Below are 51767 nucleotides of genomic sequence, written 5' to 3'. Positions count from 1 at the left end.
GCGCTCGACATCGCTGGTATCAAGGCCGGCCAGGGAGAACGCGTCGGCAGCAACAGCGGATGCCTTAACGGCACGGTCATTGATCAGCGCCCAGCCGGAGTTGACCAGCAGAACGTCGCCGTTCTGGATGGTGTGACCGGCAGCAGTCGCCACCGGAGGCTTCGCATTGGTCAGTGCGGTGAATGGAACTGCAGCGCCGATGACGCGTGCAATCTCCAGCACTGCGCCGTTTGGCAGCGGGAAGCGTGCGGCCATGGTTTGATTCCTCTTGATAGCCCGCCGGGCGGCGGTTGGTTATGCCCCAGCGGGCGGTAGATCCGCGACACCGCGGTAGGTGAAGCTGGCCGGGACCGTGTAGGTCGCCGACTCGGTAATGGTTGGCCCCTGGTCAACTGGTTCGGTGACCAGGCCCTCGAAGCCGTTGCGGCTGAGCTCCGAATCCACTCGGAAGAGGCTCGAAAGCTCCTCGACCAGACTCTCAGCGGTAGCCAGTGGCTGACCCGCCGGGCAAACGATGCTCACCTGGTAGACGCCGGTGTACTCGTAGGCATCGCTGCCCAGGTAGCGGCAGGTAGTGCCCGCCGGCAGCTGGAACGCTTGCAGGTAGGTTTCGTCGGGCCCGGCCTCGAAACCCTGCTCGAAGTTCGCGACCCTGATCGGGCGCGCCGTGGCCCAGGCCATCAGCTTGATCTCGATGGCCTGCCTGGCTCGTGCTTGGCTCATACTCGGTGGATCCTGATGGCTTCTTCGACGATGCGCTGGAAGTCGGCGACGGTGACACGCACCATGCCGGCAGGCGCCTGCGAACTGTGGCCGTACTCCAGAGGAAGGGCGTACGGAAGGTTGTTGACGATGTAGGCGGCCTCGCCAGCGGACAGATCACCGGCAGCCAGGAGAAGCCTGTCCAGCGTCTCGCCGGCGCTCTCGATTTCCTCGATCTCGCCTGCCGCCGGTACGCCGGTGGTGAGCTGCCAGTTACTGCGGAAGCGGCCGCCCACGTAGCCCTGGCCAACCCTCCGAACGCCGAACCCGAAGTTCTCGCGTTGCTCGCGCTTGGTCAGCGGCTTGCGCAGCCGCAGACCGCCCTTCAGGTTGCCGCTCTTGGTGTAGTTGGCCTGGTTGGATGTGATGCTGGCATTGATGGCCGCCGCCTTGGCGTTGTAGGCCGCGATCTGCTCCTCAGCGCTGCCTTGGGCCTCGACGTTAACCTTCCAGAGGTCAGGGTTGCCCACCGGTGACATGGTCACCAGCCTCCGGCCAACCATGATCACGACCTCACGGAAGGTCAGGTCCATCGACTCCTTGGCTGCCTCTGCGAACTGCTCCAATTGCGCAGCAAAGCTGCCATCCAGGCCGCCGTAGCGACTGGTCATGTGTGAGCCGCGGGCCATGGTCATTTCCTCAACTGGATGGTCCACGTAGCCTTGGCCGCGTCTTGCCCGACGTCCACGACTCGATAGCCGCTGATGCGATCGCCGATGGCAGGGATGGCAGGGGCCTCTGTGACCGTGTCGCCGTCCTTCACGAGTAGCTCGTTCTGCAGCGCTTTGAGGCGCACGTCTGACGCCAGGATGCGCGTGCCGTCGATCTCCCGGGCCTTGTACTGGCCGAAGACGCCACGACCGACATAGTGCAGCGTTGTCGCCGGCGTACTGCCGCCCTTCTCAGGGTCGTAGGTGCCAGGCACTGACCGGCTGCCATCGACTGCCGCCACTGCGTCGGCCAGGTCCGTATCGAAGGCCTTGGCCAGTTCGACCTGTAACTCACGTCGAAGCCCCATGTCACCCCCTGACGATCTTGACCTGGCCGTTGCCCAGATACCGCGCCAGCAGGGCCAAGGCGAACGACTCGCCCGCGCTGATGGCCTTGGATGTTGCCGAGTAGGTCTTGCTGCTCGACACGCCGTCAGCATCCACGGACTTGCTCAGCACGCCGGTTTCTTTCGCCTGGTACAGGTTGCCCACCGCCGCCTCCGCCGCCACCTCCGCGCCCGCCTGCACGACATCAGCGGGAACTGTGTCGAACTCGGGCAGGCCCTGGTTGGTGAGCCAGGTGTTGGCCATCAGCACCGCGCGCGCCTTCTTTTCATCCGCCGTCCAGGCCTGGCCCAGCAGCGCGTCGACCTGCTCGATGCTGATGTAGGTCGTCATTACGCGGCCCCGTCCAGCAGCTTCTGCAGGTCTTCCAGGGTGGCTTCAGGCGCGAACTGGACGCCCTTCTCGGTCAGCGCAGCCTGCAGCTTTGCCTTCTGCTCGGTTTCTTCAGCGGCTTTCTTTTCCGCTGCGGACTTGCTGGCCTTGGAGGCTTTGCCCTCCTTGATCGGCTCGGGATGCTCGTATCCCTCCGGCGCGAACTTGGCGTCGATGATCTTGTAGCCCTTGCGGCGCAGGAAGGTCTTGCGCTCTGCCGAGACCGGGTGCTGCTCGTAGATGATGCTCTCGCTCATGGCGATCTCCTGAGGAAGGCGCCCCGAAGGGCGCGGTACCGGTTACTTGGTGGCGTCGCCGATGGTCATGACGCCGGCCGAGCCCTTGATGCTGTTCGCCACCAGATCCCAGTTGGTGCCGGTGGACAGCTCGGAGTTGGTCGGCGACTTGCCGCCGTTGGCGGTGTCCCAGGTGTAGCCCTTGAGGCCCATGCCGAAGGTGTAGTCAGCCTGCATGGTGGTCTCGATGCGCTCCTTGCCGTTGGATGTCTCGATGTTGGTGATCAGGTCGGAACCATCCATCACCATCGCGGCGCCGTCGGCCAGGCTCAGCACCTTCTGCTTGTTCGGGGTGCCTGCCTCGTACAGCGCCGGGGCGTCGGTGACGATCACCGCCTTGCCCAAGACATCGACGACCAGAACGCCCCCGGCCTGGAAAAGCTGCTGGTTGTTGGCCAGGTTCTTGCCGATCAGGGCGTGATACTGCGCGCCGGTCATGACTTGGGCGATGAGTCGAGCCGAAGCATCGCCGAACAGCGCGTGAGCGCCGTTGATGGCGATATAGTCGACGCCAGCAGTGGCCGACACATCGTTGACCGCTCCCGGTTGGTTGCCGATTGCAGCAACCAGTGCAGCGATGGCGGTGTTCAGCTGGTCCGACACGATGGCCTCGGACAGGTTGCGGCTGATGACCTCCAGCGCCTCCTCGGGATTCTTCTGCACCCAGGACAGCTGGGCAGGCTCCCACAGGATCGGGCCGAAGCCGCCGGCGATCTTCACCGAGTCGTATTGTTTCTGCGACAGAGGGGTTGCGGCCTGGCTGCCGTTGGCGGCGTAACGGTCCACGCGGCGTTGTGCACCGTGCAGGCCGGCCCAGAACGATTCCTGCAGGAAGTCACCGTCGATACCTTGGGTGGTGAGGCGGATGGAGCCTGCAGATGCGGCGTTGAACTTATCGACATCCTGGGTAAGGGTTTCGATGGTGGCGTGGCGAAGGTATTCGTTGAACACCTTCATGTTCGAAAGGGCCATTGGGCCTCCTTATTCGCTTGCGGTCAGGCCCTTGATGGCTTCCAGGCGTTCAGCCTTGGTTCCACCGAAGTTGCCCTTCATGGTTTTGTGCTGGCCACCGCCGTTCGGCGCGCCGCCGCCATTGGCGCCGGAGCTCTTCAGGATGTGGTCGCGATGGGGGTACTGCGAGACGAGGGTTTCGAGCGCTTCGTTGAAGTCGGCCAGTTCACCCGGGCGAGCGCGGCTGAAGATCTTCTGGCCTTGGGTGTCGTAAGCGACGACCTTGCCTTCCTCGATCTTGAAGTTGCTGCCAAAGGCGGCCTGGACCATGTCAGCGGGAACAGCCATCTTCTCGGCGATGAACTGGGAGCGCGCGAAGCTGCCGCCGATCTTCTCGGCATACAGCTGCTGCTCGAAGGTCTGCGCCTTGCCGTTGGCTTCATCCAGCTGGGTTTGGAAGGCCTTGCTGATTTCGCCCTTCACCTTCTCGATCTCGCCGGCATCCACCAGCTTCTTGGCGTCGAGGTTGGCGACGATCTCCAGGGCTTTCTTGGCAGCCGCAGCATCTTCGATGCCTTCGAATGCCTTGGCGGTCTTCTCGAAGCCGTCGGCGCGCTCGCGGTGCGACTTGGCTTCGGCGTTCAGCCGGGTGATGGTGTTGCGGGTGCCTACAGCGTCGAAGGCGACCTCCTTGCCATCGTCCTCGACGTAGACCGGCTTGCCATCTTCGATCACGGCATACTGCTTGCCATCCACTTCAACGGTTTTGAGTTTCATCTCGTCTCTCTGGGCCATCCGGCCTGTAGGTGAGCCATCCGGCCCCAGTTGCGCCCCGTCCATCCGAACCGCAGGCAGAAAAAAGCCCCGCACGAGGCGAGGCCTTGAAGTTGCGCGCCACGAAATCGCAGGTGATGGATTCGTGGCGCGGTGTTACTTGAGCCGATCCTGCAGTTGCGCAAGCGTGAGTAGCTTTCCCTTGTCGTTGTAGAACGCGCTGAGCTTCAGCCCGCCCTCACGCATCAGTCGGCCACGTTCCGGCCCAAGGATCTCGTCCTGGCGCGCCGCCGACTGCTTGCTGAGCCATTCGGCGTAGGTGGTCGACTCTGATACTTGGCCGTCCATGCTCGCCCGCGTTGCTCCGTCGCTGAAACCCAGGGCCTTGGCGCTCTTGAGCACCGGGACCTTGGAGGAGCGGCAACAGAAGTGGATACGCCCCGGCCCCGCCAGCCACGGGATCGTGTGCCCGATGGGCTTGTAGGTGCCCAGCGTGTACGGCAGGCGGTCACGGATACGGCAGTCGGACGATGTGTGGTTATCCAGAGTACTCAGCCACTCAACGTGGCTGATGATGTCGCTGTTGGCCTCGTAGGCTGCGTCACTGGCTGTTTCAGCCGTGTGAGACACCGCAGACCGCACTACCGCCTCAACATCGCGCCTGGCCTTCTGGAGGGCTCCGTCGGCGTATTTCTGAACCCGGCTACCCATGACCGTGCGGACGATCTCCGCAGTGGTGCGCCCCTCGACAACGCCCGAGCGCACGGCATCGCGCACTGCGGCAGCGCGACTGGACTCGATGCCGGCCATCCACTCCCTCAGCAAGCGCCCCCGGAACGGTCGGGCCTGGGCGATCGCCTTCACCGCGCTGAACGCTGGTGAAACGACCGGGTACGCCTCCTGCACCAGGGCCGGGAGAACGGCGCGCAGCGCGCTTTGTTGGAACGCCAGCTCGTAGCTGATCAACCCGTCGGCCATCTGGTCCATGGCCAGGCGAATCTCAATGAAGGTCTGCTGGTTGATCCGCAGCACCGCCGACAGGGCGATATCGACAGCTGCGGCCGACAGGTCGGTGCCGAGGTTGTCGATGGCCTCGATCAACGCGGCGCGCAGGTCGGCGTCCTTGCTGTTGAGGATTTTGATGATCGTCACAACCTGACTGTTGCTCAGCCTGGACAGGTCGACCTCATGCCCGATCAGCTCGTTCAGCAGCTTCTCGTTGACCGTCTTCATCACAGCGTACCGAGGGACGGGCCCTGGGCCTCAATCTTCGCCAGTTCCTCTTCCCAGTCGTATTCGTCGCTGATCACGCCGCGGCGCTGCATCTCGGTGAACAGCGTCTCCTTACTGATCATCCCGGCATTGGCCATGGATACCAGCGTCGGCAGCGACACCTCCGGCATGTAGTCGACATCGAAGTTGCCGCGCATCTCGACCGTGCCGCCCTCGCCCAAGCCGCGGTAATCGGCCATGAACTGGAGCAGTTGAGCCAGGCAGTCGGCGAAGTGGTGCGCCATGCGTGCCAGTGGGGACAACTCCTGCGCCGCCTCCTCCTCCGCCTGAGTGGCGGTCTTGGTGGCCGTCTTGTCCGGCGTCAACAGCTTGGCCCCGGCCATACGCATCTCGTTGATCAGGTCCTGCAGCGCGGTGCGGCCCGACTCAACGGCCTGGCCGGTGTGCTCGACGTACTTGAGGTCACCGTCCTTGGGCAGATCGGTCAGTTGGCCGGTGCCAACCTTGAACTCTGGCGGGATCACCTTCCCCTGGTTGTCGTACTGGGTCTGGATTCCGATGCGAACCAGGATCGGCACGCGAATGACATGCAGGATGTTGTCCTGGTCGCTCTGGCTCTGCCAGTGCTTCACGTTCAGGTGTGCAAGCTCAATCAGCGGCGGCTTGGCCGTCATGAAGCCGGTCCGGCCCGTGTAGAAAGTGACCCATGGGATCGCGGTCAGGCTGTTGGTGCCTTCCTCGTGCAGCTCCCAGGTACCGCCAGAAGCGGGCTGCTTACCGCGCACGGCCTTGGCCGACCTGCGATAGGTTCGCCAGGCACCCAGCTCCAGCACGCGAATCTGCTCGACGCACTTGGCGCCGAATTCGCCATCCTCCTCCTCGACCACCTCGATGTAGCGGACCATGGTCAGCACACCGCCCTTGGAGCGCCAGCCCAGCACCTGCTCAGGCCTCACCATCACAACGTAGGGGCGAACACCGGCGGCCTGCTCGTCGGCCTGGGTCTTCAGTTCGCCCGCGGGAGGATGATCGACGAAGGCGTGGCACAGGCCGTGGCTCAGGCCCTCGGTGAAGAACCCGACAGCCCAGGAGTTGAGATCGTTGCCGGCGTGATCGATGTCCCTGGTCATCTCAACAATGGCTTCGGGCACATCGTCGCCCACCTGAAGCGGCTCGGCGAAGACGCGGGAGGTCATGTTGCCGACCGTCTCGGAGTACGCCGGCAGCAGGGTCGAAAGGCGCAGGCGCTCTTTGTAGGCCTCGTCGTCTTCGGCTGGATACTGCGGCAACAGGGTCTTGCCCGCCGCGCGCATTGCCATTGTCCCGCCCATGAGCGGCGAGATCACGGCCCAGTAGGCGCGCATCGCGTCGACAGCGGGCAGCGTGATGCTCGGGTTATCGCTCATGGTCACATTCTCAGGGATTGGCTTGTGGCCGTTGCCACGTTGATCGGGTATCGCTTGGCGATGAAGTAACCGGCGGCGTCGTTCATGTGGTCATGACCCTTCTTCGGGTCCTTGTCGGGTTCGCCATGCTTGTCGTAGGTCTGCCGCTCAAGGCACAGCGTCAGCTGCGGGCACTGGTCGATGTTGACCTTCAGCCGGCGCTCGCCGTAGGCGTTCATGAGCATGGCGTTGACCGAGTTCACCCGGTCTTTAACGCCTGGGTTCTGGCTGTCCACGATCACCGTGAAGCCAGCCTTGCGCAGCAAGGACAGGTCGGACTCGCTGGCGTTCTTGCTGCTGGTGTTCTGTCCGCTGGCGTCTGGATAGACGGCGATGCCGTGCCCGGGGAAGCGCGCCTTGATCTTCTCGATCATCTCCGGCGTGTCGCGCACTGAGTGGAACTCATCCAGGGCCAGCGGCAGGCCATCGCGGACGACGTAGACCACCGCGGCCATCTTCATGACGTTGAAGTCCATGCCGATGTGCAAGGCCTCTCCCGGCTTGATTCGCTCGTTGGTGCGGCTCTCGCTGCGGCTGAAGGTGTAGTAAACGACTCCGGCGTAGTTCTCGAAGCTGGCTTCGTACTCTTGCCGAAACGTGCGCGGGTCCATCTTTCGGCGTGCCGCGTCCAGCTCTTCAGCCGGTACGTTTCCGCCCTGCAGCGATGTGTAGAGCCAGCTCTTGTGGTCTGGCTCGCCACCGGTCTGGCCGTCGCGGTAGGTGTCGAAGCAATGGTTGAAGCCTTTCGGGGTGCCAATGCGCAGCGCATGTCCGCCCTTGCACTTGCCGACGCCAGGTACGACGTACTCGCACGTGGACAGCATCGGTCGCAGGACTTCTTCCCAGGCAGCCCATTTACAGTCCGCCCATTCGTCCACCAGGACGAAGAACAGGCCGGAGCCGCGCAGGTCGTCGTAGTTCTCCAGACCCACACAGCGAATCAGGTGCCCGCTCTTCAGCGTGATGAGCATGTCCGACTCGTTCGGCTTGCATTCCCGCCACTCTCGCGGGATGGCCTGCTTCAGTCGGCGCCAGAACACCCGGCGAGCCTGTTTCTGCGTCGGGGCTGCATACCAAATCTCATCCTCAACGCTAACGCCCCACTCAGCAGCCAGTCGGGCTGCGCGGCGCATCTCTGCCTTGCCGAGGAACGTCTTGCCGAATCGGCGACCACAGACCGCATCACGGAAGCGCGCATTGCGCTGGAAGCCCCACTGATAGATGTTCGCCTGCTTTGGCGTCAGCTTTACTGGCGGCTCAGAGGTGCGGGGTAGTCGGGCCATCTTCGTCAGGGCTCAAGGTGTACTCGGCCTGGGCGAACTCGCCCTCAACCTCTTTTGGTGGCTCAAGCTCACGGCGCAGCTTCTCGTTGGCCAGTCGCTTGTTCTCAACCTCGATTCGCTTCAGCTCGACATCCAGTTCAGCGTGCCCGGGAGCACTGAACATCCCAAGGTGCCGGCCGATATCGACCAGGGCGCCCTTCTTGTCGTGCAGCTTGACCTTCAGACCGTCGCGCCCTTGGGACACCTCAGCGATGGCGGCAGCAGTGTCATCGTCGATCACGGTCGAGTCGATGAGCGCCAAGCCGTGGTAAGGCACCATGTCTTCGGCGCCCTCATCATCCGCATCAGCCATGCGAACCATCGTCTCACCCCAGCGGACAACCTTGCGGATGTCGCTGAAGCCGATCTTGGCCAGTTCGCGTAGCACCATATCCTGGGTGATTGCCACCCTGCCGGAGCGCGCCTCCATGCCTGCTTGGATGGCCTTCTGAATGTCAACATTTGTCAACAGGCGATTTCCAGCTTGGCGAGCGGTCTTAGCGCTGAACCCTGCACGAATAGCGGCCTGTGTGGCATTCAGGTCGATCAGGTACTCGTCGACGAAGCGCTGCTGTTTTGCTGTCAGCGCCATAGGGAATCCTTGAGACTTCTGCGCCTCGCTCGGGCAGTACTTGAAATGGTGGCGTGTTGCCGGTATTGATGCGAATCCAATCACGCAAGGAGCTTCAAATGGCCAACGCCATCGAATCCATCGTCAACAACGCCATTAACGGTCGTGGCGGCAACGTTGACCGCCCTACTGCTGTAGCGGCAGCACTTGAACTGATCGCAGCGAAAGTCTCAAACGCTCCCAGCAACGGCGGAATTTTGTCTCAGGAGATGGACAACCTATCAAAGTACGCAGACCAGATCCAAGCAGCGCTTGCCAAGAAGTAAGCCATCGGGCGCCGCGCTAACCTGTGGCGCCACTTCTCCTCGCACCACGAAACGGCGCATCTCTGTTTTGTGGCGCGCCTTAGCGAGTCACGAACAAGTGCCCTCGCCTTGCCCACGCATACAGCACGATGCCGGCGTGAATCATCACGGTGAAGGGGCTGATCATGTTGACCTGCATTGCGGCCAGGAACGACCCGAATGCGCCAATGGCGACCAGGTAGAACGCAACCGACAGCATCGGCTGGTCTATGGGGCGAACGCGCCGTAGGTAGTCACAGGCGGCGATGACCACCAAGACGCACAGGAAGGCGTCCGTAGCGGCCATTGCCGACATGAGGGTCGTGTTCATCAGGTAGCTCCTTTGGCACCGAACTGTCCTACCAGTGACTTCAGAACTGGGATGATGTTCATTGCCAGGAGGCCTATCAGAAAGGCCACGCCGTATTGGGTTTCTCCGCTTGTGCCGAGGCTGAAGTAGCTGATGGCGAGCGGGGTGCAGAAGACTGCCGAAGCGAAGCCGGTGAAGAAGGCGGCGACCGCCTGGCCGCGGGTGAGGCCTCGCAGGAAGGTCAGCGAGAGGATCGCTCCTGCGAAGCCGCCAATGATCACGCCGTACTTCACCAGCAGGACGCCGGCAGTCGTGCTTGCTGGTTCGGCCATGAGTGGTTCCTAGAAGAAAAGGCCCGGAGGGGAGGCCCTATTGAGGGACCGGGCAAAGGTGCGGAGCAGCACTTAACGAATATGGAGCGGATACAGGGACTCGAACCCTGAGCCTCCGACTTGGAAGGACGGCGCTCTAACCGATTGAGCTACATCCGCTGATTTGCGTGTCTTTCCACGCCGCCCGCCGAAGACCATCGCAGCGCTGGCACCCCAATGCACCAGTCTCGCCGATCCGGTCACGCGCCACCCTGAAAGCATGTGAGGTCAGGGTGCGCGGGCTGCCGGTGTTTTTCCGTACACCACACTACCGGCTAGCAGTGTCCAGGCTGTCCCGTTAGGGCCTGCCCTGGCTGCAGTTGCGTTTCTTGCGCGCACAAAAAAGCCCAGCACTTGGCCGGGCTTTTGATTGGTGTTTGCCGAAGGCAAAACTGTAACAATGGCGATACGGTATCACCAGCCGAACGGGAACGCAATAGGGCCTCAAGCGGCCCTTTTCATTTCGTAGATTGCGGCGGCTACCGGGCTCAGTGCCTCCTTGTCCAGATCCTCACAGCAGTCGAAGGCCAGGCGGACGAATCCGGCCCAATCCCTCTCCCAGTTGGTCGACTCAAGCTTGACGTCGTAGTGCGCGACCATCCACGCACGGAAGCCCTCGGGCGACTCCAGCGGATCGTCGTTGGCCGACTGTCCGCCTTGGTGCATGTACCTGTACCGGGCCATGACGCCCTTGACCACGTACTCGAGCTTTTCTCGCTTGACCGCGGTCATTCGAGGCGAACGCTGCTGAACCATGAGGAAGACCACCTCCTCTGCCGTTTCCTTGTCATCCACGTCGAGGCGCGGCGCGTACATGAAGTGCCCAAACGCCTTGACGTGCGGCTTGAGCTTGTCGATTGCAGACTGCACACCGCCCGCGATTACCTGGTGAGCGGCATGGCCAGCGTGGCGCTGCCGTTCGGTGGTCTGCACCATGGCGCCCAGCAGGCCGAGCTGCTCGATGAATGAACCCTGGCTGTCCCAGGCCGTGTACAGGCAGTCATGCCAGGCTTGCCGTGCACTGTTCAGCTGCATTGGCCGTTCTCCTTCTTGCGGCGGCTCGCGATGCCCTTGGCGCGCACGACGCACCAGGTGGAAGCGATGGTCATGGCCAGCAGCAGCGCGCCGCCGGTATCTGCGATAGTCCAGGTCATGCCGCTGCCCTCCTCAGGTCTTTGAGCTTCTGCCTGTACAGAGCCTTGATGGCCTGCAGGTCTTCGATGGTCAGGCGCTGGGGCTTATGAGGCCCTTCGAGGAATTCCACGGCCTCGGCGCCGATGCGCTTCACCAGCCGGATGCGGTACTCGACCGCGTTACCCGACAGGTTCCGGTTGCACTTCACGCACTGGCGGTGGACGTTCAGCGGCTCGAACCGCAGCTCCGGGCAGGCGCCCACCGACCGGTAATGCCCGGCGTCCCAGCGGCTGCCGGTGATGAGGTCGTGGTCGCTCGGCAGCGAGTCGCAGCTGATGCACGGCAGGCCGGCGTCGCGCTCGCGGATGTAGGCGTTGAACGCGGTCTGGGCCTCGGCCATATGCTCGCGGCGGGTCTTCAGCTTCTCCCGGCGCTCCTGCAGGTCCTGGCGGGCCTGCTTCGTGATGGCCTTGGCCGCGACCTTCTGGAGCTTCGGGTCTTTGGCCATAGCCAGGGCGCAGGCCGGGCTGCAAACCTTCTGCGTCGATAGCATGGGCTTGAAGCGCTGACCGCAACCTGGTGCCTTGCACTTCTTCGGTTTGATCTCAGCTACACGCATGGCTCGGCCTCCTTGGCTTTCTGTTGCTCGCGCTCGAAGTCGCCGCGTAGGGGAATCAGGAAGCGCTCTTGAATCAAGAAAATGCCGCCGACATCGACGCGCCCACCATCCCCTACCGCTGTAGCTCCTTCAGCATGTACGGCCCACGCCACGTACCCGCTGGCATTCGTGGCCTTACTGCCATTTGGCGTATCGAACACCTGGCCAGGGGCAAGCTTGATCATCAGTTCTACGGCCCTGCCGATATTCGGTGACGTCCCAGTGCGAGATCCGGCAACCAGCGCCAGGTCGCCCGGTTTGAATTGATGACTCATGCCGCCTCCCACTGCTCAGGCATCTGCCCTTTGGGCTCGCTCCAGCGCACACCACGCTCGGCGCCGAACACGTACATGCACTCGATGACGTCGCCCAGCTCAGCCACGGACATACGCCGGGTGCTGACGCCAAGCATCACAACGCCGCCGTTGATGCCGGAGGCCATGCGCACCTCCTGGCGGGCAGCAGCAGTCATCAGCGCCTTCCAGTCCTCGCTGTCGAGCTTCTGCATGACGCCGTTCACCGGCCATTCAACTTGGCGCGCGATGTCCGCCAACATGGCCCAGAGCTTCGCGTTCTGCTCCAGAGTGCGACGGGACTTCACCGGGCGGACGATGATCTCGATGGCCCCGGCCACTGAAAGCTCAGTGGCGAACAGGTACGCCAGCCGGCATACGTCACGGACCCGGCTCGGGCCAGAGGACCAGAAGTGGCGAGGTTTTGCGATTGCTTCAGCCACGCTTCACCCCCTTGCGCGCGGCCTTGATCGCTCGGGCCGCCCTGATGAAGCCGCTCGCAGCGCCGCAGAGCATCGCCCAGGCCAGGTACATCGCGTACATAGCGAGCATCGCGCCGCCGGCGCCCATGACTGCGTAGCCAACGAGTTGAGCGAAATTATTCATGGTCATGGCTTCACCTTCAGGCCCTGGGACTCGATGGCGGCACGAACGTCATCTGCGTACAGAACTGGGCCGGCCATGGTCACGATGTCCTTTGGCAGCTCCACCACTACGGCCTCGCGGGAGGCCTGCCAGCCCTTCTGGAACGAATCCCAGTCGGCCTGGGCCATCGGATCGATGTAGTTGTTGCCCTTCGGCGGCTGGCGGCGATGGTCGCGCGAGTTGGTGCGCTCGAAGGCTTCGCGCATTTCACGCATCTTGTTGGTGTCCATCAGTGCTTCTCCTGCATGGCCTGGCCGATCGCAGCTGCGGCCAGAACGATGGCCCTGCGAACGCAGTCGTCTGAGTAAGTGGTGTGAGCGTCGGCTGTCTTGACCAGTACGCCCGGATGGCTTCCAGGCCCGTAGATGGTCAGATCGAGCTTCACCGCCAGGCGGAATGCATCACCGTCGTCTTCCAGTGGGTTCCAAGGCTCGAACCCGGACGGGTTGCCGGGCTCTACCTCAATCCCGAAGGTCGGCCCGTAGGCCAGACTGTCGTCGTACCAGCGGACAACGTAGCCAGCAGCCTTGGCGGCCATCTCCAGCAATTCGCGATCTGTCATGGTCATCACTTGCGCCCCTCAATCCGGTTCAGCACCCATGTGACCGGGATCGCCGCAAGCAGCACCACTGGCGTGATGTAGATCCCGAAGCGCACAGGCTTTGGCAGGTCCAGCGATATGGCGAACTCGCACCACAGATAGGCCATTACGGAACCCAGAACGATCACCGACGGAGCCAGGACGATCATCAGCACCGCTTTCAGATAGGTGCGCATCACACCCCCTCCCCGGCCGGCTGCCCGGCGCGCTTGATGTTCAACTTGGCCATCAGTTGTGCACGGCACGCGGCGGCGCTGGTTGGGATCTGCTGGATCTCCAGCAGCCGGACCTGGCGCTGGCTGGCGTACTCGTCGGCCAGCTGGGCAGCGCTCTTCTGGCTGTCGTGGCCGATGCCGGTTGCGATGTCGCCCAGAGGCTCGCCGGCGACCAGCATGCGGATCGTGATGTCGTAGGCCCGGGCAAATACCTTCTCGGCCCGCTCCACCTCCATCGACCCCAGGTTCTGCGCTTCGCACTGCAGGGCCGCGTGGCGTACCGCTGCGTGCGTCCAGACGCGTGACCCTGCCCTGCTGGGGTGGAAGTTCTCCAACGCCTCTGCCAGGGCCCGCGCAAGCGGCGGAATGCCCATCTCTTCGGGAGTCGGCTGGCACAGCTTGATGAACTTGCCGCTGCTCGGGGCGAAGTCGGTACCCAGCAACCGGCACTTCTGGATGCCGAAGCGGATCTGCTCGAGCGTGTTGATGCCCGCGGCGACGAAGGACTTGATCCAGCTGCGCTTGGCAGCCTTCAAGGCCTCGTCATCCGGCCAGGCCTGCTTCCACGCCGGGAAGATGGCCTGCAGCTCCTTGAACAGGGCGTTGACCACTTCGGTGGTGCCGGGGTCCAGTTGCTTCGACGGGGCCTGCACCTCGGCGGGCAGGTTGCGGGCCGTGGCCATGATCTGCGTCACGCTGCGCAGTTTTGGTTGTGCGCTCATAAGCCCCCCAGGTCGTTTGCCCAAGTGGTGTCGTTGAAGTCGGGACCGTTGCGGCGCTGGCCCTGCTGGGCGCCCGGCAGCACCTTCTCCGGGAACAGCCCGGTCCAGCCGTTGCTGATCGACTGGTTGATCACAGCGTCAGGCGAGTGGTGGCCGGCCAGCGTCTTGGCCTGCTTCTCGCAGGTGGTGGCGGTCAGTGGCTTGCGGATCTCTTTGCGGTGCTGGCACCAGTCGGCCCAGGTCTGCTCGCTGACGTTGGTTGGCTTGCAGGTCATCGGATCAAACTTCGGAGCCTTCTTCTTCGCCGAGGGAGCGGCAGCGACCGTCTGCTCTACTGGTTCAGTGACTGATTCAAAAGAGTGACTGGTTCTGGTGCTTTCTGGGCCTACACCCCCTGTAGGCTGTGGGCCTACACCTGTGCTTTCTGGGCCTACAGGGGTGCTGTTTGGGCCTACAGGGGTGCTGTTTGGGCCTACAGGTCGGCACAGGGTTATGCGGTACAGGTTCGAGCTGTTTCCCTTCGGCCCTTCGCGGTTTTCGATACGCACCAAGCCTTGAGCCTCCAAGTGCTTGATATGCTTGCGAACGGTGCTCCGGTCGATCTCGCACTGGTCGGCGATGTGTTGATACGACGGCCAGCACTCGCCCTGGTCGCTCGCGTTGTCGGCCAGCTTGATGAGCACCAGCTTGCGCAGCGGATTGCCGACCTTGGTCTTCATGGCCTTGACCATTAGTTCCATGCTCATTTACCGCGCTCCTGGGTCATGGCGGCATCCCAGTACGACTCGAACGCATCCTTCAGCCGGCCACTCAGGTCCAGGGCAGCTACGTGCTGACCCTCAGAGGCGCAGGCGTCGACATCCTCGATTTCGTCCAGCAGATAGCCTTCGACGTAGGCCTTGGCCTTGTCGCGGAGTTCGCGCAGAGCCAGAAGCTCTCGATAGAAGCCAGCGGGAACGCGAGCCTTCTGCAGCCAATCGTTCTCGGCCCTGAGCTTGTCGTAGGCCTCAGCCATCACGACATCAGGGCCGTGAGGGTCGTAGCTGATGCGGTTTCCTGCTTCGGAAAGCATCTTGACCACCTTGTAACGATGGACTTCGCTCATGCTGCACCCCGCACGGCCTTGTCGTGGGTGTGAAGGCCATCCCCGGCGCATTCACATGCAGCGGCGAGGGACGCTACAGCCCGCTCATGGCGGCGCCTTGCGTTGTACTCGGCCTTCTTCGCCGCCTGGACACGTTCGTATTGGGAGTTGGTGAACATCATCACCGGCAGGAAGTCGTCGTTATCTGGATCGAATTTCCCCTCTGGCCGGCCATGGGCCTGGAAGTAGGTGTCGTACATCGAGCGCAGCTCAGCCTTGAGGGCCTTGGTTGCAGTCGAAGCCTTATGCAGATCAAGGGCCGTCATGGCCGCCCGCTCTACCAGTTGCTGATAGGTAATGGTGGGCATGGTCAGAACTCCAGGCGCTTGATTTCGGACAGCAGCGCACGACTGTGACGCTGGATGTAGATCTGGCTGAGCTTCTTCTTGCGGGACTCGAAGTCCATGCCAACGTCAATCAGGGAGGCATTCACGCGCTGAAGGTGCTCGATGCAGCGGATTTCGCACGGGGTCAGGTGGTCTCGGATCGAGTCAGTCGGGCTGATGCAGTGCGCCGCCCGGTATGCCTTCGAAGGCATGCCCAGAGCGATGCGGTTGATCAGGTCGAACTCGTTGCTGAAGTGGTAGTGTTTAACGTCCTTGCCGACAGACAGGCGACCATGCTTGATGGCCTCGGTCAGGGCTGGGGCCTCAAGGCGCGCTCTCTCACGGGCCTGGCGCCCCTCCACCAACTGGATGTGCCCGACAACTACGGCATCGAAGGTGCGGATTACGTGCAGGTGGAACGCAGGGCTTATCCACATGGCATAGCTGTAGATGAGGTCCCGGCTGGCATAGGTGCCGCCGTATCGACCTGCCTTCGACTCGACAGGTTTAAAACCCGGATTTTCCGTAATTAGAAAACCCTCGATTTCCTTGGTTGCTTGAAGGCTCAACCATTCGTTTGGCCTGATGTCCTTCACAACCCCATCAGCCTTTGCGGCCTTCTCCAGGTCGTTCAGGGAATAGCGCCCCTCGCTGTCTTGCCGGATTTTCACCCCACAGATAGCGATTGGCTTATCACGCGCCACGAAATCGTGGTTCGCATTTTGTGGCGCGAAGGCCACGGTATTGCTTTGGATGGTCTGATGCATATATGATGACCTCACACAAGCGTTACGAATGCAGTACAAGAAACCGGGCGGCCACCCGGTTTTTTTGCGTCTGCGTTTTGGGTGATAGTTCTTTCAACGGCAGTTCCTCATGAGTCCCTCAGGGGCTTATTAGCCCTTGCGAAACGACCGAACGTTGCTTCGGCCAGGCTCTGTTCTCGTCATGCGGTCGAGAGCCTCATTGATGATTCGTGCCGCCAGTTGCTCAGGGGTTAAGCCCTTCTGCCTGGCGAGATACGCCAGATCCGAATTGCCCTTCCCGTCGAGCTGGATTCCCAGCTCTTTGCTTTCTGGCACAGGGCCTCCTCGGCCACTTCAGGCCACGTCAGTCTTCGCGTTAAGCTCTTGCATCATCTGGTCGAGACCGCGCTCCAGAATTTCCCTGGCGAGAACGGCCTTTTGGGTGCGCTTGAATCGAGCCATGGCCGAGAGCAGATCGTCGGCAGCCTCATCCAAGCGAACCTTGGTGGGCTTGTTGTGCAGGTGGTCGGGGTCGAAGTACGACACGGTTGGTTCCTTTGTGGTTGAAAGTGGTTAAGCAGCAGTTTTCTTTGCGCTAGCGCTGGGCTGGGAAGCGTCTTCCTGGGCTTCTTCCTCCAGGGCCTTGAAGACGTCCGGGCGAGCTACGCGCAGGAACATCATTCGGGCACGAGGAATGCCGTGCTTTTTCCAATCGCTCACCGATGGCGGGCGTACCTCGCACAGCTCGGCTACGCGAAATGTCCCGCCCAGAGCTTCGATAATTGCGCTGGGGTTCATGCCTGGGTTCTCCGGCTGGAATCTTAGGTAGTGATATTAGGCATACCTTTTATTTAGGTCAATAGGAATACCTTAGATGCCAGGTGTTAGGCTGTCCTAATGAGCACACTTCAAGAGCGTTTGCGCCAGGTCATGGCTGGCCCACCGAAAATCACGCAGGCCTCACTAGCCCGCGCCTGTGGAATCACGGCGCCCTCGGTGAATGATTGGCTTTCGGGCAAGACCAAAACTATCGAGGGGCAAAACCTGCTCCTTGCCGCTGAGCACTTGGGCGTTACACCCAAGTGGCTGGCAACCGGAAGGGGGGCAATGAAAAAATCGCCATCTGGCGAAGTAGAGAGCTCAAATGTGGAAGCCGCTTTGCAGCCCACAAGATCCTTCTCCTACCCCGAAATCAGTTGGGTTCAGGCCGGTATCGCTAGGGAGGCGGTCGAGATGGGTAACATAGCTCTATGCCCTCAGCACACGTCTGACGTATGGGCTGGCGAGGACGCCTTCTGGCTAAGGGTGATTGGCGACTCGATGACATTGTCTTCGGGAAGTCCGTCATTCCCTGAGGGCTTCCTGATTCTGATAGCTCCAGACATTGAGCCAAGGCCGGGGCAGTTTGTCGTAGCTAGGATGACCAGCACCAACGAAGCGACTTTCAAACAGCTTGTTCGCGATGCTGGGGAGCTATACCTGAAGCCTCTGAACTCGGCGTACCCGACCAGAGCTGTTGATGACGCATGGGAGATCGTTGGCACGGTCGTCGACGGCAAAATGCCCAAATCGGTATTCCTGTAGGGCGCGGCCATGACGCTAACCAAACCCAACCAAGAACTCCGCCGCGACCTTCAAGGCCTTGCATCTGACCTCAAGTGGTCAGCCGTCGAGCTGAAACGGATTGCTGAGCGCATCAGCCTGTCCGGGAATGACCCAGATGCTCAAGCCGTACTGAGGATGTGCCGGTCCTTTCAGGACGCCGAGGAAAGGCTTGCCGGATATGCAGAGGAAACCCACCTGGGGCTAATTGTCCGGGTAAAGACACCTTGCGAGGTGCCAGAGTGAGGATCCGCCGGGCTGGGGAGGATCGGTTGGTGGGGTATGGGGATGAGGTGATGGTGGGGCGGATACTTCGGGCGAAAGAGTAGCTTCGGCAGGGTGCCGAGAGGAGTGATGGAGCAATCCGTTTGGCAGCAAAAACCAAAACTTGCATCGCCCCCATGTAAGATAAATATTTAGGGCTCATGCACACGCGGCAGCATTGATTATGGATAGAGCAATTGAAAAGCTAGTCGTGCCTGAGAAGGTCTTGCGACTGCACATGGAAGGAATAGATGAGCTCGGCGGTGACGTCCGCCTTGGCTCGTTCATTGATAAGCTTTCCTGCCTCAAGGCGGCGCTTGCCGAAACCGAGAGCCTGATGGCCAGCGGAGCACACACGAAGGTAGATTTTGTGGTGAGCGAACTGAGCCATAGCAGCCCGGCGATGATCGGGCTTCGCGGGATAGACCATGCTGATAGCGCAGTAAATGCGGGCAGCATCATGGACGAATTGGCTCGCTTCATAATCAGCGTCCGTGCCAACACCGAGGCTGTAACCTCTGACAAAGCAAAGCTAATCGGCCACCTGAGAAAGTTAGCTAGCGGCGTTGGAGAGAGGTTTTCCAGAATATGGATCGATGGCCCCGGTCTGAAAGTAATAAAGTTCGACGAGGCGGCGGCCAAGGCTTTTGAGCAAGCTCTTCCAGATACGAGAAGAGAGATTGGCAGCTTCAAAGGAACGGTCAAACGTTATTCTGGAATCAACAATCAGCTTTACTTCAAGATTGTCCCCCCAGTGGGGGGTATGGAAATAAAGTGCACATTTACATCTAAGTTGCTTTCCCAGGCCGCCGCTGCAGTAGAGAACACGGCTACCGTTGAGGGCGAGCTTAAGTACTACGGCGACGATTTTTGGCCTTACGAAATTAAGGTCACGACCATTGAGATACACCCTAAAGATTCCGATCTGCCTACCCTGGCCGGCCTAGCAGGGTCCGAGCCGGAGATCGGTGGGGAGCAGGATGCTGAAGATTATGTAAGGGAGCTGCGTAGTGGCTGGTAAGCGGTCTATTGTATATTGGGATACATCAGCGTTCTTGGCATTGCTTAAATCTGAAAGCGGGCATGGGAAGGGAGTGCTCGAATCCCTTACATCACAAGCTGGTGCCTTTGATAGGGGCGATATTATTCTCGCTACATCAACCATAGGCGTCATGGAGGTTTTATCCTCCAACATTACAGACGAAGGGAGAGATAAATTTGAGCTCATGCTGCGCAGGAGTAACTTCCAGCTCGTTATGGCAAATGAGGCAGTCGCTCGCCAAGCTGCATCCCTGCGGAAGCATTGCTATCTATCAGGAAAGGGCGCGGGAAGTACGGAGTATCTTGTGAGCCCGGCAGATGCCATTCATGTAACCTCCGCGATGATACTGCATTCAGACTTATTGGTGACGCTGGACAGCAAAACGAAGGCACGGAAGCAAGAGCTCGCCATGACCGCCGTATCATCGTTCTATCCGGTACCAGGACTGCACCCAGTAAGCATCATGCGTCCTAGTCTTGGCATGATCGGGACCGACTTGCTGTAGCTCTCCTTCTGAGAAGTGCGGCCCGCGCCTGGCTTGTCGCATCTGCGCGACCCGCTTCGGCGGGCTTTTTCATGCCTTCACGCTTTTTTCACGCCCTACCCTGCACAGTGAAGGCTCATCCGATTTCCCTACGTTAGCCCGCATAGCAGTGCGGGCTTTTCTTTGCCTGCTAGGCTCTCCTCATCAGCACGAGGAAACGCCATGACCGACCTTCCAGACGATCCGACCCCAGCCCTGCTCAGCCGACTAAACCAAAACATCAATGCTCTCGGCGCTGCAATCGAGGAGATTGGAATCTGGATCGACCAGCGGGGGTCGACTGATACGTCCGAGCGGATAAGCGAGCATCTTGAAGTGCTTTCGGATAACAGCGACGCCATAGCCGAGCTGCTGGTGGACCTAATCGCTAGGTGGAAACCCGAAGGCCAGAGCGACGAAACAGATTGAGCTGACCAGGCTAAAGATCCCTCTCTGCCCACTTCGGTGGGCTTTTTTATGCCTGCCCACCAAAAGAGTACAAATGTGCTCTATCCAGTATTGCCACTGACCTCCACATTATTTACTGTACATCCATACAGCTAATGGAGTTTTCACCGTGGCCAAAACCAAGACAGCATCCAAGTCCCAAGCCCCTACCCCGCCTACGCGATACGAGCTGATGGGCGCCCGCATCCAGAAGATCGTCAATTCCCCAGCAGCTCAAAGCTCACGCTCCGTCATCCTAGCCAAGGCCGACTATGAGGCCCAGGAAGATTGGGAGCGCTTCCTTGACGAGGTGGCCGAGAACGACAATGTGACCATCGCTCCGTGCGAGGACGGCTCCGTCCGGCTGAGCTGGGTCATATCCAAGGAAGACTGATTTCAGCATCCCTCTTTGCCCACCTAGAGTGGGCTTTTTTGTGCCTGAGCGAAAAAAGTTAGGAATACCTATTGACGAGAAAAGAAGGAATGCCTAATGTTCACATCACCGGGCGGCGCTACACAGCCCCTCGGGAGGCCCTCAAGCCTAACCGCTCTTTAACAACCCAATCGCAGAAAGGCTGCCAGCCAGCGAAACGACTAACGCACCGGGCGTGGGCGACTCCCACCCTGCTGCGCTGTATCGGATAGCCCTGGCAGCCCAAACCAGAAAACGTATGGAAAGAAATCATCGCCCAGTCGCAGGTGGCGGGTAACAGCGACCTGGAACACCCGTTGAGCTGTAGCGCCCGGCATGCCGGCGCATCGGTCAACACGACATTCGATTTGAGCCAGCGACCGACGCCAGTAGCGGGTCGCGGCGCACCACGAGATTCACTGAAGCACCTGGGCGACCGGGTGCTTTGGGAATCCACTGGAGGAACACGACATGAACCGCAAGCAATTCCGCAAAGCCCGCGTCGCCGTGAAGTCCGACCGCATCAACAACACATGCAACTGCCTCGTCCCCGGTTACGAGAAGGCGCTGATCCTTGAGCTGATGCACCGCCCGCGCTCCTGGTGATTTCGCTCGCAGCCATTTCCAAGAGTGGCTGCTGGGAAATCAACCGGAGAACCGTCATGACTCAACAACCCCAAGCGCCAGTGAAATGCGCCCGCTGCTACCAGCCGGTAGAGAAGCCGATCTACCGAACCATCCACTTCATCGGCTTTGACCGTGGCAGGCGGGCATCCATGAGCGAGAACCTGCCGTTTTGCAGCGAAGAGCACGCCAGTCACGAGCAAATGAGCCGAGAAGGCTGACGATTTCACTGGCTGGCCTTGGCGACAGGGCCAGACGGGAAATCAACCGAGGCTATCGATATGCGCCATATACAGTACCGACTTGCCCACGACTGCCCTCAGTGCGGTGCAAAAGACGCAAAAGACGAATGGGGCGGAGCTCGCATGTGGAGTACCTCATGGGGTCACGGCTTCAGCTGCTGTAGCGAAGAATGCGGTATCGCGCTTGCCAAAACAGTGATCCCCGACCAAGAGACAAAAGCTGGTAGGAAGCGCCTGAAAGCCCTCTGGGAGAAGCTGGCTGGTCAGGCGGAATACATTCTCTCTGGCGAGCCGTACCCCGGATACCCATGGCGGTGATGATCAGAACAACCAGCGCCACGTCCGCCTGACGTTAACTGCCCGATGCCCTGCTCCCCATCGCAGGGTTCATCGGACTGGGCTCGGATGAGCTGCAAGCAAACAGCGGGGTGGCCACCTCGACGCTGATAACCGGTCGATTGCCCAGCCTTCACGAGCCCAGTCCGATGCACCCCGCATCATCAGGAGAACCCCATGAAACACGCAGCAGCTATCGCCCAGCTGGAGGTCAGCGCTCAGGTTTGCGAAACCAACGCGCCGATCAACGAGGCCGAGGGTAATCACGAGCAAGCCAAGCTTGAGCGTGACAACGCAGCGGCCTACCGGGTGGCAATCGCCCACCTCAAGGCTGACCAGTAACACCCTTTTTGCAGGCGAGTCCGAGGGCATCAGCTGGCCAGACTCGACGCATCCCGGGCAGCGCCGGGCGCCTGCACCCCTTCCCTTCACATACGACCGCATCGGCAGGCGCCAGGCCACCTTTCACGGTGGGTTTGGTCACCCGCGCCTGGCTCCTGGCCAATGCGGTCCAGAGGACTCACCTATGTGCGATTGCAGACAGAAATTCGAAAAGGCAGCAGCAGATCGTCATCCGGAAATCACCGGCGCCAAGGCGACCCTGCAGGGTTACATGCTGATCCCGGCCGGGCGCCAATATGCGGAATGCGAGATCGTCGGCACCAGAACCACCGCCAAAGGCAAGGAAGTGAAAGCCAAAGCAACCATCAACGTGCTCGGCAACTACTGCATGTTCTGCGGTGAGAAGCACCCGGAGGCAGCATGAGCCAATACACGGATGCGGTCATGAGTGCGGCGCAATCGCTGGAGAAGGCTGAGGCCGCCCACAAGCTCGCGGTCGAGCGGCTCGCTGCTGTTCGCGGACACTGCGGTCAGCGCGGCTATTCGGTGACAGTCAACGGCGTGACGGTAGCGGTTTCGGAGTGCGACAGCCGAACCTATCAAGGAACGCTGATCCGAGGTAGGGAAATGATCCACCTTGGAGCGCTTAAGGCCCTTGGCGCCGAACTTGATGCTGCTGAAAAGCGCGTCCTTGAGTGGCGCGCCTACCTGGCATCAATCGTTATCAAGTAAACCACGACTGGAGGCGACCATGGGCGCACTTCGAGCAGCACAATGGCAGTACGACAACCAGTTGCCGCCGGCGGTGAGCGAAAGCGCGGCTGAGGAAGCTGAGGCGCGCTGGATCGACGACGGCATTGCCGAGCTGATGGCGCGCCGTGACTTCGTGTTCCAGCGCAACTTCCGGCAGCGTGGCGTGACCTACGAGCGCTTCGCCCAGGCGGTTGATGAGTTCGTGATGGGCCAGATTGGCCAGTCAGGAATCAGTAACTCTGTGCTGGGCCGCCTGATACTTGCCGCGCGGTGTAAGTCCAGCAGCGAGGCAGCATCAGCGGCAAACGAGGCCATGAACGTGCCAAACCCTGACGCCATGCTGCAGGAGATCGCCCGCACGCTGCTCTCGCCCTTCGCGAAAGAAGGAGTGCTGGCCCAGGCCGAGGATGCGGAATGAGCCCTCACAGCATCGCGGTCAGCGCTATCGACGGCGCCATTGAAACAATGCTTCTGCCGGGCTCAGGTCCGGTGGAAGACGCCAAGGCCGAAACCTTGGTGGTCGCCTACTTCTCCCTTCTGGCCATCGACTCCAACGAGTTCAAACACTTCTGCGAGCGCATCCGGCGGATTGCCGAACGGCGCAAGGAGGCTGCATGACTACGCCAATCTTTAAATCGCTGATCGACGAACAGGTCGAAGAGGTGAAGGCCGCTCAGGTGCGCGGCACCGTCCAATTCCCGGTAGGGATGCGTGTCGCAGACCTGCCCTACCCGATCAAGGCTGACTGGCTGAAGTGCCGGCCGATCAGTGCCAGGCCTCGGCCATGACCCGCTACCAACGCGCCCGCCGCTTGGTCATCTGGCGCGGCTCCTTCTCCATGCTCTTCGCCTGCACCTTCTTCATGCTGGCCAGCGCATTGGCGGGCAGCATCACTTCCTGAATCACACGCACCCGAGCCCGGCGGGCCGCACTGCGGATAACCGTACCCCCCTCGGGAGCGTAAGCGGCGAGAGCGCGCAACCATCCACCGCAGCCAGGGCCTGGAGCGTACCTCCGTGCCTGGGTGACCTGGCATTTTCCCTTTCAACTGACGGCGCCGGCCAGGCGCGAGGTTTTCCAATGTTCGCAGAACAGAAACTGATCACGATCGAAGAGATCAGCGAGGCGAACGCCCCGGCCATCTACGTGGCCGGAGGCCTGCAGCAATTCATCGAACTGGTGAAGGGCGAGATCGAAGGCGAAGTCCCCGATCTGACCACCCGCAAGGGACGCGAGCGCATCGCCAGCCTTGCCGCCAAGGTCAGCAAGTCGAAGGCCGCTGTCGAGAAACCGGGCCGCGACTACCTTCGCCGGCTCAAGGAAATGCCGAAGGTGGTCGAGGCCGAACTGCGCGAGTTCGTGACCAAGATGGACACGCTGCGGGACGAGACACGCCGGCCGCTCACCGAATGGGAAGCCGCAGAGGATGCGCGGATTGATCGCCACAACGACCGCCTGAACTGGCTAAAGACCCTGGCCGATGACCTTGGTGAGCTGAGCTCTCTGCACATCAAAGGCCTGATCGCCGAGGCTGAAGGCATGCAGCTTGGCGCTCACTGGGAAGAGTTCGAGGCCGAGGCGGCCAACACCAAGGACAAGGTGCTTTCCACCCTGCGGGCAGCGCTCCAGAAGCGCGAGCAGTTCGAAGCTGAGCAAGCCGAACTGGCCCGTCTGCGCCGCGAAGCAGAAGAGTGCGCCGAGCAGGATCGCATTCGGGCAGCCCAGGAGGCCGCCGTCGAAGCTGAGCGTCAGCGCGTGGCCCAGCAGCAACAAGCAGAACGCGAAGCGGCAGCCCGCCGCGAACAGGAACTGATTGACCAGGCCGCCGCACAAGAGCGCGAAGCCGAGAACCAGCGCCTCCAGCTCAAGTTGCAGGCCGAGCAAGCCGAACGTGCCCGGGTTCAGGCCGAAGCCGACCGCGTAGCCACTGAGCAGCGGATGGAACAGGAGCGCCAAGACGCCGCCCGCCGGCAAGAGCAAGCCGCTGAGCATGCGCGCCAGGAAGAGCGCCGCCGTGCCGATGCCGCAGCCGCCGAGATCCTCCGTCAGCAAGAAGCCCGCGAGCGCGACAAGGCGCACCGCGCCAGCATCAACCGCGCCGCCTTGGACGCCTTCGTCTCCGGCGGCATGACCGAGGAATGCGCCAAGCAGGCCATCACCCTGATCGCCCAGCGCAAGATTCCGAACATCGCCATTTCCTACTGAGGTCGCCATGAGCCAGGCAGTAGCCATAATCTCGCAGGACATCTACGCGCAGCGAAACCAGTTCGCCAATGTGCTGACCGACCGCTCGCTTAACTTCGAACGCGAGGCCGAATTCGCCATCCAGGTCATCACCTCGAGCGAGTACGCCACCAAGGTGGCAATGCAGAACAGGCAGTCGGTGGCCAACGCGATCACCAACATCGCCGCCATTGGAATCAGCCTGAACCCGGCCAAGAAGCAGGCCTACCTGGTTCCGCGAGACGGCCGCATCTGTCTGGACATCAGCTACATCGGCTTGATGGACCTGGCCATGTCGACCGGCGCCATACGCTGGGCCCAGGCAGAACTGGTCTACGCCGCCGATGCTTTCAGCCTAAACGGCTTCGACAAGCCTCCGACCCATTCCTACAACCCGTTCGCCAAGGATCGCGGTGAGGTGATCGGCGTGTACGTGGTGGTCAAGACCGCCGACGGCGATTACCTGACCGAAACCATGAGCATCGAGGATGTGAACGCCATCCGGGATAGATCGAGCGCCTGGAAGGCCTGGGTCAGCAAGAACAAATCCTGCCCTTGGGTCACCGACCCGGGCGAGATGGCAAAGAAGACCGTGGTGAAGCGTGGCTACAAGTACTGGCCGAAGACCGAGCGCCTTGAACAAGCGATTCACCACTTGAACACGGACGGGGGTGAGGGTCTGGCCAGCGTAGCCGGCTCGGCACCCACCGATCCCGAGATGGCGAACAGCTGGATCGCATTGGCACAGAAGGCCGGCAGCCTTGAGGCACTGACCGATGTGTACCAGCAGGGTACTGCGGCCATGAAGCAGGCAAAGGATGCAACCGGCCATGCCCGCTTCAAGGCCGAGGTCACCAAGCGCGCCGACGCCATCAAGGCAGAGGCGGCGCCCATCGAAGGCGAATCTGAGGAGGTGTTAGATGGAGCAGCGTAGCGCTGAATGGTTCGCAGCACGCCTTGGCTGCGTCACCGCGAGTCGAGTGAAGGATGTGATGGCCAGCGGCCGGGGCGGCGCACCATCTGCCGCCCGCAAAAATTACATGATGGAGCTTCTCTGCGAGCGCCTCACCGGCCAGTCTGGCGGCGCCGACCTTTCCCGAAATGCTGCCGTGCAGCGCGGCGTCGAGCTCGAACCGTTTGCCTGCATGGCCTACGAGGCCGACAAAGGCCTGATGGTGGTCGAAACCGGCCTGGTCATGCACCCGACAATTGCTGGCTTTGGTGCGTCACCGGATGGTCTGGTAGGCGACGATGGCGTGCTGGAGATCAAGTGCCCGAACACTGCGACCCACATCGCCACCATGCAGTCTGAGCGCCACGACCCGCAGTACGAGTGGCAGATGCTGGCCCAGATGGCCTGCACCGGCAGGGCCTGGGCAGACTTCGTCAGCTACGACGACCGCTTGCCTGAGCAGCTTCAGTACGTATGCCACCGCTTCGAGCGCGACTTCAAGCGCATCCGCGAGATGGAGTCAGAGATCAAGGCGTTTCTGGAAGAGCTCAGCGACCTGGAGAAGGAGATGCGCGAGCGAATGAAGGAGGCAGCATGAACCAATCTATCGACCTGGAGGCCGCCAAAGCGGCCTTCTTCGCGTCTGGCGGCCAGCTGATCGTGCTGGAGGGCTTCACCTACCGGCCACTGCCGCAGCGCAAGCACCCCGAGCCCAAGCCGAAGCGGACAAAGCCTACTGCGCATAAGTCGGAACACCCGCAGCAGAGCCGCGCCAGGACTCGCGCCGCACGGATCGCCGAGCTTGCCAAGACCATGACCTGTGGCGAGGTGGCAAAACTCCTTGGCGAGACCAAGGGAGCGCTTTGGGGCGTAGCCGCTCGCGAAGGATTCAGGTTCTGCAAGCCGCCACGCCAGGCGCAGCCAGTGAAAAACGCCGCCGCTCAAGAGGCTGCCGATCGGGAGCTGGCAGAGCGGATCATTGCCTTGCGCGATGAGGGTATGTCCCGCTGCCGGGCAACTGCAGTACTCGGGATCGGTAATCGCAAGCTTGAGCGAATCCTGGCTGCATTCGGGATCAACTTTCCGCTTCAGCGGCACCGGGGGTAGTACATGATCGCCACTATCACCCAGCCAGTGCCAGCCGTGAAGTACGCGGCGGCCATGGCTAGATCCACCGGCCAGCCTTGGGGCGTGTACCGAGGCAGCAAGCGTTTGTTAGTGGTCATGCCTTCCGGATCGACGAAGAAAACGCCGATTGAGGTGTGCCATCCATGAGGCGCATCAACAACCTGGTCCGCCAGCGCCGGCGGCAAGAACAGTTCCACCTGCCGCCCAGCGGCCTCACGGAGCATCGAAATGCAGAAAGCATCCTCTGGAGTCGTAACCCTCCCGGCCTGGATGAATCGGCCGGTCAAGAAGCTGTACAACACCCGCAGCGGCGGCCAGTACCGGCCTGATGATGTGGCCCTGGCCTTTGCCTTGAGCCTGCGTGAGCACGACAGCGCCGATCACCTGCGCAGGCTGGCACGGCGCTTGGTCGACAAAGTCTGCCTGGAGCATCAGCCGAACATGAAGCGCCTCGCCCGCGAGCCGGACGACGACAAGGTGTTCGACGCCGCGCTCAAGATCATCAACCGAGTGTGCGACCTGCTCGACATCGGGTCGGGCACCAGCTTTGTGCGCAATGGAGGCGATGATGGCTCTGACGCAGCAGCAGCGTGACGAGAAGCGCCGCGCCAAGGCCGAGCGTCTACAGGAAGAAGACCTGCGCTTGAAGGTTCGGCCAGGGACTAAGCAAACACTGCTTGAGCTGATGGAGTGGGCCGGGATCGAGGAACAGGGCGAGGCGCTGACGCTGATGATTCATCACGTCGAAGCGCTCGGGCACCACGCTCTGTTCAGGATCGCGCGCCACGAAATCGAAGGTCACCGTTCTGTGGCGCGGATTGAGCCGCTGCGACTTTCAGCCAGGCGGCGAACCGGCCAGCACCTGCGGGCCATATGCGGCTGGGCAGATGCCACATACAGCCAGATGATTGAGGCGCTGATCCACGGCATTCACGCCCTGGGCAGGCTGCACGCGGCGAAGTTTCTCACCCCACCGCGGCATGAAATCAGAATCTCACCGCGCCTGGCCCTGGCCTTCGATCGGAAGAGCATGCTGATGCTTCAGCAGGATCCGGGGGATGAGGTTATCCAACCTAAGGCAATGAGGGGTCTGGCTGGTATGGACCAAGAACTTTGTTGATGTTCGGCCAGACTAGGTAGGCCTTCCAGTTCTCATTGTCGTTTGAGCAGTAAACCAGGAATTCGCTACTGCTATCCCTGCTGACTCTGTATCTGATGATGCCGCAGCCCTTTACCTTGGCTTGAGCCAACGATGAGGAGATTGCGGTGTTGTATTCCCAGTTCCAATCGCCTGGATACTTGTCCTCTACAGATTCAGCTTGAGCTACAAACGGAAGCAGCAGCGCTGCCAATACCAGAAACCTCTTCAATCCAGCACCTCCATGGCCCGGCCCATGCCGGTCACCCGTATTACCGCATCCCAAACCAAATTGCCACCATGCCGCATCCGGCCACGGAGGGCGGCGCATGCATGGAGAAAGCCATGAGCCAGTTCTACCTGCAGGACAGCCGCAGCCATGTCGGCGAGGGCCTCATGTTCTGGGCCTTGGGCGGCGGCTACACCACCAACCTCGACAAAGCCGAGCTGTTCACCCAAGAGCAGGCCTGTGGCCACCGGGAAACAGACATTCCCTGGCCAAAAGACTATGTCGATGCCCGCGCACATCTCGGCGTCGACCACCAGTACATCAGCCTGGACGAGGCCCGCGACCAGCTGACACCGGGATGCACAGTTGTCTTGCAGATCCCTGGACACTGGAACGGTAATGACATTGCCTTGGCCAGGTGGCCAATAGGCCACACATACCGATTCGAGAAGGCCCACCGCCTCACTCTTGAGGCTGCCCAGGCGATCGACAACACGCCAGAGGAGGCAGTGATCTGGCCAGTGGCTTACCTCGAAGCCAAGGCCCGGCGCCTGGTGCACAAGCGGGACGTGAATATCAAAGAGGCCCTGCGCGGTACCGGTATCCAGATGGCGGTGCCTAGGAAGCAATGCAAGCTATGGCAGAGGCCGCTCAACTGCCACGGCTGCGGACGCTTCATCAGCTGGGACGGCCGATTCCTCAGCGACTGCCAGAACTGCGGCGCGAACAACTGCCCGTGACCCTCCCGCGCTGCCACCAGCGCCTTCCCGTTTCGGCAAAGCACGCCACCCGGGCTAGACGATACGCTTACCTCGGACCGAGACGCGGCTTCATATCCACGAGAGTTTTTGCGTGGTCCCTCATTCGCGTGACCAGATGCGAGGGATGGTATTGCTCATACGTTTCATCAGAGTTTTCGGGATGTATCCATTCAAAAAATTCAAGATGATCCGCAAGCGTCTCTCCAAACATAGCGGTGAGAAGCCTATTGCCCTCGGCATAGGACGAAGATTCAAAATCGTCAAAGTTGTGCGCTACGAACTTGTTACGGATCCGTACCAACTCTTTTTCGTCAGCGAATGCGCGGAACATTTTCACTTGTGCGCGAATGCTTTCTGGGTACTCCCTGATCTCCTTCCCGTAGTCCTTTAGAACATCGTGAAGCTTAGTTAAAGAGAGTATCGCTGCGATTTTGCTCATCCTGAGCACCCCAAAGGCCAAGCCGGTGCGCGGGTCGACATCTGCGCCAGTCAAGTAGTCCCGGACAACTCTAGACGGCGTGACCAAGTCGTAGATAAGGTCGTTTAGAAGCCAACCTAAATGCTCATTCCTGTCCATGTTCTCTCCTCTTTGGAGCAGAAATTGTATCGAGGAGATATCCCCATGCCCACAGAAAGCCGATCCAGCAACACAGAGATGGCCAGCGAACTGCTGCCCTGCCCCTTCTGCGGCCAGCAGGACTTCCTCATCGAGCGCCTAGACAGCGACGCTTCAGTGGTGATCTGCCAAGGCCTGACCGGTCCGCAGGAGGCCTGCCTGGCCCGTGGTCCGGTGGGCGTGGCGCAGGATGAAGGTGAGGAGCAGCCAGGCCGCGACAAGGCGGTCGAGCTATGGAATGCGAGAGCCGAGCAGCACCAGGGCGAGCCGGTGGCGTGGGTTCGTTTCCGCAATGGCGAGCCTGACTATGACGGCGATGCGTGCATGATCATGAACGTGCCAGGCGACACGCTCGGCGACGGTGATAGCTGGCAACCCGTCTACACCCACCCAGCGCCAGCCGATCCTGGCGAGGTTGAGCGGCTGCGCAAAGAGTCTGCCTCGCACAATGACGCACGGCAGACTTTGGCCGCTCAGCTGCGCGCCTCACACGCCAAGCTGACTGAGCGGGATGCGCTGCTGCGCGAAGTGCTCGAGTTCATCGACGACGGCGTGGGCCGCAGTGATTACGAGTGGGCGGCGATCCAGAAGGCTCGGACTGCCCTATCCGCCAGCGCAGAGCCTGAGGCGAAGTCGTGGAGACGCACTTCGCACCATTCACCGACCTGGAAGACGTTGAGCAAGCACCCTGCGGCACCTGGCTAGGGGAATCCTCCGAGCTGTCAGGCGACTGGGCCGAAGTCGATTGCCTGCTCTGCAAGAAGCGCCGAGAAAGGATCATCGCTGCCGCCGCTGATGAAGAGCGCTTCATCGTCGAGCAGATGGGCGACATGGCAGCCTTCATGCGCTCGGTGGATTCAGCCCCGCAAGAGAACATTTGTACTCCCAAGCTGTAACCCCTCTCCCCTCTATTCACTGCCGCGATATGGCGGCCAAGGAATCCCCGTGCCCGAAACAATTGAGTTGGACCTCGACGCGATCGAGGCCGCGGCCAAGGCTGCCACGCCGCAGGACTTCGACAGCGCCCAGGTCGCCAGCAGTGAAGACGGCTGGATCGAATGCCAGACCTGCGGCGGCGAGGGCTCCGTGGAGCTGACCGCCGACTACCTGAACTACGACGGCCAAGCGCTGGGCGTCCAGTTCTACGGGATTGGCGAACCGCACATTCACGCGGAGGCGCACTACCGCGCCGCCCGGCCTGCCGTGGTGCTGGCCATGGTTGAAGAGATCCGCAGCCTGCGCCAGCAGATTGAGCAACAGAAGAACACCAGCCGCACCATCACGCTGGCGGGGTGCGAATACACGGAAGATGACCTCATCGGCACTGCGGTCCGGTGCGTCAGCGGAACCAGAAGGCAGAAGACCCCGCGCTGGGTGCTCATGATGGACGCATTTGTCTGCGGCTCAGGTGTAGCCCAAGCGCTGTGCCGGCGTTACGGGCTGGACCCGGACGAGGGGCTGCGCAAATGACCCGCCTCGCCCTCTGCCTCCTGCTGCTGGCCACCGGCGCCAGAGCAACCGAACTGCCGCCAGGGGTGTCGTCCTTCGAGGACAAGCCGCGAGGTGTCGTCTGCTACGTCATGAACTCGCTGGGCAACAACGCCATCAGCTGCGTGAAGGTCTGGCTGCCGCAAGTGGCTGGCAACGAGCGCCAGCTCTCCCCGCACGAAACCCAACCCGAACCTACACCCGCACTGGCGCCTGGGCGCTGGATTGATGAGAGGTATGAGCTGTGACGGACACTGATTGGAACGTCGCGCCCTTCGATGCAGAAGCATGGGCGCCATGCACAGCCAAATTCATGGCGGGCTGGTACAAAACAGACGCTCAAGGCCGATGGTATTACGCCAGATCGCGTAGCGCAGGCTGGTGGGCCATCGAGCGGCCATCGACGTATCGCCAGCGCCAAATGGAGCGGCGGCCATGACCGACCTGATCGAAGTGAAGACGGCCAGGCTTATCGGCGTGGCTCTCGACTGGGCTGTGACCAAGGCTGCGGGCCTGGAAGACACCGCCAAACTGGTCTTTCCAGCCATCATCGACGAGCGTAACCAGCCCTGCATGGTTACGCACTCTTGGAGCGCGTGGTCGCCATCTACCGATTGGAGCCAGGGCGGCCCGTTGATCGACAAGCACCATGGCAGCGCTCAGCACTCTCCGGGCCTTGCCGAGGAGGCCTGCTACAGCGGTGGGCCGGCGGGCGCGGGGGTCTGGCTCTATGGCCCAACCGCGCTGGTCGCGTTCTGCCGCGGCTTCGTCCACTACAAGCTCGGCGATACCGTCCAGGTGCCGAAGGAGCTGATGCCATGTTCTTGATCCCACTCGCAGCACCACTGCTCATGGCCTACCTGGTATGGAAGGCGCCGCGATGAACACTCACCAGGTCACGCATCGCCAGGAGGCCACATGGGCTACATCAACCCGCTGCTGAAACTCCCGGCTGGCCAAGCCCTGCTGAACCTGCCGGCCGAGGACAGAGCGCGCATCGAGGCCGTGATGCGCGAACTCCGCGCCCAGGCCGACGCAGAGGCTGAAAATTCCTGGCTCCGCCGCAAGGGTCCGATGGCCGCTTACTGGCGCGCCGTTTCCACCTACGCCCGCCACCTGGCGCACGCGCTTTCACGCAACGCCCAGTCGTAACCCCTCCCCCAACTACTCAAGCCCGCCGACATGCGCGGGCGAGGATTCGTCATGCCCAAAGCATTGCTACGCGAAGTCGCTATGGACTGCATTTCCGACATGGCCCAACACCTGCCCGAAGGCTGCGAACTGTTCGTCATCGCCTGTCGGCCAGGCAAAGACGATTTCGACCTAGTGCTGCCTTCGCCCGAGGCAAACCTGAACAACGCCCTCGATGCTCTCCGCCGCCAGGGCCTGAGCATCGACGGCGCCAACATCTACAAGCAGGCCGTGTGCGACCTTGCCGTCGGCGCCATGGTCATGGGCAAGCAGAACAACAACCCGCCGCCGGCAGGCCACTGGGGGCAGAAGTTCTGGGATATCGGGCGGGCCGAGGGCGAGCTGCAGGAAGAGCTGACCAAGGCGCTGCGCCTGGTGCGCAAAGAACTCGACGCCTGCCAGCGAGTGATCCACTACGCCGGAGGCTTCACGCCCGCCTACGTCGACGACGCCCAGGCCGCCATCAAGGTGGCTGACGCGGCGCTGTCGAAAATCCCGGCCTGACCAACAACCTGCCGCCACCGGCGGCGTGGAGACCATCCATGAACCTGATCGACTGCTACGTCACGAAGATCCTCGGCGAGCCGTACCGCAAGTTCGGCGCCGGGTGGGTCGATGCCGAATACGAGGCCTATGGCCGCATCAGCAAAACCCAGCTCATGTTCCGCACCGAGGAAGCCGCCCGGGCGGCGAAGGTCGGGCACCATTTCTTGGCCTGACCCTCTATATAAAGGAGACACCCATGCGACACGCAGAAAACATTGACCGCTTCCTGCGCCTCGACGAGGTGCTGCACGTGACCGGGATCGGGCGGAACACCGTCTATCGCAGAATCCGTGAGGGCACCTTTCCAAAACAGGTTAAGATAGGCCCCAATTCAGTCGCCTGGCGCCAGTCGGACATCACCCAGTGGATGACCTCTTTCGAGCCCAGCAACGACCAATCAGTACATTGAGCAGTACATTGAAATACCAATTTCCGCTCAAACCCTTATCCCACCAGCTATACAGGTCCACCAGTGGAAATCTTCAAGGAATTTACATTCGAGTCAGCCCACCGCCTGCCCCACGTTCCTGAAGGGCACAAGTGCGGCCGCCTGCACGGCCACTCGTTCAAGGTCGGCCTGCACCTGACCGGCCCGCTCGACCCGCACACCGGCTGGATTCGTGACTTCGCCGAGGTCAAGGCGATCTTCAAGCCGATCTACGACCAGTTGGACCACAACTACCTGAACGACATCCCAGGCCTCGAAAACCCGACCAGCGAAGTGATCGCCAAGTGGATCTGGGAGCAAGTCAAACCGCTGATGCCAGAGCTGTCCAAAGTGCGCATCCACGAAACCTGCACCAGCGGCTGCGAATACTGCGGCGACTGACTCAGGGCGACCAGGGGTAGCGGCGCACCTCTACCGTGACCCTGCCCCCGCCCACGGCCCCCGAGGACAGGTAAGGGCGCTTGGCCTGGAACCTTCGGGTGACCCGATTGCCAGCGCTGTCGAGCATGCGCAGGTTGGCGAAACGCCCGCCGACTTTCAGTGCCCGGGGATCCAGGCCTTCGAACTGCCACAGGCCGCCCCCCGTGTACTTGACCCACTCTGGAGGGTCGCTCCAGGTGGCGTACATCCCCAAATAGCCGACCGGGTCTGCCTCCAGGACCCACGGCAGCAAAGCCGGGTTGGCGCGCAGGTCGCGGTCGTTTTGCAACGGGCGCAGCTGATAGTAGCGCTTGCCCGCGTCCTGGTAGGCACCGAACCAGAACAACTGATGAATCGCTACCGCATGCCTGGCCGGGCGCTCCGACCAGGGCTCGAGCGAGCCGGCACGGCTCTCGGTGCGAAGGTAACCATCTTCGCCATCCCCGCTTTCGAATCGAACCCAGATGGGCTTGACCCTGGAAACGGCTGTTGGCCATTCGGCCGGCGAGATGTGCTGGTCGTCGAGTTGCCAGTAAAGCCTGCCGATGAAAGAGTGCGCGGGCTCGAATGCGTAGTACAGGGACATGCTCGGTCCTCTTGCCTGAACGTGGAGCGTCAGGCTAGGGGCAGGCACTCACGGCATGCAGCGAGAAGCCGTTACCCCAGCGTATCCCTGAGAAAGGCAGGCGCGATGTAGCGTTGGTAATGCGCCTCGGACAACAGGAAGAATTCACGGTCGATTGCATCGCGCAGCTGTGGCAGCTCCCAGTCGCGAAACTCCGGCAGCAGCACCATCCCGTATGCCTCCAGCTCGCGGATCATCCGCGCCCCGCGGGCGATCAGCTGATAGGCCCAGCAGTATTCGGACTGTTGCTCGACGAAGCGGATCGAGCGCTGCTGCAGCTGCTGGCGCAGCAGGCCTTTGTCGAACACTTCCAGCTTGGCCATCATCACCTGCACCAGCAGTTGCTCCAGGCGCAGCCAGACGGCGCGCTTCTGTTCGTCGTCGTAGCCGTTCCAGTTGATCACTTCATGGTGGAAACGCTTGCAGCCACGGCAAACCGTGTCTCCGTAGACAGTGGAACAGAGGCCGACACACGGGGTCTTGATGGACTGGTTGGACATTGAAAACAACGGCTTGGCGGTGGAATACGGGGTCATGTTAGCCCTTTGTCTAACCAGGGTCACCCGTTAAAGTCGTGATCGCTGCCTTACCTTCGGGCTTTTTTTGCCGTAGAATCACCCCGCCTTTTCAAGGCAACAATGTCCGTTGGAAGCTGTTTTCAAAGCGTCACGAGCACAGTTCATCCGGTAGAACGGCGTTGGCCCGGGCCATGCACCCCTCGCATGCCCGAGCCAGCCCTCATCAGCTCCCGTTCTGCAGGCGTAAAACTTTGAAAGCAGCTTCTGTAAGGATTCTCTGCGACTCTGGCTGGGCGGCCCACAAAGCCGTGGCAGCGCATGGGTGCATTGAATGCTGGATGAGCGTCCCGGACTCCCTTTAGGGACCACTGATGAGGGTAATAACTGTGCTTGAAGCCTACCGCAAACACATCGAAGAGCGTGCCGCCCTGGGTATCGTGCCCCAGCCGCTGAACGCCGAACAAACTGCAGGCCTGGTCGAGCTGCTGAAAAACCCGCCGGCCGGCGAAGAAGCCTTCCTCGTAGACCTGATCACCAACCGCGTTCCGCCAGGGGTCGACGAAGCTGCCTACGTCAAGGCCGCTTTCCTCTCAGCCGTGGCCAAGGGCGAAGCCAAATCGCCACTGATCGACCGCAAGCACGCTGCTGAACTGCTGGGCACCATGCAGGGCGGCTACAACATCGAAACGCTGGTCGCGCTGCTCGACGACGCCGAACTGGGCGCCGTCGCGGCCGAACAGCTCAAGCACACCCTGCTGATGTTCGATGCCTTCCACGACGTGGCCGAAAAAGCCAAGGCCGGCAACGTTCACGCCAAAGCCGTACTGGAATCCTGGGCTGCCGGCGAGTGGTTCACCTCGCGTCCGGCCATCGCCGACAAGTACACCCTGACCGTGTTCAAGGTGCCTGGCGAAACCAACACCGACGACCTGTCCCCTGCCCCGGACGCCTGGTCGCGCCCTGACATCCCGCTGCACGCCCTGGCCATGCTGAAAATGGCCCGTGATGGCATCGAACCGCAACAGCCTGGTTCGGTTGGCCCGCTGGCACAGATCGAAGCGGTCAAGGCCAAGGGCTTCCCGGTTGCCTACGTCGGTGACGTGGTCGGTACCGGTTCTTCGCGTAAATCCGCCACCAACTCGGTGCTGTGGTTCTTCGGCGACGACATCCCGTACGTGCCGAACAAGCGCGCCGGTGGCTTCTGCTTCGGCACCAAGATCGCCCCGATCTTCTACAACACCATGGAAGACGCCGGCGCCCTGCCGATCGAATTCGACTGCACCAACCTGGCCATGGGCGACGTCATCGACGTCTACCCGTTCAAAGGTGAAGTGCGCCGTCACGGCAGCGACGAGCTGGTCACCGAGTTCGCGCTGAAAACCGAAGTACTGCTGGATGAAGTCCGCGCTGGCGGCCGTATCCCGCTGATCGTTGGCCGTGGCCTGACCGAAAAAGCCCGTGCCGAACTGGGCCTGGGCCCTTCCGACCTGTTCAAGAAGCCAGAGCAGCCTGCCGACACCGGCAAAGGCTTCACCCTGGCGCAGAAGATGGTTGGCCGCGCCTGTGGCCTGCCGGAAGGCCAGGGCGTGCGCCCGGGTGCCTACTGCGAGCCGAAGATGACCACCGTCGGTTCCCAGGACACCACTGGCCCGATGACTCGCGACGAACTGAAAGACCTGGCGTGCCTGGGCTTCTCCGCTGACCTGGTGATGCAGTCGTTCTGCCACACCGCAGCCTATCCGAAGCCGATCGACGTAAACACCCACCACACCCTGCCAGACTTCATCCGCACCCGTGGCGGCGTGTCGCTGCGCCCAGGCGACGGCATCATCCACAGCTGGCTGAACCGCATGCTGATGCCTGACACCGTAGGTACCGGTGGTGACTCGCACACCCGCTTCCCGATCGGCATCTCGTTCCCGGCCGGTTCCGGCCTGGTGGCCTTCGCCGCCGCCACCGGCGTCATGCCGCTGGACATGCCAGAATCGATCCTGGTGCGCTTCAAGGGCAAACTGCAACCTGGCATCACCCTGCGTGACCTGGTTCATGCCATCCCTTACTACGCGATCCAGAAGGGCCTGCTGACCGTCGAGAAGAAAGGCAAGAAGAACGCCTTCTCCGGCCGCATCCTGGAAATCGAAGGCCTGGACGACCTGACCGTCGAGCAAGCCTTCGAGCTGTCCGACGCCTCGGCCGAGCGTTCCGCCGCGGGCTGCACCATCAAGCTGCCGGAAAAGGCCATCGCCGAATACCTGCAGTCCAACATCACCCTGCTGCGCTGGATGATCGGCGAAGGCTACGGCGATGCCCGCACCCTGGAGCGTCGTGCCCAGGCCATGGAAGCCTGGCTGGCCAAGCCTGAACTGCTGTCGGCCGACGCCGATGCGGAATACGCCGAAATCATCGAAATCGACCTGGCCGACGTCAAGGAGCCTGTGCTCTGCGCGCCGAACGACCCGGACGATGCCCGCCTGCTGTCCTCGGTACAAGGCGAGAAGATCGACGAAGTGTTCATCGGTTCGTGCATGACCAACATCGGTCACTTCCGCGCTGCCGGCAAGCTGCTGGACAAGGTCAAGGGCGGTATCCCGACCCGTCTGTGGCTGGCCCCGCCAACCAAGATGGACGCCCATCAGCTGACCGAAGAAGGCTACTACGGCATCTACGGCAAGGCTGGCGCTCGCATGGAAATGCCAGGCTGCTCGCTGTGCATGGGTAACCAGGCACGTGTGCAGACCGGTTCGACCGTGGTTTCCACCTCGACCCGTAACTTCCCGAACCGTCTGGGCGACGCCACCAACGTGTACCTGGCCTCGGCCGAGCTCGCCGCGGTCGCATCGATCCTCGGCAAGCTGCCGACCGTCGAAGAGTACATGCAGTACGCCAAAGACATCGACAGCATGGCTGCCGACGTCTACCGCTACCTGAGCTTCGACCAGATCGCCGAGTTCCGTGAAGCGGCTGCCAACGCCAAGATCCCTGTGGTTCAGGCGTAAGCATCGGTTGTAGGCTGTAAGACAAAGCCCCGGCAGAAATGCCGGGGCTTTTTTGTGTCACCTGTGCCGGCCCCTTCGCGGGTAAACCCGCTCCCACAGGAGCCCCACAGTCTTCAAGACCTGTAGAGAACCCTGTGGGAGCGGCTTTAGCCGCGAAGAGGCCGTCACAGGCGACATCAAATCACGAACAAATCCACAAACCTGTGCACCGCCATCTGCTCCAGCAGTTGCTGGTCCTTGCACAGTTCGAAAATCTGCTGACAGCGCTGCCGCACAAAGCGCGTCGCCAGGTTGCTTCTGAACTTGGCCTCCAGCAGCGGTATCCCCTCCTCGCGCCGCCGCCGATGCCCGATCGGGTACTCCACCAGCACCTGCTCGGTACAGCTGCCATCCTTGAAGAACACCTGCACGGCATTGGCGATCGAGCGCTTGTCCGCCTCCAGGTACTCGCGACTGAAGCGCGGGTCTTCAACCACTTCCATCTTCTCGCGCAGACGATCGATGCTCGGGTGGTTGGCATGAAAGGCATCTTCATAATGCTCGGCCACCAGGTGGCCGAAGATCAGCGGTACCGCCACCATGTATTGCAGGCAATGGTCACGGTCAGCGGCATTGGCCAACGGGCCGCTCTTGGAAATGATACGGATCGCCGATTCCTGGGTGGTAATGACAATGCGGTCGATCTCATGCAGGCGGTTACGCACCAGAGGATGCAGGGTGACCGCCGCCTCACAGGCGGTCTGGGCGTGGAATTCGGCCGGGAAGCTGACCTTGAACAGCACATTCTCCATCACGTAACTGGCCAAGGGTTGCGGCAGGCGCAGCTCATACTGGCCGGAGGGCTTCACCGCCAGGTCCTTGTTGGTGTGGCTGAACGAGACGTCATGGAACCCCCACTGCGGCGCAGTCAGCACGCCCGGCACGCCCATCTCGCCACGCAGCGCGATATCGGCCAGGCGCACGCCGCGGCTGGAAGCGTCACCGGCCGCCCAGGACTTGCGCGAGCCAGCATTGGGGGCATGGCGATAGGTGCGCAGCGCCTGGCCATCGACGAAGGCATGGGACAAGGCCGATAGCATCTGCTCGCGGTTGGCGCCCATCAGCCGGGCGCACACGGCGGTGGAGGCTACCTTGACCAGAATCACGTGATCCAGGCCGACGCGGTTGAATGAGTTTTCCAGCGCCAGCACGCCTTGGATCTCGTGGGCCATGACCATCGCTTGCAGCACCTCACGCATCAGCAACGGCGCCTCACCCGCGGCCACGCGCTTCTGTGAAAGGTGATCGGCAACGGCGAGGATGCCGCCAAGGTTGTCCGAAGGGTGCGCCCACTCGGCAGCCAGCCAGGTGTCGTTGTAGTCCAGCCAGCGCACGGTGCAGCCGATGTCCCAGGCGGCCTTGACCGGGTCGAGGCGATAGGCGGTACCCGGTACGCGCGCACCATTGGGCACCACGGTGCCTTCCACCAGCGGGCCGAGGAGCTTGGTGCACTCGGGGAAGCGCAAGGCCAGCAGGCCGCAGCCGAGGGTATCCATCAGGCAGTTGCGTGCGGTGTCCAGGGCTTCAGGGGATTCGACGCGGTAGCCGAGGGCGTAGTCGGCGAGGGTTTGCAGCACCCGGTCGTAGTCCGGGCGGTCGTTCAGGTCCACGTTGGCGCTCATAGCCAGCTCCCTTCAGAATTGCCGGGGCTGCGTTGCAGCCCTTCGCGGGTTTGCCCGCTCCCACAGGGATCACACTGAACTTGAAAGTCGTGCAATACCTGTAGGAGCGGGCGTGCCCGCGAAGGGCCGCAAAGCGGCCCCATCAACTAAAGCCGAGCGCCAGTGGTGCGTTAGAAGCTATCGCCAGGCACGCGAACCCAGCCCTCCATCAGCACGCGAGCACTGCGGCTCATGATTGCCTTGGTCACCGTCCACTGGCCATCCACCTGGCGCGCCTCGGCCCCGACCCGCAAGGTGCCGGACGGATGACCGAAACGCACGGCACTGCGCTCACCCCCGCCCGCAGCGAGGTTGACCAATGTGCCCGGAATGGCCGCGGCGGTGCCGATGGCCACGGCTGCGGTCCCCATCATCGCGTGGTGCAGCTTGCCCATCGACAGCGCACGCACCAGCAGGTCGATGTCACCGGCCGCAACCGCCTTGCCACTGGACGCAGTGTAGGTGCTCGGCGGCGCAACGAAAGCCACCTTCGGCGTGTGCTGACGCCCGGCAGCCTGGTCGACATGCTCGATCAGGCCCATGCGCACGGCTGCGTAGGCACGAATGGACTCGAAGCGCTGCAGCGCCTGGGGGTCGCCATTGATCGCATCCTGCAACTCGGTACCGGTGTAACCGATGTCGGCGGCATTGACGAACACGGTCGGGATGCCAGCGTTGATCAAGGTCGCCTTGAAGGTGCCCACCCCCGGCACTTCCAGGTCGTCCACCAGGTTGCCCGTAGGGAACATTGCCCCACCGTCGCCATCCTCGTCGGCGGCCGGATCGAGGAACTCCAATTGCACTTCAGCGGCCGGGAAGGTCACGCCGTCGAGTTCGAAGTCGCCTGTTTCCTGCACTTCACCTTCGGTGATCGGCACATGGGCGATGATGGTCTTGCCGATGTTGGCCTGCCAGATGCGCACAGTGGCGATGCCATTGCGGGGAATGCGCGCCGGCTCGACCAGGCCGTTGCTGATGGCGAACGAGCCGACCGCCGCAGACAGGTTGCCGCAGTTGCCGCTCCAGTCGACGAAAGCCTTGTCGATGGCGACCTGGCCGAACAGGTAGTCGACATCGTGCCCGGGCTTGATGCTCTTCGACAGGATGACCGTCTTGCTGGTGCTCGAGGTGGCGCCGCCCATGCCGTCGATCTGTTTGGCGTAAGGGTCGGGGCTGCCGATTACCCGCAACAGCAAGGCATCGCGCGCCGGGCCTGGGACCTGAGCAGGCTCTGGCAGGTCCTGCAGGCGGAAGAACACGCCCTTGCTGGTGCCGCCACGGATGTAGGTGGCGGGGATTTTCACTTGTGGTACATGTGCCATGTTCAAGTCCTGTTCAAGCGGTCGCTTCGAGGAAGTCCTGGGCAAAGCGCTGCAGCACTCCGCCCGCCTCATAGATCGACACTTCCTCGGCAGTGTCCAGGCGGCAGGTCACTGGCACTTCGACACGCTCGCCATTGCGTCGCGTCACCACCAGGGTCAGCGTCGCCCGTGGCTTGCGCTCGCCGAGCACGTCATAGGTCTCGCTGCCATCCAGGCCCAGGGTCTTGCGGTCGGTACCCGGCTTGAATTCCAGTGGCAAAACGCCCATGCCCACCAGGTTGGTGCGGTGAATGCGCTCGAAGCCCTCGGCGACGATCGCCTCGACACCGACCAGGCGCACGCCCTTGGCCGCCCAGTCGCGGGACGAGCCCTGGCCATAGTCGCCACCGGCTACGATGATCAGCGGCTGCTTGCGCGCCATGTAGGTCTCGATGGCTTCCCACATGCGGGTCACCTTGCCTTCCGGCTCGATGCGCGCCAGCGAGCCTTGCTTCACGCTGCCGTCTTCGTTGCGCACCATTTCGTTGAACAGCTTGGGGTTGGCGAAGGTGGCGCGCTGGGCGGTCAGGTGGTCACCACGGTGGGTGGCATAGGAATTGAAGTCCTCTTCCGGCAGGCCCATCTTCGCCAGGTACTCACCGGCGGCGCTGTCGAGGAGGATGGCGTTGGATGGCGACAGGTGGTCGGTGGTGATGTTGTCCGGCAGCACCGCCAGCGGGCGCATGCCGCGCAGGGTACGCTCGCCAGCCAGGGCGCCTTCCCAGTACGGCGGGCGGCGAATATAGGTGCTCATCGGGCGCCAGTCGTACAGCGGCGCGACTTTCGGCCCACGGTCTTCCTCGATGGCGAACATCGGGATGTAGACCTTGCGGAACTGCTCGGGCTTGACCGCCGCACGCACGACCGCGTCGATTTCTTCGTCGCTCGGCCAGATGTCCTTGAGGCGGATTTCCTTGCCGTCGACCACGCCCAGCACGTCCTTTTCGATGTCGAAGCGGATGGTGCCGGCAATCGCGTAGGCTACCACCAGCGGCGGCGAGGCAAGGAACGCCTGCTTGGCATAAGGGTGGATACGCCCGTCGAAGTTGCGGTTGCCCGACAGCACGGCGGTGGCGTACAGGTCACGGTCGATGATCTCCTGCTGGATCACCGGGTCCAGTGCGCCAGACATGCCGTTGCAGGTGGTGCAGGCGAAGGCGACGATGCCGAAGCCCAGTTGCTCCAGCTCTTTTTCCAACCCCGCTTCTTCCAGGTACAGCTGCACGGCCTTGGAGCCGGGTGCCAGCGACGACTTGACCCATGGCTTGCGGTTGAGGCCGAGCTTGTTGGCGTTGCGCGCCAGCAGGCCTGCGGCAATCACGTTGCGCGGGTTGCTGGTGTTGGTGCAGCTGGTGATGGCGGCGATAATCACCGCACCGTCGGGCATCTGCCCCGGCACTTCTTCCCAGGCACCGGCGATGCCCTTGGCCGCCAGGTCGCTGGTAGCGACGCGGGCGTGCGGGTTGGACGGGCCGGCCATGTTGCGCACCACGCTCGACAGGTCGAAGCTCAGGGTGCGTTCGTATTCGGCCTTGGCCAGGCTGTCGGCCCACAGCCCGGTGACCTTGGCGTAGGTTTCCACCAACTGCACCTGCTGGTCATCGCGGCCGGTCAGCTTGAGGTAGTCGATGGTCTGCTGGTCGATGGCGAACATCGCAGCGGTGGCGCCGTATTCCGGCGCCATGTTGGAGATGGTGGCACGGTCGCCCAGGGTCAGCGCGCGTGCGCCTTCGCCATGGAACTCGAGGTAGGCGCCGACCACTTTCTGCTTGCGCAGGAACTCGGTCAGGGCCAGCACCAGGTCGGTGGCGGTGATGTTCGGTGCCAGCTTGCCGGTCAGCTCGACGCCGATGATTTCCGGCAGGCGCATCCACGAGGCACGGCCAAGCATGACGTTTTCGGCTTCAAGGCCACCGACACCGATGGCGATAACGCCCAAGGCATCGACATGCGGGGTATGGCTGTCGGTGCCGACGCAGGTGTCCGGGTAGGCCACGCCGCGGTCGCTATGGATCACCGGCGACATCTTCTCCAGGTTGATCTGGTGCATGATGCCGTTGCCGGGCTGGATCACGTCGACGTTCTTGAACGCCTTCTTGGTCCAGTTGATGAAATGGAAACGGTCTTCGTTACGGCGGTCTTCGATGGCGCGGTTCTTCTCGAACGCCTGCGGGTCGAAGCCACCGCACTCCACGGCCAGGGAGTGGTCGACGATCAGCTGCACCGGCACCACCGGGTTGACCTGGGCCGGGTCACCGCCCTTGTCGGCGATGGCATCGCGCAGGCCGGCCAGATCGACCAGGGCGGTCTGGCCGAGGATGTCATGGCACACCACGCGGGCCGGGAACCACGGGAAGTCGAGGTCGCGCTTGCGCTCGATCAACTGGCCCAGCGAGGCATCGAGAGTGGCCGGATCGCAGCGGCGCACCAGGTTTTCGGCCAGCACGCGGGAGGTATACGGCAGGCTGTCGTAGGCACCAGGCTTGATGGCCTCGACGGCAGCGCGGGCATCGAAGTAGTCCAGGGCTGTGCCTGGCAGGTTCTTGCGGTAGGCAGTGTTCATATCGTTATCAGGCTCGGTCACGGTATTCGGTAAGCAGGTCTGGCCCTTGGGGCGCTGCGCGCCCCTTTCGCGACACAAGGCCGCTCCTACAGGAACTGCGCCGCGCCTGTAGGAGCGGCCTTGTGTCGCGAAAGGGCTGCGCAGCAGCCCCGGCGATCTACGACTCAGCGCTGTTCGATCGGCACGAACTGGCGCTGTTCGACGCCGACATACTCGGCGCTCGGGCGGATGATGCGGTTGTTAGCGCGCTGTTCGAACACGTGCGCGGCCCAGCCGGTCAGGCGCGAGCAGACGAAGATCGGGGTGAACAGCTTGGTCGGAATGCCCATGAAGTGGTACGCCGAGGCATGGTAGAAGTCGGCGTTGGGGAACAGGCGCTTCTGCTCCCACATGGTCTTGTCGATGGCTTCGGAGACCGGGTACAGGACCTTGTCACCGACCTGGTCGGCCAGCTGCTTCGACCAGCCCTTGATCACCTCGTTGCGCGGGTCGGACTCTTTGTAGATCGCGTGGCCGAAGCCCATGATCTTGTCCTTGCGCTCAAGCATGCGCAGTAGCTCGGCGGTGGCCTCCTGCGGGCTCTGGAAGCGCTCGATCAGCTCCATCGCCGCTTCGTTGGCACCACCGTGCAGCGGGCCGCGCAGCGAGCCGATGGCAGCAGTGACGCAGGAATACAGGTCGGACAGGGTCGAGGCGCAGACCCGTGCGGTGAAGGTCGAGGCGTTGAACTCGTGCTCGGCGTACAGGATCAGCGACACGTTCATCACCTTGACGTGCAGCTCGCTCGGCTTCTTGCCATGCAGCAGGTGCAGGAAGTGGCCGCCGAGGGTGTCTTCGTCGCTGGTGCAGTCGATGCGCACGCCATGGTGGGTGAAGCGGTACCAGTAGCACATCACCGCAGGGAACAGCGCCAGCAGGCGGTCGGTCTTCTCGCGCTGGGCGTCGAAGGTCAGCTCCGGCTCCAGGGTACCGAGCACCGAGCAACCGGTGCGCATCACATCCATCGGATGGGCGTCGCGAGGGATGCGTTCGAGCACCTCTTTCAGCGCCTGCGGCAGGTCACGCAGGCCCTTGAGCTTGCGTTTGTAGTCGGCCAGCTCCGCCTTGCTCGGCAGCTCGCCATACAGCAGCAGATAGGCGACTTCCTCGAATTCGGCACCGGCGGCCAGGTCACGGACGTCGTAGCCACGGTAGGTCAGGCCGGCGCCGGCCTGGCCCACGGTCGACAGAGCAGTCTGGCCGGCCACCTGGCCGCGCAGGCCAGCGCCACTGAGTACTTTTGCTTCGGCCATGGTGTTTCTCCTTTCTTGAACTTGTTATGGAGCGATCTGGCTGATTCGAGAGCGGTGCGCTCAACCTTTCTTCTGGGCAAACAGCGCGTCGAGGCTCTGCTCGAAGGCGTGGTAGCCAATGGCATCGTAGAGCTCCATGCGGGTCTGCATGGTGTCGATCACGTTTTTCTGGGTACCGTCGCGGCGCAGCGCGGTATAGACGTTTTCAGCCGCCTTGTTCATGGCCCGGAACGCCGACAGCGGGTACAGCACCAGCGACACGTCGACCGAGGCCAGTTCTTCGGTGGTGTACAGCGGTGTAGCGCCAAACTCGGTGATGTTGGCCAGGATCGGTGCCTGCACGCGGTCGGCGAAGGTCTTGTACATGGACAGTTCGGTGATGGCTTCCGGGAAGATCATGTCGGCGCCGGCCTCGATGCAGGCAGCAGCCCGGTCCAGGGCAGCGTTCAGACCTTCCACCGCCAGGGCGTCGGTGCGCGCCATGATCACGAAGCTGTCATCGGTGCGGGCATCCACTGCCGCCTTGATGCGATCGACCATCTCCTGCTGGCTGACGATTTCTTTGTTCGGGCGGTGGCCGCAGCGTTTGGCGCCAACCTGGTCCTCGATGTGGATGGCCGCAGCGCCGAACTTGCACATCGAACGCACGGTGCGGGCGACGTTGAAGGCCGAAGCGCCGAAACCGGTGTCGACATCCACCAGCAAGGGCACGTCGCAGACATCGGTGATGCGGCGCACATCGGTCAGCACATCATCCAGGCCACTGATGCCCAGGTCAGGCAGGCCCAGGGAGCCGGCAGCAACGCCGCCACCGGACAGGTAGATGGCTTTGAAACCGGCACGCTTGGCCAGCAGTGCATGGTTGGCGTTGATCGCGCCGACCACTTGCAGCGGGTGTTCGGCGGCAACGGCGTCGCGGAAACGCTGACCGGGGGTGCTGTTCACAGTCATTTCTCACCTCGTGGGCTGTTGTTGTTGGCGTCCAGATAGTGACGCTCGATGTTGCGCTTGGACGCGCCGATATGGCGGCGCATCAGGAGTTCGGCCAGTTCGCCGTCACGGTCGGCAATGGCATCGAGAATGCGGTGGTGTTCGGCAAAGGCCTGGCGCGGCCGGTTGGGCGTGGCGGAAAACTGGATGCGGTACATGCGCACCAGTTGATACAGCTCGCCGCAGAGCATCTTGACCAAGGTCTGGTTGCCGCTGCCCTGGATGATGCGGTAATGGAAGTCGTAGTCGCCTTCCTGCTGGTAGTAGCCAAGCCCGGCCTGGAACGCGGCATCGCGCTCATGGGTATCGAGCACCCGGCGCAGCTCGTCGATGTCGGCCTGGCTCATGCGCTCGGCGGCAAGGCGGCAGGCCATGCCTTCCAGCGACTCGCGGATTTCGTACAGCTCGATCAGTTCGGCGTGGTTGAGCGAAACCACCCGCGCGCCGACGTGCGGTACCCGCACCAGCAGGCGCTGCCCCTCCAGCCGATGGATGGCCTCGCGCAGCGGGCCGCGGCTGATGCCATAGGTACGTGCCAGCTCTGGCTCGGAGATCTTGCTGCCGGGGGCAATGTCGCCCTTGACGATCGCCGCCTGGATACGCCGGAAGACATTCTCGGACAAGGTTTCCGTTTCGTCTGCCTCGGCAGGGCTTGGGGTGGTGATGTCCAGCATATTGTCGACACCTTGCTAAGCGCTTGAGCAGAAACTAGCGAATCAGTGGCTCACAGTCAAAGACAAAATCAACATTGTCGACAATCGTCTAAGAACGAACTTACCCAGTGATGGCGTTGTCAGATCGCTTCACGCTGGCGTCAAGACGTCGGCGTGATAGAATGCCGCGCCTCCAAGGGGGTATCGATAGTGTATTTGTCATCAATTCATGTTGTTGACAGATGAACGAGGAAGCTTGTGCAGCCGTTGCCAGTCACCTTTACCCCGAACCCTGCACAGCTCAGCACCGCGCCAGGACTATGAGACTTACACCCGTATTATTGCTGTTATGCCTCACCCTGCTGCCGGCCCTTGGCCAGGCGGCGGGCAAGACCGTGTACGGTCTGAACGAATACGCCCGGCTTGGCGACCTCGACCTGGAAGTGGCCGCCAAGCTCGACACCGGAGCCAAGACCGCGTCGCTCAGTGCCCGTGACATCAAACGCTTCAAGCGCAACGGCGAAAGCTGGGTGCGCTTCTACCTGGCCATCGACGCCGCTCATTCGCACCCCATCGAGCGCCCTCTGGCCCGCGTGAGCAAGATCAAACGCCGCGCCGGCGACTATGATGCGGAATCCGGCAAGGCCTATACCGCCCGCCCGGTCATCGAACTTGAAATCTGCATGGGCCAGGCCCGGCGCACCATCGAAGTCAACCTCACCGACCGCAGCGCCTTCCAGTTCCCGTTGCTGATCGGCTCCGAGGCGCTCAAGCACTTCGACGCGCTGGTCGACCCAAGCCTTAAATACGCGGCCGGCAAACCTGCCTGTGCCACCGACGCTACCAAAGCAGAGTAATCCCGATGCGCTCTCTTACCCTCCATCTGAAAGTCCTGATCACCGTGCTGGTGTTGCTCGGCGTGGCGGTCACGGCCTATCAGATCTTCGTGCTCGGCATCCCGGTGACCGAAGACGAGACCGACGACCTGTGGAACATCGACGCCAAGGTCGAGTTCGTCGCCAGCTCCAAGGACCCGGTCAAGATCCAGATGTTCGTACCGCCGCTGAACCGCGACTACGTCAGCCTCAACGAGAGCTTCATCTCCAACAACTATGGGGTGAGCGTCAACCGCGCCGACGGCAACCGCAAGGTGACCTGGTCAGCGCGCCGTGTCAGCGGCAACCAGACCCTGTACTACCGGCTGGTGCTGACCAAGCGCTACAGCAACGAAAAGACCGCCATCAAAGGCCCGACCTTCCGTGACAGCCTGGCCATCGAAGGCCCGGAGAAAATCGCCGCCGAAGCCCTGATGGCCCCTATCCGCCAGCACTCGGCCGACGTCGAGACCTTTGTCAGCGAGACCATCAAACGGGTCAACAACCTCAACGACGACAACGTCAAGCTGCTGCTGGCCGGTGATACCTCGCCGATGAAGAAGGCCCAGGTCATCGACCTGCTGCTGTCGATCGCCCATGTGCCGATGGAAAAGGTCCACACCATCCGGCTGGTTGCCGACACGCCCCAGACCCCGGAGCTGTGGTTGCGCAGCTTCAATGGCAACGACTGGCTGTACTTCAACCCGGACACCGGCGAACAGGGCCTGCCGGCCGACCGCCTGCTGTGGTGGACCGGGGATGACAACCTGATTACCGTCGATGGCGGCAAGAAAGCCAACGTCACCTTCAGCATGAACAACAGCGAGATGAACGCCATCCGCCTGGCCAAGCTGACTGACGAGAACACCGACGCCGACTTCCTCGAATACTCGCTATACGGCTTGCCGCTGCAGACCCAGCAGACCTTCATGATCATGGTCATGATCCCGATCGGCGTGCTGGTGATCCTGATCCTGCGCAACCTGATCGGCATCCAGACGCTGGGTACCTTTACCCCGGTGCTGATCGCCCTGGCCTTCCGCGAGACCCAGCTGGGCTTCGGCATCATGCTGTTCACGGTGATCACCGCCCTGGGCCTGTCGCTACGTTCGTACCTGGAACACCTGAAGCTGCAGATGCTGCCGCGCCTGTCGGTGGTGCTGACCTTTGTCGTGGTATTGATCGCCGCCATCAGCCTGTTCAGCCACAAGCTGGGCCTGGAGCGCGGCCTGTCGGTGGCGCTGTTCCCGATGGTGATCCTGACCATGACCATCGAGCGCCTGTCGATCACCTGGGAAGAACGCGGCGGTGGCCATGCCATGAAAGTGGCGATCGGAACCCTGTTCGCCGCCTCCCTGGCGCACTTGCTGATGATGGTGCCGGAGCTGGTGTACTTCGTCTTCACCTTCCCGGCCGTACTGTTGATCCTGGTGGGCTTCATGCTGGCGATGGGTCGCTACCGCGGCTACCGGCTGACCGAGCTGGTGCGTTTCAAGGCATTCCTGAAGAAGGCTGACGCCTGATGTTTGGCCTGATCAAGACATGGAAAGCCCTGGAGGCCCGGGGCATCATGGGGATCAACCGGCGCAACGCGGACTACGTGCTGAAGTACAACAAGCGGCACTTGTACCCGATCGTCGACGACAAGATCATCACCAAGGAGCGTGCGCTCGCTGCCGGCATCCATGTGCCGGAGATGTACGGCATCATCGAGACCGAGAAGCAGATCGAAAAGCTTCACGAGATCATCGGCGGGCGCAACGACTTCGTCATCAAGCCAGCGCAAGGCGCTGGTGGTGACGGCATCCTGGTGATCGCCGACCGCTTCGAGGACCGCTACCGCACGGTGTCGGGCAAGATCATCAGCCACGAGGAAATCGAGCACCAGGTGTCGAGCATCCTCACCGGGCTGTACTCGCTTGGCGGCCACCGAGACCGGGCGCTGATCGAGTATCGGGTGACCCCCGACCAGATCTTCAAGAGCATCAGCTACGAGGGTGTGCCGGACATCCGCATCATCGTGCTGATGGGCTACCCGGTGATGGCCATGCTGCGACTGCCGACTCGTCAGTCCGGTGGCAAGGCCAACCTGCACCAGGGCGCCATCGGCGTGGGTGTCGACCTGGCCACCGGCGTGACCCTGCGCGGCACCTGGCTGAACAACATCATCAGCAAGCACCCGGACACCACCAACGCGGTGGACGGCGTACAGCTGCCGAACTGGGACGGCTTCATGAAACTGGCCGCCGGCTGTTATGAGCTGTGCGGGCTGGGCTATATCGGCGTGGACATGGTGCTGGACCAGGACAAGGGGCCGCTGATTCTCGAACTCAACGCCCGCCCCGGCCTGAACATCCAGATCGCCAACGATACCGGGCTGACTCAGCGCACCCATGCCATCGAAGCGCACATCGAAGCGCTGGCCAAGGACGGGATTACCGAAGACGCCGAGCAACGTGTGCGGGTGACCCAGAATCTGTTCGGGCACGTGCATCCGCGTTAACCTTCAAGGGCCTTATCGCCGGCAAACCGGCTCTCACAGGCAAAGCACTGCTCACAAGGCCTTCGCTGTGCCTGTGGGAGCGGGTTTACCCGCGAACACCGGCGAAGCCGGCGCCATACACCGCGCCGCTTTCTTCGCGGGTAAACCCGCCCCCACAGGGCTAGGCGCATTTCCTGCACAGGTCTACAATCGCCCTCCTCGCTTTTACATCGCCGTCCACACTGATGCCGACCTGTACGCTTCACCCCCTGCCCTACCAGCCCGACCCCGCTGCCTATTTCACCCGCCTGCGCCAGGCCCCCGGCGCGATCCTGCTCGACAGCGCCCGCCCCGGTGCCGAACGCGGCCGCTTCGACCTGCTCAGCGCCTGGCCCGTGCAACACCTGCAGGCTCAGCCCGACGAGGATGGCCGCGCCTTCCTCGAACGCCTGCGTGCCAGCCTGGCACAACTGGGTGAAGCACAGCTGCCCGCCGGCATCGAACTGCCCTTCGTCGGCGGCCTGATCGGCTACCTGAGCTATGACTTCGGCCGCCGCCTGGAGCAGCTGCCCTGCCTTGCGAGCGACGACCTGGCGTTGCCCGATGCACAACTGGGCCTGTACGCCTGGGCACTGCTGACCGACCACCAGCTTGGCACCAGCCAACTGGTGTTCCACCCGAGCCTGGCGCCTGAAGAGCGGGCTCGCCTGACGGCACTGTTCGAGACTGTCGACACTTCGATGTGCGGCGATTTCCAACTGCTTACCCCAATGCAGGGCGACTTGCAGCCCGAACAGTACCAGGCCGCCTTCGACCAGGTGCAGCGCTACATCCAGGCAGGCGACTGCTACCAGATCAACCTCACCCAGCGCTTCCGCGCCCCTTGCCAGGGTGACCCGTGGCAAGCCTACCAGGCCCTGCGCAAAGCCTGCCCGACGCCATTTTCCGGTTACCAACAACTGGCTGATGGCAGTGCCCTGCTGAGCTTCTCCCCGGAACGCTTCATCCGCGTCAGCCAAGGCCAGGTGGAAACCCGCCCGATCAAGGGCACCCGCCCGCGCTCGGCCGACCCCGCCGAGGACGCCAGCAATGCCGAGGAGCTGCGCCACAGCGCCAAGGACCGTTCGGAAAACCTGATGATCGTCGACTTGCTGCGCAACGACCTGGGCCGCACGTGCGAAATCGGCTCGGTGAAGGTGCCGGAGCTGTTCAGCCTGGAAAGCTACCCCAACGTTCATCACCTGGTCAGTAGCGTCACCGGCCGGCTGGCCCGCGACAAGGACGCCCTGGACCTGATCGGCGACAGCTTCCCGGGTGGTTCGATCACCGGCGCACCGAAAATCCGCGCCATGCAGATCATCGACGAGCTGGAACCGACACGCCGCGCACTGTACTGCGGCTCGCTGCTGTACATGGACGTGCGCGGCGAGATGGACAGCTCCATCGCCATTCGCAGCTTGCTGGTCAAGGATGGCCAGGTCAGTTGCTGGGGCGGCGGCGCAGTGGTAGCCGACTCGAACTGGCAGGCCGAATACGAGGAATCGATTGCCAAGGTGCGGGTACTGATGGAAACGCTGCAGAGCCTTTGAGGCTCTCGCCAGGCGTCTGCCCGGCCATTTTTTGTTACCATCACTCCATTACGAGCGCACAGCGCCACAGCCAAGATGGAAACCGCCTGATGAGCCAACCCTTCGA

77 protein-coding genes and 1 tRNA gene (2 of these 78 only partly in view) are annotated in these 51767 nt (G+C 62.0%); 38 read left to right on the top strand and 40 right to left on the bottom strand.

The genetic code is table 11. The annotated features are described in order from the left end of the window. The 12 genes from APH33_RS02540 to APH33_RS02485 form a co-directional block, all read right to left on the bottom strand. Positions 1-255 carry the beginning of a phage tail protein gene (locus tag APH33_RS02540; RefSeq protein WP_054883630.1) on the bottom strand. Its footprint begins 405 nt before the window's first position, so only the first 255 of its 660 coding nucleotides appear in the window; the start codon lies at positions 253-255; the stop codon falls past the left edge of the window. A 39-nt stretch (positions 256-294) separates the two neighbouring features. Further along, positions 295-723 (bottom strand): phage tail terminator-like protein, encoded by a 429-nt coding sequence (locus APH33_RS02535; RefSeq protein ID WP_054883629.1) that lies wholly within the window; start codon positions 721-723, stop codon positions 295-297. Beyond that, positions 720-1391, bottom strand: coding sequence for a hypothetical protein (locus APH33_RS02530; protein ID WP_054883628.1), 672 nt, complete (start codon positions 1389-1391; stop codon positions 720-722). The genes APH33_RS02535 and APH33_RS02530 overlap by 4 nt, the downstream gene beginning before the upstream one ends. Before the next feature lie 2 nt (positions 1392-1393). Further along, complete coding sequence (locus tag APH33_RS02525; RefSeq protein ID WP_054883627.1) at positions 1394-1780, bottom strand: hypothetical protein; 387 nt, start codon at positions 1778-1780, stop codon at positions 1394-1396. A 1-nt stretch (position 1781) separates the two neighbouring features. Continuing rightward, complete coding sequence (locus APH33_RS02520; RefSeq protein WP_054883626.1) at positions 1782-2150, bottom strand: hypothetical protein; 369 nt, start codon at positions 2148-2150, stop codon at positions 1782-1784. After that, entirely contained in the window at positions 2150-2446 is a 297-nt protein-coding gene (locus tag APH33_RS02515; RefSeq protein WP_054572379.1) for a hypothetical protein, read from the bottom strand. Before APH33_RS02515 ends, APH33_RS02520 begins: the two co-directional genes overlap by 1 nt. 42 nt (positions 2447-2488) lie before the next feature. Beyond that, positions 2489-3457, bottom strand: a complete 969-nt coding sequence (locus tag APH33_RS02510; protein ID WP_054572378.1) for a major capsid protein — start codon at positions 3455-3457, stop codon at positions 2489-2491. A gap of 9 nt (positions 3458-3466) precedes the next feature. Continuing rightward, on the bottom strand, positions 3467-4213 hold the full coding sequence (locus APH33_RS02505) for a DUF6651 domain-containing protein (RefSeq protein WP_054883625.1): 747 nt from the start codon (positions 4211-4213) through the stop codon (positions 3467-3469). A 153-nt stretch (positions 4214-4366) separates the two neighbouring features. Further along, entirely contained in the window at positions 4367-5443 is a 1077-nt protein-coding gene (locus APH33_RS02500) for a hypothetical protein (protein WP_054883624.1), read from the bottom strand. Next, a complete protein-coding gene (locus APH33_RS02495) occupies positions 5443-6849 on the bottom strand; it encodes a DUF4055 domain-containing protein (RefSeq protein ID WP_054883623.1) in 1407 nt (468 codons plus the stop codon). Before APH33_RS02495 ends, APH33_RS02500 begins: the two co-directional genes overlap by 1 nt. Positions 6850-6851: 2 nt before the next feature. Then, on the bottom strand, positions 6852-8171 hold the full coding sequence (locus APH33_RS02490) for a terminase (protein WP_054883622.1): 1320 nt from the start codon (positions 8169-8171) through the stop codon (positions 6852-6854). After that, a complete protein-coding gene (locus tag APH33_RS02485) occupies positions 8146-8802 on the bottom strand; it encodes a terminase small subunit (RefSeq protein WP_082433393.1) in 657 nt (218 codons plus the stop codon). Before APH33_RS02485 ends, APH33_RS02490 begins: the two co-directional genes overlap by 26 nt. A 98-nt stretch (positions 8803-8900) precedes the next feature. Between APH33_RS02485 and APH33_RS02480 the strand changes: the two genes are divergently transcribed. Then, positions 8901-9107, top strand: a complete 207-nt coding sequence (locus APH33_RS02480; RefSeq protein WP_054883621.1) for a hypothetical protein — start codon at positions 8901-8903, stop codon at positions 9105-9107. Positions 9108-9186: 79 nt separating this feature from the next. On the opposite strand, the gene APH33_RS02475 is transcribed toward APH33_RS02480, so the two are convergent. From APH33_RS02475 to APH33_RS02390, 19 genes are all read right to left on the bottom strand, one after another. Beyond that, entirely contained in the window at positions 9187-9456 is a 270-nt protein-coding gene (locus APH33_RS02475; protein WP_054883620.1) for a hypothetical protein, read from the bottom strand. Beyond that, positions 9456-9767 carry a hypothetical protein gene (locus tag APH33_RS02470; protein ID WP_016711287.1) on the bottom strand — a complete coding sequence of 104 codons (312 nt, stop codon included), beginning with the start codon at positions 9765-9767 and terminating at the stop codon, positions 9456-9458. The genes APH33_RS02475 and APH33_RS02470 overlap by 1 nt, the downstream gene beginning before the upstream one ends. A gap of 82 nt (positions 9768-9849) precedes the next feature. Next, a tRNA-Gly gene (locus APH33_RS02465) sits at positions 9850-9926 on the bottom strand. Between the two features lie 324 nt (positions 9927-10250). Next, entirely contained in the window at positions 10251-10841 is a 591-nt protein-coding gene (locus APH33_RS02460) for a hypothetical protein (RefSeq protein WP_054883619.1), read from the bottom strand. Then, a complete protein-coding gene (locus APH33_RS27595) occupies positions 10832-10960 on the bottom strand; it encodes a hypothetical protein (protein ID WP_256218582.1) in 129 nt (42 codons plus the stop codon). The genes APH33_RS02460 and APH33_RS27595 overlap by 10 nt, the downstream gene beginning before the upstream one ends. Continuing rightward, entirely contained in the window at positions 10957-11559 is a 603-nt protein-coding gene (locus APH33_RS02455) for a recombination protein NinG (RefSeq protein WP_054883618.1), read from the bottom strand. Before APH33_RS02455 ends, APH33_RS27595 begins: the two co-directional genes overlap by 4 nt. Then, positions 11550-11873 (bottom strand): hypothetical protein, encoded by a 324-nt coding sequence (locus APH33_RS02450; protein ID WP_054883617.1) that lies wholly within the window; start codon positions 11871-11873, stop codon positions 11550-11552. The genes APH33_RS02455 and APH33_RS02450 overlap by 10 nt, the downstream gene beginning before the upstream one ends. Next, positions 11870-12334, bottom strand: coding sequence for a recombination protein NinB (locus APH33_RS02445; protein ID WP_054883616.1), 465 nt, complete (start codon positions 12332-12334; stop codon positions 11870-11872). Before APH33_RS02445 ends, APH33_RS02450 begins: the two co-directional genes overlap by 4 nt. Beyond that, on the bottom strand, positions 12327-12503 hold the full coding sequence (locus APH33_RS27110) for a hypothetical protein (RefSeq protein WP_156351862.1): 177 nt from the start codon (positions 12501-12503) through the stop codon (positions 12327-12329). Before APH33_RS27110 ends, APH33_RS02445 begins: the two co-directional genes overlap by 8 nt. Further along, complete coding sequence (locus APH33_RS02440) at positions 12500-12766, bottom strand: hypothetical protein (RefSeq protein WP_054883615.1); 267 nt, start codon at positions 12764-12766, stop codon at positions 12500-12502. The genes APH33_RS27110 and APH33_RS02440 overlap by 4 nt, the downstream gene beginning before the upstream one ends. Further along, on the bottom strand, positions 12766-13104 hold the full coding sequence (locus APH33_RS02435; RefSeq protein ID WP_054883614.1) for a hypothetical protein: 339 nt from the start codon (positions 13102-13104) through the stop codon (positions 12766-12768). The genes APH33_RS02440 and APH33_RS02435 overlap by 1 nt, the downstream gene beginning before the upstream one ends. Continuing rightward, positions 13104-13313: a hypothetical protein gene (locus APH33_RS02430; RefSeq protein ID WP_054881785.1), complete on the bottom strand. Its 210-nt coding sequence runs from the start codon at positions 13311-13313 to the stop codon at positions 13104-13106. The genes APH33_RS02435 and APH33_RS02430 overlap by 1 nt, the downstream gene beginning before the upstream one ends. Further along, the gene (locus APH33_RS02425) at positions 13313-14074 is read right to left on the bottom strand and encodes a replication protein P (protein WP_054883613.1); all 762 of its coding nucleotides are present in this window, start codon (positions 14072-14074) and stop codon (positions 13313-13315) included. Before APH33_RS02425 ends, APH33_RS02430 begins: the two co-directional genes overlap by 1 nt. Then, a complete protein-coding gene (locus APH33_RS02420; RefSeq protein WP_054883612.1) occupies positions 14071-14820 on the bottom strand; it encodes a helix-turn-helix domain-containing protein in 750 nt (249 codons plus the stop codon). Before APH33_RS02420 ends, APH33_RS02425 begins: the two co-directional genes overlap by 4 nt. Next, positions 14817-15179 carry a hypothetical protein gene (locus APH33_RS02415; RefSeq protein ID WP_054883611.1) on the bottom strand — a complete coding sequence of 121 codons (363 nt, stop codon included), beginning with the start codon at positions 15177-15179 and terminating at the stop codon, positions 14817-14819. Before APH33_RS02415 ends, APH33_RS02420 begins: the two co-directional genes overlap by 4 nt. Next, on the bottom strand, positions 15176-15526 hold the full coding sequence (locus tag APH33_RS02410) for a hypothetical protein (protein WP_054883610.1): 351 nt from the start codon (positions 15524-15526) through the stop codon (positions 15176-15178). Before APH33_RS02410 ends, APH33_RS02415 begins: the two co-directional genes overlap by 4 nt. Before the next feature lie 2 nt (positions 15527-15528). Beyond that, the gene (locus APH33_RS02405; protein WP_139137824.1) at positions 15529-16311 is read right to left on the bottom strand and encodes a KilA-N domain-containing protein; all 783 of its coding nucleotides are present in this window, start codon (positions 16309-16311) and stop codon (positions 15529-15531) included. 333 nt (positions 16312-16644) lie between these two features. Beyond that, positions 16645-16836, bottom strand: a complete 192-nt coding sequence (locus tag APH33_RS02395) for a hypothetical protein (RefSeq protein WP_012053015.1) — start codon at positions 16834-16836, stop codon at positions 16645-16647. Between the two features lie 27 nt (positions 16837-16863). Further along, positions 16864-17088 (bottom strand): hypothetical protein, encoded by a 225-nt coding sequence (locus tag APH33_RS02390; RefSeq protein WP_054883609.1) that lies wholly within the window; start codon positions 17086-17088, stop codon positions 16864-16866. A 99-nt stretch (positions 17089-17187) separates the two neighbouring features. On the opposite strand from APH33_RS02390, the gene APH33_RS02385 reads away from it, so the two are divergent. The 21 genes from APH33_RS02385 to APH33_RS02295 all read left to right on the top strand — a co-directional run bounded on the left by APH33_RS02385 (position 17188) and on the right by APH33_RS02295 (position 29287). Further along, entirely contained in the window at positions 17188-17874 is a 687-nt protein-coding gene (locus tag APH33_RS02385) for a LexA family transcriptional regulator (protein ID WP_012273062.1), read from the top strand. A gap of 9 nt (positions 17875-17883) precedes the next feature. Continuing rightward, complete coding sequence (locus APH33_RS02380; protein WP_047934733.1) at positions 17884-18138, top strand: prophage PssSM-02; 255 nt, start codon at positions 17884-17886, stop codon at positions 18136-18138. 202 nt (positions 18139-18340) lie between these two features. Beyond that, a complete protein-coding gene (locus APH33_RS02375) occupies positions 18341-19177 on the top strand; it encodes a hypothetical protein (RefSeq protein WP_054883608.1) in 837 nt (278 codons plus the stop codon). Then, a complete protein-coding gene (locus tag APH33_RS02370; protein WP_082433391.1) occupies positions 19167-19703 on the top strand; it encodes a PIN domain-containing protein in 537 nt (178 codons plus the stop codon). The genes APH33_RS02375 and APH33_RS02370 overlap by 11 nt, the downstream gene beginning before the upstream one ends. Before the next feature lie 201 nt (positions 19704-19904). Next, positions 19905-20150, top strand: coding sequence for a hypothetical protein (locus APH33_RS02365; RefSeq protein ID WP_047934811.1), 246 nt, complete (start codon positions 19905-19907; stop codon positions 20148-20150). A gap of 148 nt (positions 20151-20298) precedes the next feature. After that, positions 20299-20562 carry a DUF1654 domain-containing protein gene (locus tag APH33_RS02360; RefSeq protein ID WP_256218581.1) on the top strand — a complete coding sequence of 88 codons (264 nt, stop codon included), beginning with the start codon at positions 20299-20301 and terminating at the stop codon, positions 20560-20562. 489 nt (positions 20563-21051) lie between these two features. After that, complete coding sequence (locus APH33_RS27590; protein WP_256127438.1) at positions 21052-21186, top strand: hypothetical protein; 135 nt, start codon at positions 21052-21054, stop codon at positions 21184-21186. 56 nt (positions 21187-21242) lie between these two features. Beyond that, positions 21243-21425, top strand: a complete 183-nt coding sequence (locus APH33_RS02355; RefSeq protein WP_054883606.1) for a hypothetical protein — start codon at positions 21243-21245, stop codon at positions 21423-21425. 534 nt (positions 21426-21959) lie between these two features. Next, entirely contained in the window at positions 21960-22124 is a 165-nt protein-coding gene (locus tag APH33_RS27105; protein WP_155950787.1) for a hypothetical protein, read from the top strand. A gap of 184 nt (positions 22125-22308) precedes the next feature. Continuing rightward, positions 22309-22548 carry a hypothetical protein gene (locus APH33_RS02350; protein ID WP_054883605.1) on the top strand — a complete coding sequence of 80 codons (240 nt, stop codon included), beginning with the start codon at positions 22309-22311 and terminating at the stop codon, positions 22546-22548. Then, positions 22545-22856 (top strand): hypothetical protein, encoded by a 312-nt coding sequence (locus tag APH33_RS02345; protein WP_054883604.1) that lies wholly within the window; start codon positions 22545-22547, stop codon positions 22854-22856. Before APH33_RS02350 ends, APH33_RS02345 begins: the two co-directional genes overlap by 4 nt. 19 nt (positions 22857-22875) lie before the next feature. Then, positions 22876-23295, top strand: coding sequence for a hypothetical protein (locus APH33_RS02340; protein ID WP_054883603.1), 420 nt, complete (start codon positions 22876-22878; stop codon positions 23293-23295). Then, positions 23292-23495, top strand: coding sequence for a hypothetical protein (locus APH33_RS02335; RefSeq protein WP_054883602.1), 204 nt, complete (start codon positions 23292-23294; stop codon positions 23493-23495). The genes APH33_RS02340 and APH33_RS02335 overlap by 4 nt, the downstream gene beginning before the upstream one ends. Beyond that, complete coding sequence (locus tag APH33_RS27360) at positions 23492-23665, top strand: hypothetical protein (protein WP_177332334.1); 174 nt, start codon at positions 23492-23494, stop codon at positions 23663-23665. Before APH33_RS02335 ends, APH33_RS27360 begins: the two co-directional genes overlap by 4 nt. Positions 23666-23957: 292 nt before the next feature. After that, positions 23958-25082: a hypothetical protein gene (locus APH33_RS02330; RefSeq protein ID WP_054883601.1), complete on the top strand. Its 1125-nt coding sequence runs from the start codon at positions 23958-23960 to the stop codon at positions 25080-25082. Between the two features lie 7 nt (positions 25083-25089). Continuing rightward, positions 25090-26034: a recombinase RecT gene (locus APH33_RS02325; RefSeq protein WP_054883600.1), complete on the top strand. Its 945-nt coding sequence runs from the start codon at positions 25090-25092 to the stop codon at positions 26032-26034. Next, the gene (locus tag APH33_RS02320) at positions 26021-26650 is read left to right on the top strand and encodes a lambda exonuclease family protein (protein WP_054883599.1); all 630 of its coding nucleotides are present in this window, start codon (positions 26021-26023) and stop codon (positions 26648-26650) included. The genes APH33_RS02325 and APH33_RS02320 overlap by 14 nt, the downstream gene beginning before the upstream one ends. After that, the gene (locus APH33_RS02315) at positions 26647-27159 is read left to right on the top strand and encodes a hypothetical protein (protein ID WP_054883598.1); all 513 of its coding nucleotides are present in this window, start codon (positions 26647-26649) and stop codon (positions 27157-27159) included. Before APH33_RS02320 ends, APH33_RS02315 begins: the two co-directional genes overlap by 4 nt. 249 nt (positions 27160-27408) lie before the next feature. Further along, positions 27409-27774, top strand: coding sequence for a hypothetical protein (locus APH33_RS02305; protein ID WP_054883596.1), 366 nt, complete (start codon positions 27409-27411; stop codon positions 27772-27774). Next, positions 27749-28300, top strand: a complete 552-nt coding sequence (locus tag APH33_RS02300; RefSeq protein WP_054883595.1) for a hypothetical protein — start codon at positions 27749-27751, stop codon at positions 28298-28300. The genes APH33_RS02305 and APH33_RS02300 overlap by 26 nt, the downstream gene beginning before the upstream one ends. A 363-nt stretch (positions 28301-28663) precedes the next feature. Beyond that, positions 28664-29287 carry a hypothetical protein gene (locus APH33_RS02295; protein ID WP_054883594.1) on the top strand — a complete coding sequence of 208 codons (624 nt, stop codon included), beginning with the start codon at positions 28664-28666 and terminating at the stop codon, positions 29285-29287. 67 nt (positions 29288-29354) lie between these two features. On the opposite strand, the gene APH33_RS02290 is transcribed toward APH33_RS02295, so the two are convergent. Next, the gene (locus tag APH33_RS02290) at positions 29355-29885 is read right to left on the bottom strand and encodes a hypothetical protein (protein ID WP_054883593.1); all 531 of its coding nucleotides are present in this window, start codon (positions 29883-29885) and stop codon (positions 29355-29357) included. A gap of 45 nt (positions 29886-29930) precedes the next feature. Between APH33_RS02290 and APH33_RS02285 the strand changes: the two genes are divergently transcribed. The 10 genes from APH33_RS02285 to queD all read left to right on the top strand — a co-directional run bounded on the left by APH33_RS02285 (position 29931) and on the right by queD (position 33978). Continuing rightward, on the top strand, positions 29931-30629 hold the full coding sequence (locus APH33_RS02285) for a Lar family restriction alleviation protein (RefSeq protein ID WP_177332333.1): 699 nt from the start codon (positions 29931-29933) through the stop codon (positions 30627-30629). After that, positions 30560-30820: a hypothetical protein gene (locus APH33_RS26270; protein WP_082433385.1), complete on the top strand. Its 261-nt coding sequence runs from the start codon at positions 30560-30562 to the stop codon at positions 30818-30820. The genes APH33_RS02285 and APH33_RS26270 overlap by 70 nt, the downstream gene beginning before the upstream one ends. A 49-nt stretch (positions 30821-30869) precedes the next feature. Then, positions 30870-31394: a hypothetical protein gene (locus tag APH33_RS27585; protein ID WP_256218580.1), complete on the top strand. Its 525-nt coding sequence runs from the start codon at positions 30870-30872 to the stop codon at positions 31392-31394. Further along, positions 31391-31660 (top strand): hypothetical protein, encoded by a 270-nt coding sequence (locus tag APH33_RS02275; RefSeq protein WP_054883591.1) that lies wholly within the window; start codon positions 31391-31393, stop codon positions 31658-31660. Before APH33_RS27585 ends, APH33_RS02275 begins: the two co-directional genes overlap by 4 nt. Before the next feature lie 187 nt (positions 31661-31847). After that, the gene (locus APH33_RS02270; protein ID WP_054883590.1) at positions 31848-32240 is read left to right on the top strand and encodes a phage protein NinX family protein; all 393 of its coding nucleotides are present in this window, start codon (positions 31848-31850) and stop codon (positions 32238-32240) included. A 90-nt stretch (positions 32241-32330) separates the two neighbouring features. Next, positions 32331-32564 carry a hypothetical protein gene (locus APH33_RS02265; RefSeq protein WP_054883589.1) on the top strand — a complete coding sequence of 78 codons (234 nt, stop codon included), beginning with the start codon at positions 32331-32333 and terminating at the stop codon, positions 32562-32564. Between the two features lie 51 nt (positions 32565-32615). Continuing rightward, positions 32616-33107, top strand: a complete 492-nt coding sequence (locus tag APH33_RS02260) for a hypothetical protein (RefSeq protein ID WP_054883588.1) — start codon at positions 32616-32618, stop codon at positions 33105-33107. Between the two features lie 38 nt (positions 33108-33145). Next, positions 33146-33322 carry a hypothetical protein gene (locus APH33_RS27355; protein ID WP_177332331.1) on the top strand — a complete coding sequence of 59 codons (177 nt, stop codon included), beginning with the start codon at positions 33146-33148 and terminating at the stop codon, positions 33320-33322. 23 nt (positions 33323-33345) lie between these two features. Beyond that, on the top strand, positions 33346-33558 hold the full coding sequence (locus APH33_RS02255; protein ID WP_054883587.1) for an AlpA family transcriptional regulator: 213 nt from the start codon (positions 33346-33348) through the stop codon (positions 33556-33558). A gap of 63 nt (positions 33559-33621) precedes the next feature. Then, positions 33622-33978 carry a 6-carboxytetrahydropterin synthase QueD gene (gene queD, locus APH33_RS02250; RefSeq protein ID WP_054883586.1) on the top strand — a complete coding sequence of 119 codons (357 nt, stop codon included), beginning with the start codon at positions 33622-33624 and terminating at the stop codon, positions 33976-33978. 1 nt (position 33979) lies between these two features. On the opposite strand, the gene APH33_RS02245 is transcribed toward queD, so the two are convergent. Together APH33_RS02245 and APH33_RS02240 are read right to left on the bottom strand one after the other, a co-directional pair. Continuing rightward, on the bottom strand, positions 33980-34603 hold the full coding sequence (locus APH33_RS02245; protein ID WP_054883585.1) for a hypothetical protein: 624 nt from the start codon (positions 34601-34603) through the stop codon (positions 33980-33982). Between the two features lie 71 nt (positions 34604-34674). Next, positions 34675-35142 carry a DUF1289 domain-containing protein gene (locus APH33_RS02240; RefSeq protein ID WP_099815325.1) on the bottom strand — a complete coding sequence of 156 codons (468 nt, stop codon included), beginning with the start codon at positions 35140-35142 and terminating at the stop codon, positions 34675-34677. 404 nt (positions 35143-35546) lie between these two features. Here APH33_RS02240 and acnB point away from each other — a divergent pair, with 404 nt between their 5' ends. Then, the gene (gene acnB, locus APH33_RS02235; RefSeq protein WP_054883583.1) at positions 35547-38156 is read left to right on the top strand and encodes a bifunctional aconitate hydratase 2/2-methylisocitrate dehydratase; all 2610 of its coding nucleotides are present in this window, start codon (positions 35547-35549) and stop codon (positions 38154-38156) included. A 176-nt stretch (positions 38157-38332) separates the two neighbouring features. Here the strand turns inward: acnB and prpD are convergent, their stop codons facing one another. The 6 genes from prpD to APH33_RS02205 all read right to left on the bottom strand — a co-directional run bounded on the left by prpD (position 38333) and on the right by APH33_RS02205 (position 46736). Continuing rightward, a complete protein-coding gene (prpD, locus tag APH33_RS02230; protein ID WP_054883582.1) occupies positions 38333-39817 on the bottom strand; it encodes a 2-methylcitrate dehydratase in 1485 nt (494 codons plus the stop codon). A 170-nt stretch (positions 39818-39987) separates the two neighbouring features. Beyond that, positions 39988-41178 (bottom strand): 2-methylaconitate cis-trans isomerase PrpF, encoded by a 1191-nt coding sequence (gene prpF, locus APH33_RS02225; RefSeq protein ID WP_054883581.1) that lies wholly within the window; start codon positions 41176-41178, stop codon positions 39988-39990. Positions 41179-41191: 13 nt separating this feature from the next. Beyond that, positions 41192-43780 (bottom strand): Fe/S-dependent 2-methylisocitrate dehydratase AcnD, encoded by a 2589-nt coding sequence (gene acnD / locus APH33_RS02220; protein ID WP_054883580.1) that lies wholly within the window; start codon positions 43778-43780, stop codon positions 41192-41194. A 164-nt stretch (positions 43781-43944) separates the two neighbouring features. Beyond that, entirely contained in the window at positions 43945-45072 is a 1128-nt protein-coding gene (gene prpC, locus APH33_RS02215; RefSeq protein WP_054883579.1) for a 2-methylcitrate synthase, read from the bottom strand. A 60-nt stretch (positions 45073-45132) separates the two neighbouring features. Beyond that, positions 45133-46023 (bottom strand): methylisocitrate lyase, encoded by an 891-nt coding sequence (gene prpB, locus APH33_RS02210; protein ID WP_054883578.1) that lies wholly within the window; start codon positions 46021-46023, stop codon positions 45133-45135. Beyond that, positions 46020-46736 (bottom strand): GntR family transcriptional regulator, encoded by a 717-nt coding sequence (locus APH33_RS02205; protein WP_054883577.1) that lies wholly within the window; start codon positions 46734-46736, stop codon positions 46020-46022. Before APH33_RS02205 ends, prpB begins: the two co-directional genes overlap by 4 nt. Positions 46737-47035: 299 nt before the next feature. Here APH33_RS02205 and APH33_RS02200 point away from each other — a divergent pair, with 299 nt between their 5' ends. From APH33_RS02200 to APH33_RS02180, 5 genes are all read left to right on the top strand, one after another. Beyond that, on the top strand, positions 47036-47572 hold the full coding sequence (locus APH33_RS02200; RefSeq protein WP_054883576.1) for an ATP-dependent zinc protease: 537 nt from the start codon (positions 47036-47038) through the stop codon (positions 47570-47572). Positions 47573-47577: 5 nt separating this feature from the next. Beyond that, positions 47578-49113, top strand: a complete 1536-nt coding sequence (locus APH33_RS02195) for an inactive transglutaminase family protein (protein WP_054883575.1) — start codon at positions 47578-47580, stop codon at positions 49111-49113. Next, complete coding sequence (locus tag APH33_RS02190) at positions 49113-50093, top strand: alpha-L-glutamate ligase-like protein (protein ID WP_054883574.1); 981 nt, start codon at positions 49113-49115, stop codon at positions 50091-50093. The genes APH33_RS02195 and APH33_RS02190 overlap by 1 nt, the downstream gene beginning before the upstream one ends. 224 nt (positions 50094-50317) lie before the next feature. Next, positions 50318-51661, top strand: coding sequence for an aminodeoxychorismate synthase component I (gene pabB / locus APH33_RS02185; protein ID WP_054883573.1), 1344 nt, complete (start codon positions 50318-50320; stop codon positions 51659-51661). Between the two features lie 89 nt (positions 51662-51750). Further along, a protein-coding gene (locus APH33_RS02180) for a phosphoadenylyl-sulfate reductase (protein WP_054883572.1) crosses the window boundary here: on the top strand, positions 51751-51767 show its beginning. 718 nt of this gene lie beyond the right edge of the window; only the first 17 of its 735 coding nucleotides appear in the window; its start codon is at positions 51751-51753; its stop codon lies off the right edge, out of view.

The organism is Pseudomonas sp. NBRC 111130, assembly GCF_001320485.1.
Taxonomy (GTDB): domain Bacteria; phylum Pseudomonadota; class Gammaproteobacteria; order Pseudomonadales; family Pseudomonadaceae; genus Aquipseudomonas; species Aquipseudomonas vlassakiae.
Note: the sequence above shows the minus strand (reverse complement) of the source record. Positions and strands in the feature narration are given on the sequence as shown.

Bases quoted from the DNA above. Each gene is read 5' to 3' on its own strand.
- APH33_RS02535 (WP_054883629.1), bottom strand. From the start codon at position 723: ATGAGCCAAGCACGAGCCAGGCAGGCCATCGAGATCAAGCTGATGGCC.
- APH33_RS02530 (WP_054883628.1), bottom strand. From the start codon at position 1,391: ATGGCCCGCGGCTCACACATGACCAGTCGCTACGGCGGCCTGGATGGC.
- APH33_RS02525 (WP_054883627.1), bottom strand. From the start codon at position 1,780: ATGGGGCTTCGACGTGAGTTACAGGTCGAACTGGCCAAGGCCTTCGAT.
- APH33_RS02520 (WP_054883626.1), bottom strand. From the start codon at position 2,150: ATGACGACCTACATCAGCATCGAGCAGGTCGACGCGCTGCTGGGCCAG.
- APH33_RS02515 (WP_054572379.1), bottom strand. From the start codon at position 2,446: ATGAGCGAGAGCATCATCTACGAGCAGCACCCGGTCTCGGCAGAGCGC.
- APH33_RS02510 (WP_054572378.1), bottom strand. From the start codon at position 3,457: ATGGCCCTTTCGAACATGAAGGTGTTCAACGAATACCTTCGCCACGCC.
- APH33_RS02505 (WP_054883625.1), bottom strand. From the start codon at position 4,213: ATGAAACTCAAAACCGTTGAAGTGGATGGCAAGCAGTATGCCGTGATC.
- APH33_RS02500 (WP_054883624.1), bottom strand. From the start codon at position 5,443: ATGAAGACGGTCAACGAGAAGCTGCTGAACGAGCTGATCGGGCATGAG.
- APH33_RS02495 (WP_054883623.1), bottom strand. From the start codon at position 6,849: ATGAGCGATAACCCGAGCATCACGCTGCCCGCTGTCGACGCGATGCGC.
- APH33_RS02490 (WP_054883622.1), bottom strand. From the start codon at position 8,171: ATGGCCCGACTACCCCGCACCTCTGAGCCGCCAGTAAAGCTGACGCCA.
- APH33_RS02485 (WP_082433393.1), bottom strand. From the start codon at position 8,802: ATGGCGCTGACAGCAAAACAGCAGCGCTTCGTCGACGAGTACCTGATC.
- APH33_RS02480 (WP_054883621.1), top strand. From the start codon at position 8,901: ATGGCCAACGCCATCGAATCCATCGTCAACAACGCCATTAACGGTCGT.
- APH33_RS02475 (WP_054883620.1), bottom strand. From the start codon at position 9,456: ATGAACACGACCCTCATGTCGGCAATGGCCGCTACGGACGCCTTCCTG.
- APH33_RS02470 (WP_016711287.1), bottom strand. From the start codon at position 9,767: ATGGCCGAACCAGCAAGCACGACTGCCGGCGTCCTGCTGGTGAAGTAC.
- APH33_RS02460 (WP_054883619.1), bottom strand. From the start codon at position 10,841: ATGCAGCTGAACAGTGCACGGCAAGCCTGGCATGACTGCCTGTACACG.
- APH33_RS27595 (WP_256218582.1), bottom strand. From the start codon at position 10,960: ATGACCTGGACTATCGCAGATACCGGCGGCGCGCTGCTGCTGGCCATG.
- APH33_RS02455 (WP_054883618.1), bottom strand. From the start codon at position 11,559: ATGCGTGTAGCTGAGATCAAACCGAAGAAGTGCAAGGCACCAGGTTGC.
- APH33_RS02450 (WP_054883617.1), bottom strand. From the start codon at position 11,873: ATGAGTCATCAATTCAAACCGGGCGACCTGGCGCTGGTTGCCGGATCT.
- APH33_RS27110 (WP_156351862.1), bottom strand. From the start codon at position 12,503: ATGACCATGAATAATTTCGCTCAACTCGTTGGCTACGCAGTCATGGGC.
- APH33_RS02440 (WP_054883615.1), bottom strand. From the start codon at position 12,766: ATGGACACCAACAAGATGCGTGAAATGCGCGAAGCCTTCGAGCGCACC.
- APH33_RS02435 (WP_054883614.1), bottom strand. From the start codon at position 13,104: ATGACCATGACAGATCGCGAATTGCTGGAGATGGCCGCCAAGGCTGCT.
- APH33_RS02430 (WP_054881785.1), bottom strand. From the start codon at position 13,313: ATGCGCACCTATCTGAAAGCGGTGCTGATGATCGTCCTGGCTCCGTCG.
- APH33_RS02425 (WP_054883613.1), bottom strand. From the start codon at position 14,074: ATGAGCGCACAACCAAAACTGCGCAGCGTGACGCAGATCATGGCCACG.
- APH33_RS02420 (WP_054883612.1), bottom strand. From the start codon at position 14,820: ATGAGCATGGAACTAATGGTCAAGGCCATGAAGACCAAGGTCGGCAAT.
- APH33_RS02415 (WP_054883611.1), bottom strand. From the start codon at position 15,179: ATGAGCGAAGTCCATCGTTACAAGGTGGTCAAGATGCTTTCCGAAGCA.
- APH33_RS02410 (WP_054883610.1), bottom strand. From the start codon at position 15,526: ATGCCCACCATTACCTATCAGCAACTGGTAGAGCGGGCGGCCATGACG.
- APH33_RS02405 (WP_139137824.1), bottom strand. From the start codon at position 16,311: ATGCATCAGACCATCCAAAGCAATACCGTGGCCTTCGCGCCACAAAAT.
- APH33_RS02390 (WP_054883609.1), bottom strand. From the start codon at position 17,088: ATGAACCCCAGCGCAATTATCGAAGCTCTGGGCGGGACATTTCGCGTA.
- APH33_RS02385 (WP_012273062.1), top strand. From the start codon at position 17,188: ATGAGCACACTTCAAGAGCGTTTGCGCCAGGTCATGGCTGGCCCACCG.
- APH33_RS02380 (WP_047934733.1), top strand. From the start codon at position 17,884: ATGACGCTAACCAAACCCAACCAAGAACTCCGCCGCGACCTTCAAGGC.
- APH33_RS02375 (WP_054883608.1), top strand. From the start codon at position 18,341: ATGGATAGAGCAATTGAAAAGCTAGTCGTGCCTGAGAAGGTCTTGCGA.
- APH33_RS02365 (WP_047934811.1), top strand. From the start codon at position 19,905: ATGACCGACCTTCCAGACGATCCGACCCCAGCCCTGCTCAGCCGACTA.
- APH33_RS27590 (WP_256127438.1), top strand. From the start codon at position 21,052: ATGAACCGCAAGCAATTCCGCAAAGCCCGCGTCGCCGTGAAGTCCGAC.
- APH33_RS02355 (WP_054883606.1), top strand. From the start codon at position 21,243: ATGACTCAACAACCCCAAGCGCCAGTGAAATGCGCCCGCTGCTACCAG.
- APH33_RS27105 (WP_155950787.1), top strand. From the start codon at position 21,960: ATGAAACACGCAGCAGCTATCGCCCAGCTGGAGGTCAGCGCTCAGGTT.
- APH33_RS02350 (WP_054883605.1), top strand. From the start codon at position 22,309: ATGTGCGATTGCAGACAGAAATTCGAAAAGGCAGCAGCAGATCGTCAT.
- APH33_RS02345 (WP_054883604.1), top strand. From the start codon at position 22,545: ATGAGCCAATACACGGATGCGGTCATGAGTGCGGCGCAATCGCTGGAG.
- APH33_RS02340 (WP_054883603.1), top strand. From the start codon at position 22,876: ATGGGCGCACTTCGAGCAGCACAATGGCAGTACGACAACCAGTTGCCG.
- APH33_RS02335 (WP_054883602.1), top strand. From the start codon at position 23,292: ATGAGCCCTCACAGCATCGCGGTCAGCGCTATCGACGGCGCCATTGAA.
- APH33_RS27360 (WP_177332334.1), top strand. From the start codon at position 23,492: ATGACTACGCCAATCTTTAAATCGCTGATCGACGAACAGGTCGAAGAG.
- APH33_RS02330 (WP_054883601.1), top strand. From the start codon at position 23,958: ATGTTCGCAGAACAGAAACTGATCACGATCGAAGAGATCAGCGAGGCG.
- APH33_RS02325 (WP_054883600.1), top strand. From the start codon at position 25,090: ATGAGCCAGGCAGTAGCCATAATCTCGCAGGACATCTACGCGCAGCGA.
- APH33_RS02320 (WP_054883599.1), top strand. From the start codon at position 26,021: ATGGAGCAGCGTAGCGCTGAATGGTTCGCAGCACGCCTTGGCTGCGTC.
- APH33_RS02315 (WP_054883598.1), top strand. From the start codon at position 26,647: ATGAACCAATCTATCGACCTGGAGGCCGCCAAAGCGGCCTTCTTCGCG.
- APH33_RS02305 (WP_054883596.1), top strand. From the start codon at position 27,409: ATGCAGAAAGCATCCTCTGGAGTCGTAACCCTCCCGGCCTGGATGAAT.
- APH33_RS02300 (WP_054883595.1), top strand. From the start codon at position 27,749: ATGGCTCTGACGCAGCAGCAGCGTGACGAGAAGCGCCGCGCCAAGGCC.
- APH33_RS02295 (WP_054883594.1), top strand. From the start codon at position 28,664: ATGAGCCAGTTCTACCTGCAGGACAGCCGCAGCCATGTCGGCGAGGGC.
- APH33_RS02290 (WP_054883593.1), bottom strand. From the start codon at position 29,885: ATGGACAGGAATGAGCATTTAGGTTGGCTTCTAAACGACCTTATCTAC.
- APH33_RS02285 (WP_177332333.1), top strand. From the start codon at position 29,931: ATGCCCACAGAAAGCCGATCCAGCAACACAGAGATGGCCAGCGAACTG.
- APH33_RS02275 (WP_054883591.1), top strand. From the start codon at position 31,391: ATGACCCGCCTCGCCCTCTGCCTCCTGCTGCTGGCCACCGGCGCCAGA.
- APH33_RS02270 (WP_054883590.1), top strand. From the start codon at position 31,848: ATGACCGACCTGATCGAAGTGAAGACGGCCAGGCTTATCGGCGTGGCT.
- APH33_RS02265 (WP_054883589.1), top strand. From the start codon at position 32,331: ATGGGCTACATCAACCCGCTGCTGAAACTCCCGGCTGGCCAAGCCCTG.
- APH33_RS02260 (WP_054883588.1), top strand. From the start codon at position 32,616: ATGCCCAAAGCATTGCTACGCGAAGTCGCTATGGACTGCATTTCCGAC.
- APH33_RS27355 (WP_177332331.1), top strand. From the start codon at position 33,146: ATGAACCTGATCGACTGCTACGTCACGAAGATCCTCGGCGAGCCGTAC.
- APH33_RS02255 (WP_054883587.1), top strand. From the start codon at position 33,346: ATGCGACACGCAGAAAACATTGACCGCTTCCTGCGCCTCGACGAGGTG.
- APH33_RS02245 (WP_054883585.1), bottom strand. From the start codon at position 34,603: ATGTCCCTGTACTACGCATTCGAGCCCGCGCACTCTTTCATCGGCAGG.
- APH33_RS02240 (WP_099815325.1), bottom strand. From the start codon at position 35,142: ATGTCCAACCAGTCCATCAAGACCCCGTGTGTCGGCCTCTGTTCCACT.
- prpD (WP_054883582.1), bottom strand. From the start codon at position 39,817: ATGAGCGCCAACGTGGACCTGAACGACCGCCCGGACTACGACCGGGTG.
- prpF (WP_054883581.1), bottom strand. From the start codon at position 41,178: ATGGCACATGTACCACAAGTGAAAATCCCCGCCACCTACATCCGTGGC.
- acnD (WP_054883580.1), bottom strand. From the start codon at position 43,780: ATGAACACTGCCTACCGCAAGAACCTGCCAGGCACAGCCCTGGACTAC.
- prpC (WP_054883579.1), bottom strand. From the start codon at position 45,072: ATGGCCGAAGCAAAAGTACTCAGTGGCGCTGGCCTGCGCGGCCAGGTG.
- prpB (WP_054883578.1), bottom strand. From the start codon at position 46,023: ATGACTGTGAACAGCACCCCCGGTCAGCGTTTCCGCGACGCCGTTGCC.
- APH33_RS02205 (WP_054883577.1), bottom strand. From the start codon at position 46,736: ATGCTGGACATCACCACCCCAAGCCCTGCCGAGGCAGACGAAACGGAA.
- APH33_RS02200 (WP_054883576.1), top strand. From the start codon at position 47,036: ATGAGACTTACACCCGTATTATTGCTGTTATGCCTCACCCTGCTGCCG.
- APH33_RS02195 (WP_054883575.1), top strand. From the start codon at position 47,578: ATGCGCTCTCTTACCCTCCATCTGAAAGTCCTGATCACCGTGCTGGTG.
- APH33_RS02190 (WP_054883574.1), top strand. From the start codon at position 49,113: ATGTTTGGCCTGATCAAGACATGGAAAGCCCTGGAGGCCCGGGGCATC.
- pabB (WP_054883573.1), top strand. From the start codon at position 50,318: ATGCCGACCTGTACGCTTCACCCCCTGCCCTACCAGCCCGACCCCGCT.